At 65.5% G+C, this 49,554-nt stretch carries 30 protein-coding genes and 1 CRISPR repeat array (1 of these 31 only partly in view); of the genes, 17 read left to right on the top strand and 13 right to left on the bottom strand.

All coding sequences use genetic code 11. The features are described from left to right. The 4 genes from NM961_RS06265 to NM961_RS06280 all read left to right on the top strand — a co-directional run. Window positions 1-357, top strand: the 3' portion of a protein-coding gene (locus tag NM961_RS06265; protein WP_255913057.1) for a sensor histidine kinase. 696 nt of this gene lie to the left of the window's left edge; the window shows 357 of its 1,053 coding nt (coding positions 697-1,053); its start codon lies off the left edge, out of view; it ends in the stop codon at window positions 355-357. Further along, window positions 357-1,163 (top strand): LytR/AlgR family response regulator transcription factor, encoded by an 807-nt coding sequence (locus NM961_RS06270; RefSeq protein ID WP_255913058.1) that lies wholly within the window; start codon window positions 357-359, stop codon window positions 1,161-1,163. The genes NM961_RS06265 and NM961_RS06270 overlap by 1 nt, the downstream gene beginning before the upstream one ends. Window positions 1,164-1,449: 286 nt before the next feature. After that, entirely contained in the window at window positions 1,450-2,889 is a 1,440-nt protein-coding gene (locus NM961_RS06275; RefSeq protein WP_255913059.1) for an MATE family efflux transporter, read from the top strand. 257 nt (window positions 2,890-3,146) lie between these two features. After that, complete coding sequence (locus NM961_RS06280; protein ID WP_255913060.1) at window positions 3,147-4,577, top strand: serine hydrolase domain-containing protein; 1,431 nt, start codon at window positions 3,147-3,149, stop codon at window positions 4,575-4,577. 27 nt (window positions 4,578-4,604) lie between these two features. On the opposite strand, the gene NM961_RS06285 is transcribed toward NM961_RS06280, so the two are convergent. Continuing rightward, the gene (locus NM961_RS06285; RefSeq protein WP_255913061.1) at window positions 4,605-5,165 is read right to left on the bottom strand and encodes a 3'-5' exoribonuclease domain-containing protein; all 561 of its coding nucleotides are present in this window, start codon (window positions 5,163-5,165) and stop codon (window positions 4,605-4,607) included. Between the two features lie 257 nt (window positions 5,166-5,422). Between NM961_RS06285 and NM961_RS06290 the strand changes: the two genes are divergently transcribed. From NM961_RS06290 to NM961_RS06305, 4 genes are all read left to right on the top strand, one after another. Beyond that, entirely contained in the window at window positions 5,423-5,935 is a 513-nt protein-coding gene (locus NM961_RS06290; protein WP_255913062.1) for a hypothetical protein, read from the top strand. A gap of 156 nt (window positions 5,936-6,091) precedes the next feature. Next, on the top strand, window positions 6,092-6,550 hold the full coding sequence (locus tag NM961_RS06295) for a MarR family winged helix-turn-helix transcriptional regulator (RefSeq protein WP_255913063.1): 459 nt from the start codon (window positions 6,092-6,094) through the stop codon (window positions 6,548-6,550). Further along, complete coding sequence (locus tag NM961_RS06300) at window positions 6,547-6,783, top strand: zinc ribbon domain-containing protein (RefSeq protein ID WP_255913064.1); 237 nt, start codon at window positions 6,547-6,549, stop codon at window positions 6,781-6,783. Before NM961_RS06295 ends, NM961_RS06300 begins: the two co-directional genes overlap by 4 nt. A 319-nt stretch (window positions 6,784-7,102) precedes the next feature. After that, window positions 7,103-7,246, top strand: a complete 144-nt coding sequence (locus NM961_RS06305) for a hypothetical protein (RefSeq protein ID WP_255913065.1) — start codon at window positions 7,103-7,105, stop codon at window positions 7,244-7,246. A gap of 163 nt (window positions 7,247-7,409) precedes the next feature. On the opposite strand, the gene NM961_RS06310 is transcribed toward NM961_RS06305, so the two are convergent. From NM961_RS06310 to recC, 4 genes are all read right to left on the bottom strand, one after another. After that, window positions 7,410-8,240, bottom strand: a complete 831-nt coding sequence (locus NM961_RS06310) for a helix-turn-helix transcriptional regulator (protein WP_255913066.1) — start codon at window positions 8,238-8,240, stop codon at window positions 7,410-7,412. A gap of 26 nt (window positions 8,241-8,266) precedes the next feature. Next, window positions 8,267-10,096 carry an exodeoxyribonuclease V subunit alpha gene (recD, locus tag NM961_RS06315; protein WP_255913067.1) on the bottom strand — a complete coding sequence of 610 codons (1,830 nt, stop codon included), beginning with the start codon at window positions 10,094-10,096 and terminating at the stop codon, window positions 8,267-8,269. Window positions 10,097-10,175: 79 nt separating this feature from the next. Further along, window positions 10,176-13,742, bottom strand: coding sequence for a UvrD-helicase domain-containing protein (locus NM961_RS06320; protein ID WP_255913068.1), 3,567 nt, complete (start codon window positions 13,740-13,742; stop codon window positions 10,176-10,178). Further along, window positions 13,735-17,163 (bottom strand): exodeoxyribonuclease V subunit gamma, encoded by a 3,429-nt coding sequence (gene recC, locus NM961_RS06325; protein WP_255913069.1) that lies wholly within the window; start codon window positions 17,161-17,163, stop codon window positions 13,735-13,737. Before recC ends, NM961_RS06320 begins: the two co-directional genes overlap by 8 nt. Window positions 17,164-17,407: 244 nt before the next feature. Here recC and NM961_RS06330 point away from each other — a divergent pair, with 244 nt between their 5' ends. Then, window positions 17,408-19,927, top strand: a complete 2,520-nt coding sequence (locus tag NM961_RS06330) for a diguanylate cyclase domain-containing protein (RefSeq protein WP_255913070.1) — start codon at window positions 17,408-17,410, stop codon at window positions 19,925-19,927. A 44-nt stretch (window positions 19,928-19,971) separates the two neighbouring features. Further along, window positions 19,972-20,613, top strand: coding sequence for a hypothetical protein (locus NM961_RS06335; RefSeq protein WP_255913071.1), 642 nt, complete (start codon window positions 19,972-19,974; stop codon window positions 20,611-20,613). A 601-nt stretch (window positions 20,614-21,214) separates the two neighbouring features. Here NM961_RS06335 and NM961_RS06340 read toward each other — a convergent pair. The 4 genes from NM961_RS06340 to NM961_RS06355 all read right to left on the bottom strand — a co-directional run bounded on the left by NM961_RS06340 (window position 21,215) and on the right by NM961_RS06355 (window position 31,272). Further along, window positions 21,215-21,880, bottom strand: coding sequence for a hypothetical protein (locus NM961_RS06340; RefSeq protein WP_255913072.1), 666 nt, complete (start codon window positions 21,878-21,880; stop codon window positions 21,215-21,217). A 614-nt stretch (window positions 21,881-22,494) separates the two neighbouring features. Beyond that, complete coding sequence (locus NM961_RS06345) at window positions 22,495-23,007, bottom strand: hypothetical protein (RefSeq protein ID WP_255913073.1); 513 nt, start codon at window positions 23,005-23,007, stop codon at window positions 22,495-22,497. A gap of 471 nt (window positions 23,008-23,478) precedes the next feature. Continuing rightward, window positions 23,479-23,922 carry a DUF6794 domain-containing protein gene (locus tag NM961_RS06350; protein ID WP_255913074.1) on the bottom strand — a complete coding sequence of 148 codons (444 nt, stop codon included), beginning with the start codon at window positions 23,920-23,922 and terminating at the stop codon, window positions 23,479-23,481. 15 nt (window positions 23,923-23,937) lie between these two features. Further along, a complete protein-coding gene (locus NM961_RS06355; protein ID WP_255913075.1) occupies window positions 23,938-31,272 on the bottom strand; it encodes an RHS repeat-associated core domain-containing protein in 7,335 nt (2,444 codons plus the stop codon). A gap of 905 nt (window positions 31,273-32,177) precedes the next feature. Here NM961_RS06355 and NM961_RS06360 point away from each other — a divergent pair. The 3 genes from NM961_RS06360 to NM961_RS06370 all read left to right on the top strand — a co-directional run bounded on the left by NM961_RS06360 (window position 32,178) and on the right by NM961_RS06370 (window position 34,964). Further along, window positions 32,178-33,215 (top strand): bifunctional nicotinamide-nucleotide adenylyltransferase/Nudix hydroxylase, encoded by a 1,038-nt coding sequence (locus NM961_RS06360; RefSeq protein ID WP_255913076.1) that lies wholly within the window; start codon window positions 32,178-32,180, stop codon window positions 33,213-33,215. An 85-nt stretch (window positions 33,216-33,300) separates the two neighbouring features. Further along, the gene (locus NM961_RS06365; RefSeq protein WP_255913077.1) at window positions 33,301-34,716 is read left to right on the top strand and encodes a nicotinate phosphoribosyltransferase; all 1,416 of its coding nucleotides are present in this window, start codon (window positions 33,301-33,303) and stop codon (window positions 34,714-34,716) included. A 26-nt stretch (window positions 34,717-34,742) separates the two neighbouring features. Beyond that, window positions 34,743-34,964: a hypothetical protein gene (locus NM961_RS06370; RefSeq protein ID WP_255913078.1), complete on the top strand. Its 222-nt coding sequence runs from the start codon at window positions 34,743-34,745 to the stop codon at window positions 34,962-34,964. 446 nt (window positions 34,965-35,410) lie between these two features. Here NM961_RS06370 and NM961_RS06375 read toward each other — a convergent pair whose 3' ends face one another. Both NM961_RS06375 and NM961_RS06380 read right to left on the bottom strand, forming a co-directional pair. After that, a complete protein-coding gene (locus NM961_RS06375) occupies window positions 35,411-35,845 on the bottom strand; it encodes a TfoX/Sxy family protein (protein ID WP_255913079.1) in 435 nt (144 codons plus the stop codon). A gap of 84 nt (window positions 35,846-35,929) precedes the next feature. Continuing rightward, on the bottom strand, window positions 35,930-36,415 hold the full coding sequence (locus NM961_RS06380; protein ID WP_255913080.1) for a free L-methionine (R)-S-oxide reductase MsrC: 486 nt from the start codon (window positions 36,413-36,415) through the stop codon (window positions 35,930-35,932). Between the two features lie 212 nt (window positions 36,416-36,627). Here NM961_RS06380 and bioD point away from each other — a divergent pair, with 212 nt between their 5' ends. The 4 genes from bioD to NM961_RS06400 all read left to right on the top strand — a co-directional run bounded on the left by bioD (window position 36,628) and on the right by NM961_RS06400 (window position 47,076). Then, a complete protein-coding gene (bioD, locus tag NM961_RS06385) occupies window positions 36,628-37,308 on the top strand; it encodes a dethiobiotin synthase (protein WP_255913081.1) in 681 nt (226 codons plus the stop codon). 277 nt (window positions 37,309-37,585) lie between these two features. Next, window positions 37,586-38,677: an efflux RND transporter periplasmic adaptor subunit gene (locus NM961_RS06390; protein WP_255913085.1), complete on the top strand. Its 1,092-nt coding sequence runs from the start codon at window positions 37,586-37,588 to the stop codon at window positions 38,675-38,677. A 12-nt stretch (window positions 38,678-38,689) separates the two neighbouring features. Then, on the top strand, window positions 38,690-41,788 hold the full coding sequence (locus NM961_RS06395; protein WP_255913086.1) for an efflux RND transporter permease subunit: 3,099 nt from the start codon (window positions 38,690-38,692) through the stop codon (window positions 41,786-41,788). A gap of 190 nt (window positions 41,789-41,978) precedes the next feature. Beyond that, a CRISPR array of direct repeats spans window positions 41,979-45,307; the repeat unit is 28 nt; unit sequence TTTCTGAGCTGCCTATGCGGCAGTGAAG. Window positions 45,308-45,915: 608 nt separating this feature from the next. Beyond that, window positions 45,916-47,076 (top strand): hypothetical protein, encoded by a 1,161-nt coding sequence (locus NM961_RS06400; protein WP_255913087.1) that lies wholly within the window; start codon window positions 45,916-45,918, stop codon window positions 47,074-47,076. 201 nt (window positions 47,077-47,277) lie between these two features. Here the strand turns inward: NM961_RS06400 and NM961_RS06405 are convergent, their stop codons facing one another. Together NM961_RS06405 and NM961_RS06410 are read right to left on the bottom strand one after the other, a co-directional pair. Then, window positions 47,278-48,045, bottom strand: a complete 768-nt coding sequence (locus NM961_RS06405) for a hypothetical protein (RefSeq protein WP_255913088.1) — start codon at window positions 48,043-48,045, stop codon at window positions 47,278-47,280. A gap of 259 nt (window positions 48,046-48,304) precedes the next feature. Then, window positions 48,305-48,697 (bottom strand): YbaN family protein, encoded by a 393-nt coding sequence (locus NM961_RS06410; RefSeq protein ID WP_439334198.1) that lies wholly within the window; start codon window positions 48,695-48,697, stop codon window positions 48,305-48,307. Window positions 48,698-49,554: the final 857 nt, after the last annotated feature.

Genomic DNA, 49,554 nt, shown 5'->3' on the forward strand with positions numbered 1-49,554 from the left:
CGTTTTTCCGACCGCCTGCAGGTGCGCTACCAGGTGGACCCGGCCAGCGCCGGCGCCATGCTGCCGTCGTTCGCGCTGCTGCCCCTGGTCGAGAATGCGATCAAGCACGGCCTGGGCAACTCCGAGGACGGCATCGCCATCGAAATTGGCGCCTGCCGCGACGGCAACAGCCTGGTGCTGTGGGTGGAGAACGACGCGGACGCGGCGCGGGTTCCGCGCGAAGGCTTCGGCATAGGACTGGAAAACGTGCGGCATCGCCTGGCGGTCATGTTCGGCAACGAAGCGGTGCTGCGGGCGCATCCCGTGGAACGCGGCTGGCGCGCCAGCCTGAGCCTGCCCTGGATGGAACTGGCCTGATGCGCGTCCTGCTCGCCGACGACGAACCCGTGGCGCTGGACCGGCTGGAACTGGCGCTGGCCGGCATTCCCTCGGCAAGCCTCGCCGCACGCGCGCGCAACGGCCGCGAAGCCCTGCGCCTGATGCAGGAGCTGCGGCCGGACATCGCCGTGCTCGACATCCAGATGCCGGGCATGGACGGCCTGCAAGTCGCGGAAATGCTGAAGGCCGGCAGCCACGTGCCGGAGATCGTGTTCGTCACCGCCTATCAGGAGCATGCAGTGCGCGCCTTCGACCTGCATGCGGTCGACTACCTGCTCAAGCCGGTCGACTTCGACCGCTTCCGCGAAGCCCTGCGCCGCGCGCAGTCGCGCCTGCACGCGCGCGCCGCCGATGCCCGTCTTCTGGAATTGCAGGAATTGCTCGCCCGCGTGCGCGAACAGGGCGAAACCCGCCTGGATACGCCGTACGAACGCGAACTCTGGGCGAAGACCCGCGACGGCCTGCAGCGGATTCCCGTCGACGCCATCGACTACATCGCCGCCGAAGGGGACTACGTGATGATCCACGCGGGCCAGCGCAGCTACCTGCTGAAGGACACCATCGTCTCCCTGCAGGCGCGGCTGGACCCGAAGCGCTTCCTGCGCATCCACCGCTCCACCATCGTGCAGGCGAAAAGCATCCGCAGCCTGCAGCGCCGCAGCCTGCGCGGCGTGGCGCTGATCCTGCTCGACGGCACGCGGCTGGCGGTAGGCCCGAGTTTCGTGAACGAGATGACGGAAGCGGTGCATGCCAGGCGCTGGCGGGCTTCCGATGCGGATTCCTGAGGCAATGCCCGGGCCAGGGAATCAGCAGGGTCCAGCGGAATCAAGGAATCCGGCCGTGTGCCGCAGGCGCCGCGGGCCGACCGGCGGCACACGGCCGGCCGGCCGCCGGGCGTGACAAATTTCTGGCGCGCCTGAATCCGCTGTCCCGGAATCGCTGGCCGGACCACTCCGCCATGACAAACGGGCAAAAGATTCTGCAGCCGTGTCGATCCGGCCCGCTCCGGTTCGACGCAAGCGGTATCGGACCACCCGACCAGCCTCGGGCCGAGAACAGGAGCATTTACGCATGCAGCTCGAACCCACTTCCAAGCCGGAATCCGGAACCGCCGCCGAGGCCGGTTCGCAATCCCTATGGGCCGGCCTGCGCGACGCGATCCGCGGCACCAGCGCCGACTACACGAAGATCCCGCTGCGCCGCGCGGTTTTCCTGCTGGCCGTGCCCATGGTGCTGGAGCTGGTGCTGGAATCGACCTTCGCCATCGTCGATATCTATTTCGTGGCCAAGCTGGGTCCGTCGGCGGTGGCGACGGTCGGGCTTACCGAGAGCTATCTGTTCCTGCTGTATTCGATTGCCATGGGCCTGGCCATGGGCGTGACCGCGATCGTGGCGCGGCGCATAGGCGAGGACAAACGTGAAGAGGCGGCCGTCGCGGCGGTACAGGCCATCCTGGTCGCACTGCTGGTGTCGGTACTGCCGGCAGTCATCGGCATCGTCTACGCGCAGGACCTGCTGCGGCTGATGGGCGCCGATGCCTGGAGCCTGGAGCACGGCTACCGCTACACGCAATGGATGCTGGGCGGCAACGCAGTGATCATGCTGCTGTTCGTGATCAACGCGATCTTCCGCGGCGCCGGCGACGCGGCCATCGCCATGCGCGTGCTGTGGCTGGCGAACGGGCTGAACATCATTCTTTGCCCGGTGCTGATCCAGGGCCTGGGGCCGATTCCGCCGCTGGGCATAGAAGGCGCGGCGATCGCCACCAACATCGGCCGCGGCATCGGCGTGCTGTACCAGCTCTGGGTGCTGTTCCACGGCGGCAAGCACATCCGCGTGCTGGCGCGCCAGCTCGCCTGGCGCGGCGCCGTGCTCTGGCACATCGTGCGTACCTCGCTCGGCGGCATAGGCCAGATGATCATTGCGATGACGTCGTGGATCTTCCTGATGCGCATTCTGGCCAGCGTCGGCAACGAGGCCGTGGCCGGCGCCACCATCGCGATCCGCGTGATGATGTTCGTGATGATGCCGGCCTGGGGCATGTCCAACGCCGCCGCGACCCTGGTCGGCCAGAGCCTGGGCGCCAATGCGGCCGGCCGCGCCGAAGCCGCGGTCTGGCAGATAGGCCGCTACAACATGATCTATCTGCTCGCCGTGTCGCTGGCATTCTTCTTTTTCCCGCACGCGCTGGTCGGCTTTTTCACCGGCGATGCCGCAGTCGTGGCCATAGGCGCCGAATGGCTGCGCATACTGTCGTATTCGCTGTTCGTCTACGGCTGGTGGATGGTCTCGGTGCAGGCCTTCAACGGCGCCGGCGATACGGTCACACCGACCAAGATCAACGTGTTCTTCTTCTGGGCATTGCAGATCCCGCTGGCCTGGCTGCTCGCGCTGCACCTGGGCTGGCGGCACAGCGGCGTGTTCTGGGCCGCTTTCGTCTCGGAAACCGCGGTCGGCCTGTTCACCCTGTGGCTGTTCAGCCGCGGGGGCTGGAAGACGATGAAGGTGTGAGGGCGCCCACGCTGGCAAAAACACGCCGGCACCGCAGCCAGGCAAACTTTCCGCCCCCGGCCTCCATCCGACTGCAACGTTCCCGGTTTCCACCCGCAGCCCTGGAGTCCCGCGTGAAGCATCGGCCGTTTGCATTTCGCCTTGTACCGCTCTGCCTGTCCCTCGCGCTGTGCGCCTGTGCCGCGACAGGACCGTCCCGCAGCGCCGCCCCCGGCCCGGGCCCGGCCCCCGGCGACGACAGCGCCCGCATCACCGCGATGGAGCACGGCCTGCGCCCCATGGTGCTGCAGCCCGGCCAGGCGCTGCCGCAATGGACCATCGCCGAGCGCATGGCCCACTACAAGGTGCCGGGGCTGGCCATTGCGATCGTGCGCAACGGGCAAGTGACGCAGGTGCGGGGCTACGGCGTACGCGAGGCCGGCACCGGCGACAAGGTGGATGGCGACACGCTGTTTTCCTCGGGCTCGGTCAGCAAGATGGTGACGGCGGCGACGGTGCTGCGGCTGGTCGAGCAGGGAAAGCTGGCGCTGGATGTGGATGTCGACACCTATCTGCGCCGCTGGCATCTGCCGCCGGCGCCGGCGATCACGCAGGGCAGCAAGCCCACCTTGCGCATGCTGATGTCGCACACCTCGGGCCTGGGCCAGCACGGCTTCAAGGACTACGCGCCCGGCCTGCCGCTGCCGACGGCGTTGCAGACGCTCGACGGCCTGCCGCCGGCGAAGAATCCGCCGGTGCGCTTTGAATACCAGCCCGGCTCGCGCGCGCAGTATTCCGGTGGCGGAACCACGGTGACACAACTCGTGCTGGAAGACGTGAGCGGGCAGTCGTTCGCGCAGCTGGCGCAGGCGCAGGTGTTCGAGCCGCTGCAGATGAAGCGCGCGAATTTCGAGAATCCGCTGTCCCCGGCACGCGGCAATATCGCCAAGGCGCATGACGATGCGGGCGCGCCGGCGGTGGCGGCACCGGGCTGGCAGTCCATGCCGGAGCTGGCGGCGTCGGGCCTGTGGGTCAGCGCGCGCGACCTGGGCCTGTTCACCGCGGCGCTGATCCGCAGCTACCGCGGCGAAAGCCGTTTCCTGTCGCGCCGCACTGCCGAAGACATGATGACCGAGGTTGCCCGCTCCGGCCGCGGCCTGGGGCCGGGACTCGAAGGAGCCGGCCCCACGCGCATCTTCCACCACGGCGGCTCCAACGACAGCTACAAGGCCTGGATCGAAGGCAACCTGGTCAGCGGCGACGGCATCGTCATCCTCACCAACGGCAGCAATGGCGGCCATCTGGGCCGCGAGATCCGCAACGCCGCGGCGGATGCGTTCGGCTGGGCGATCAATCCACCCGTGCGCACGGTCGCGCTGGACTATTCCGATCCGCGCTATCACGACTACGCCGGCGACTATCAGCTGGACGGCGAGATCCTGCGGCGCCAGGGCATCGCCCCGCCGGACCAGCCCAGGCCGCTGCGCATCACCCTGGACGCCGCCACGCAGCGCATGCAGCTGGGCGACGACGACTTCTCGCCGCTGCTGGCGCTGTCGACCAACCGCTTCGTCGCGCCGGATTTGCCGGCCCAGGCCCTGAGCCGGCAGCTGGAATTCCATCGCAATGCCAGCGGTACCGTTCACGGCGTCACCGTCGATGTGGGCAGCGCGCGCTTCTACTACGTGAAGCAGGCACCGGCACGCTGAGCGCAGCGGCGCGGACGCGGCGGGACGTCAGCCGCGTCCGCGCAGGTTCTCGGCCAGCATGCTGCAAAACAGACGGCCCTGCTCGATCGCATCATCCAGCGCCTGGTGCGTATGCGGCGCAGCGCTGAACCAGCGCCGCGGCATGTTGCGCTTGGTCGATTCGCGATAAGGCTTGCGCAGCAGGGCCATGGCGTAGGTCTTGATGTCCAGCGCCGAATGACTGAACGGGCTGGCGCCGGTGAAGCGCAGCAGATACCAGTGCACAAAGAGAAAATCGAACGCGACCGGATAGCCCACGAACACCGGCCGGCCCGGCAGCGCGCGCAGCCAGGCGGCGAATGCGCGCATGGCCGGCTCCGGCGGCTGCGGATCGCGCCGCGCCTGCGCCCAGGCATCCGCCTGGCCCGCCCACCAGGCCATGGTCTCGGGATGGCCGGCGGCGCCGTCGAGCAGTTCGAGGTTGACGCTGTGGGTCGCGCGCAGTTCGCCGCCGGCGTCGAAAGCGGCCGCGCCCAGGCTCAGCAGGGAATGCGGACCGGGAATGGGGCCGTCGGTCTCGACGTCGATGGAGACATAGATTTCGTTCATGACGGGATGATGCCATGCAGGATGAAGGCGCCGGCGGCCGGACCGGCCGGCGGTTTTGGCGCCCGCGGCCCCTGGCCCCCGCAGCGCCGGAGCCGCCGCTACCGCACCTTGGACGAAACGCGGCCGCGCCCCACACCGCCGCGGCTTTGCCGAAACTGCGCGCAACCGGGGCAATTGAGGGAAAAACCCTGCCACGCCGTCTCTACCGGAAACGCCCGCGGCGCTGCCGCCGCCTCACCCGTACAAGGATGCCCGCCGTGACCCCTGTGTTGCGTTTCCTGCTGACCCTGCTCGCCCTCGCCGCCGCCGGCGTCAGCAGCGCCGGCACCGATTACAGTTCGCGTTATGACAATGTGCGCGTAGTTCCAAGCCCCGCGGTTTCCAGCAATGCCATCGCGCTGATCGTCCGCTGGAGCGGCTGCAGCCCCGAAGGCGACTGGACCATCAACCGCACCGGCAACGTGCTGACCGTGCGCCAGGTCGACGTCAACACGCTCTGCTGGAGCGCGCCGCCGCCGCCGCGCGATGTGAGCTATCCGCTGGGACGCCTCGCGCCGGGCGACTACACCGTACGCTTCATCGCCGATTTCACCGGCATAGGCGGCACCGCCGAAACCACCGACCTGCCGCTGCGCGTGCTCGGCGCGCCGGCCGCGGCCAGCGTGCCCATGCTGTCGCCGCCGGTGCTGCTGGCGCTGGTGTTCGGGTTGTTCGCCGCCGGCGGATACGGCCTGCGGCGCCGCGCCGCACGGGGCCGTCTGAACGGCTGAAACTTCACGCAATCGCTGAGGCCGCGGCCAGTGCTGCATCGGCCGCGGTCCGCATCGCCGGATGGCCGCTCCGGCGACGGCGGCGGCACGATCCCGCCGGCGCCGCGCGATTGTTTCGGGATTGCCGAAGCAATCGCGCGGCCTAGAATCCGGCGCATGGACTCCGTCGCTGCGCTGACTGCGGAAATCGCCCGCCTCTATCCGGCGCTGTACCTGCGCCTGCATGCGCGCTGGGGCAAGGACGAGAAGCGCCCTTCGCCCGAAGCCCTGGCCGTGCTGCGGCATCTGCAGCGCAGCGGCCCGCTGAGCATGAGCGAAGCGGCGCGGCATTTCGACCGCGCACCCTCGGCGGTCAGCGAACTGATGGACCGCATCGAAGCCAATGGCTGGATCGCGCGCAGCGTCGACGGCCGCGACCGCCGCCGCATCCTTATCTGGCTCACCGATGCCGGCCTGGCCCTGCTCGCCCGCGCCAGCGAAGTGCTGTCGCGCGAAGCGCTGGCCCGCGCGCTGGCGCAGCTGGATGCGACCCAGCGCGAACAGCTGCTGCTGGGCCTGCGCGCGCTGCTGCAAGCCAGCGAAACCCTTTCCCCCGGAGCGGAGACACCTGAATGAACCACGCCCACACCTGCCAGAGCTGCGGCATGCCCATCGAGAGCGGCGCCTACTGCCATTACTGCACGGATGCCAGCGGCCAGCTGCAACCGTTCGAGGAACGCTTCGAACGCATGGTGCAATGGGTGCTCGGCCGCGAACCGGAAACGCCGCGCGCCATCGCCGAGCAGCGTACGCGCGAATACATGCGCAGCATGCCGGCCTGGCGCGATCACCCGTTGCTGGCGGGATGAAAGCCGGGATTCGGGATGAGGCGGTTGAGAGTCGGGGGTGAGGGAACTCGGCTGCCGATCGGGTCGATGTGCGGGCCGTCCGCAGTCCCGGTTGGCGAGCCGTACCGCCAACTTCAGGGCCTGCGGCCGGCATGCGAACGGTGACCGATATTCCGCCGCCGCCCGCCGCGACTCCCGGCCCCAGCAAACTGCGCCTGCGCCCGCTTTGCCAATCCCGAATCCATCCGGAATCCCGTCACTAAAGATCCTGACAGCGTCGGATTCCGCCGCCTGCTGAACTACGCCTGCCCGGATTGCGGGCGATAGTTGGGAGCGTGTCATGGCAGCCGATACCTGCGCCGCCTGTGATTACCCGCTGGACGATACGCGCATCAGCGTCAAGCTCGGCGGCAAGACCGTGGAAGTGTGCTGTGAGGAATGCGCGCAGAAACTGCGTGAAGCGCAGTCCGCCGCCAAGGCGTGAGCGCGCATGACGCAGCGGCCGGAACGCCGCGCGCCGCGCATCGCCCATGAAGGGAAACACGACTCCCGCAGCGGACCGCCGCTGCGGGAGTGCGTGTTTTCCGCGTGACGGGTTTTCCCCGAAAGACACGCCCGAACGCCGATCCCGAATCGCGAATCCCGGCTCATCCTCCCGCCACCGCACCGCGGAACGCCGACGGCGAACGTCCGTACGCCTGGCGGAATGCCGCGGTGAAATGGCTGTGGCTGGAGAAGCCCAGCTCCTGCGCCAGGGCGGACAGATCCTCGGTCTGCGCCAGCCGGTCCAGCCCCTGGGCCAGGCGCAGGCGCAACTGGTAGCGGTACAGCGGCAGACCTTCGACCTGCTGGAAAGCCTGGGTCAGGTAGACCGCAGAACCGCCGATCCCGGCGGCGATATCGGCCAGCGTCCAGCGCCGCGACAGATCGCTGGCGAGCAGCACCTTGACCCGGTCGACCAGGCGCCGCTTGGCCGCGGTCGCGCCGGATTCGCGCGTGGTGCGCGGCCCCAGCGCGCGGCAGGCCAGGGTCAGCAGCAGGCCCTCGGCTTCCAGCGCCTCCACACTGCCCTGCACCAGGCCGTGCCGCAGCAGCGCGACCAGGGCCTGGGCGCGCGCGTCGATGCGCAGATGCTGCAGCCGCAGGCCGGGCCTTCCGCCACGGGCGAGCAGATCCTTGGGCGCGATTTCCTGCAGCAGCGCCTCGGACAGCACCAGCACCAGGCTGGAATCGCCGCCGGCCAGCGGATGGCTGACCTGGAAACCTTCGCCGGCATTGAAGAACAGCACGTGGTTGGCGTCCGCTACCGACTGTTCGCTGCCGACATGGCGCACATAGACGCCGCGATACGGAAACACCAGATGCGTCGCCGCCGAACACTCCTCCGCGCTGCGGTGACGGCACTCGCCGCGGCAGGCCACGTCCCGCACGCTGAGCGTGCCGGTGTCGAGCAGGCGGGCGACGGTGAACTGGGACATGGGCGGATGCTAGCGCTACCGGCCGCCTACCCCAACTTCGCCGCCAACCCGCCCGCCCGCTGTATCGGCCGTGCCAGCGCCGCCGCAACCACCTCGGGCAAGCCCCAGATCTCCACGACGCGCTTGGCGCGCGAAACGCCGGTGTAGAGCAGCTGCCGCGACAGGATGCGATGCTGCGGATCCGGCGGCAGTACGACCGCGGCGTGTTCGTATTCCGAACCCTGGCTCTTGTGCACGGTGATCGCAAACGCGCCTTCGTGCGCCGGCAGGCTGTCGGGGGCAAGCGCGCGCGCGCTGGGTTCGCCGTCGGCGCCGCTGGCTTCAAACCAGACGCGCAGACGGCCTTCGGCGTCGGCCAGGCACAGGCCGATATCGCCGTTGAACAGGCGCGCGGCGTAATCGTTGCGCGTAATCATCACGGCGCGGCCGGGATACCACAGGGTTTCCGCCGGCACCTGCCAGTGCTGCTTGAGTTCGGCCTCGATCAGCGCATTGAGCGCCAGCGCGCCGAAGCTTTCCTCGCGCAGCGCGCAGAGCAGTTGGCGCCGGCCCAGGCGCTGCAGCGCCTGCAGGGCCAGCTGCGCTTCGCCGGGCACGGCGGGTTCGGCCGGCCATAGCGAACCCTGGCGCGGACTGTCGGCAGCGGCCTGGCCCAGAACCGGCCGCAGGCCGGCTTCGGCCAGCTCCGCCGCCCATTGCCGCACCGCCGTGCGCAGCGCGGCGGTGTCGGGCAGGTTGCGCAGGCTGGCTTGCGCACCAGCCTTCACGATCGCATGCATCAAGGCATCCATGTCGCCGGCGCGCACGGCCTGGTTCAGCGGCATCAGCGCGCGTTCGGCGCGGAAGCTGTGTTCCAGCCGCACCAGCTCCGGCGCGCCTTCGCGTTCCAGCGCGGCGACCAGGTCCATCAGCACCGAACCCGCCGCGACCGAGGTGAGCTGATCGGCGTCGCCGACCAGGATCAGGCTGGCATCGTCGCGCACCGCGTCGAGCAGGCTGCGCAGCATGGCCAGGTCCACCATCGAGGCTTCATCGACCACGACGATATCCGCCGCGATGGGCCGGCGCCGCCCGCGCGTGAACAGGTTGCGCTGCGGGTCGTAGCCGAGCAGGCGGTGCAGGGTCAGCGCCTCATGCTCGGGCAGGCGCGCGAGCAGCGGCTGCCAGTCCTGCGGCAGCGCGCGGTTGCCGGCGAGCAGCTGTTTCTTGCCCGCGCGCAGCGACTGCAGCAGGCGCTGCGCCGCCTTGCCGGTCGGTGCGGCGACCTGGATCACCGGCGCCGTGCCCGCCCGGCGTTGCAGCATCAGCAGCATGCGCAGCACGGTCGTGGTCTTGCCGGTGCCGGGCCCGCCGGTGAGCACGAACAGGCGGCGCCCGGCGGAGGCGGCCACCGCGGCGCGCTGGCGTTCGCTCGCGGCGCTTTCGTCGCCGCCGAACAGCACGCGCACATCGCCGGCGACCGCCGCCGCATCCGGTGCCGTCGCCGCCGCGCGGCGCGCGCGGATGCGCGCCGCGATGGCGCTTTCGTGGGCGTGATTGCGCCACAGCGCAAAGCGGCCATCGGCATCGAGCACGAACGGCGTCATGCGGCTGCCGTCGCCGACCAGGGGCTGGGCGCGCAACTCGTCCAGCTGGGCCGCGCTCAGCAGCGCCATGCCGTGGCGACCCGCGTCGGCGCCGGCCAGCGGCAGCGCCGCGTCGCCCAGGCCGTCGGCATAGCTGGCCCAGCCGGCCACGCGCGCAAGCAGCGCGCTGCCGCCATGTACCGTCACCCAATGCGCCAGGGCGCGGTCCAGCGCGCGCCAGTGCTCCGGCGCGTCCGCATCGGCTTCGCGCAGCAGGCGGTAACGGCTCATGCGGCGGCTCCGTGGTAGCGCGGCAGGCGGCAGCAGACTCTGCGCCAGCTCCTTGACCTGACAGCCGGCGGCCCGCGCTTCATGCGGCAGCTCCGCGACGCGGCGCGCCCAGGGCGTGGTCCACCGCATCCAGCAAAGCGCCGTCGAAACGGTGGCGCCAGATGCCTGAAGCCGCGTCCAGCCCGCTGGCGCGCACGAAAAGATAGATCGCCTCGCCCAGATGCTGCGCGCGCCGGTAACCCGGCAGGCGCTGGCGCAGATAGCGCTCGACCGCGACGGTGTAGAGCAGGGCCTGGAAGCCGTAGTGATGTTCCTGCATGGCCGCCTCCAGGCGCTGCGGCGCGTAGTCGTGCAGCGCGTCGCCCAGATAGTTGGTCTTGTAGTCGAGCACATGGAAGCGGCCGTCGTGCTCGAACACCAGGTCGATCTTGCCGCTCATCAGTCCCTGCAGGGCCGTTGGCGGCAGATGCTCCGGCAGCAGTGCGCCGGCGCCGTGGCGCTGGCAGGCCTCGCGCAGCGCGCGCGGCGAGACATTGTCCAGCACGAACTGGAAACCCATTTCCGCGCGCAGCTGCGCCGGCGCGAGACTGGCCAGACTGGCGCCGCCGACCAGCGGCAGATCGATGCAACGCTGCACCAGCGCGGCGATCGCAGCCGCGCCGCCCTCGCCCGCCGGCTTGGCCGCCTGCTCGCGCAGACTGCGCTCGACCAGTTCGAGCTGATCGGCCAGCGGCTGGCCCGGCCGGCGCCGCTCGAACACGGCATGCACGGCATTGCCGAACTCCGGACCGCGCAAATGAGAAAGTTCCAGAATGCGCGGATCCGGCGGCGGCGCCGGCACCGCGGCGAACAGCGGCGGCTGCGGCAGGGCCTCGGCGCTGCCGCCTTCGTCCTCGGCCGCGCTCTCTTCCTGCGCGCCGCGGCCGCGCCCGGCGACCAGGGCGGTGAAGCTGTAGGTCTGCTCCAGCGCCGGCCGCGGCGGTTCCTGGCGCGCGTGCAGCGGCTGCGCCGGGGCTTCGGCCGCCTGATAGCGCGCCTCGGGCCAGTCCCAGCCGTCCTCGCGCCAGGCGAGGTGGGGATGCTGCAGCGGCCGGCCCGCCAGCGCCTGCTGGAGGCGCGCGACGGTTGCATCCAGCGCCGAACGTTCCGGATCCGCCGGCGCCGGCGCATTCGCTCTTGCGTCGCGCGGACGCTGTGGCGACAGCGCATAGACATGGCAGGCATGCCGCGCGCGGGTCAGCGCGACGTAGAGCACACGGAAGCGTTCCTCCTGGTCTTCCTCGCGCACCTGCTGCTGCGCGCGCGCCTGGCCTGCGCCGGCGAGTTCGGCCAGGCGCAGGCCGCTGGCGGCGTCCCAGGTCAGCGGCAAGGCCGGGATCTTGCCGCTGTGATCCCACATCAGCGGCAGGAATACCACGGGGAATTCCAGGCCCTTGCTGGCATGCAAGGTGAGCAGGCGCACGCGGCGCGCGTCAGATTCCAGCCGCAGCTGGTGTTCGTTGGCCGCCTCGTCGCCTTCGGTCGGCGCGTCGCGCTGCTGGGCGAACCAGGCCAGCAATTGCTCGGCGCCGGCACTGACCTCGCTCTGTGCCTGCAACAGTTCGCCCAGATGGCGCAGGTCGGTCAGTGCGCGCTCGCGTTCGCTGGCCAGCGCCAGGCCGCGGGCCAGGTCGTCCGACAATTCCAGCACCACGCTGAGCACGCCGTGGCGCTGCCATTCGCGGCGCAGGCCGCTGAAGCGCTGGCGCAGCTGCTGCCATTCGTCGGTGTCCTCGCGCAGGCGGCACAGGTCGGCATAGCCGCACCGGCCGAAGCCGGTGGCCAGCGCCGCACGCAGCGCGCTGTCGTCGCTGTTGTGCTCCACCGCGTACAGCATCAGCTGCAGCTCGCGCGCCAGCACCGTCTCGAACACGCTGCGCTTGCCGGCGCCGACGCAGGGCACGCCGCGCCGCAGCAGCAGCTCGCGCAGCTGCTCCACCTGCTGGTTCTTGGGCAGCAGTACGGCGATATCGCCCGGCGCCAGCGGCGCGTCGCCCAAGCGATAGCCGGACTGCAGCAGCCCGGCGATCTGGCGCGCGCAGGCTTCCAGCGCGTGGCGGCGGCGCTCCTCCTGTCCGCTCGGCGCTTCGGCCTGGTAGTGCAGCACCAGCGCGGCGGAAACGGCGCTGCCGTCGGGCGCGGCATAGACGTCCTCGCGGCCGGCCGCGGTCACCGGCGCGTAGCGGATGGGATGCTGCGGATCCTGGCTCAGCGCCGGCCCGGCCAGTTCGTACAGCGCATTCAGCGCAGTGACATAAGCGTGCGAGGAGCGCCGGTTGACCGCCAGCTCCAGCACTTCGTCCGCCGTCTGCGCGGCCTTGAGATAAGTGTGGATATCGCCGCCGCGGAAGCGGTAGATGGCCTGCTTGGGATCGCCGATCATGATGAGGCGGCCGCGCGGCGTGCGCTGCGCGTCGCGGTAGATCGCATCGAGGATGGCGTACTGCTGCGCGTCGGTATCCTGGAATTCGTCGACCAGGGCCACCGGCCATTGCTCGCGCAGGCGCGCGGCCAGCGGCGAGGCCGGATCGCGCAGCGCCAGCGCGGCGCCTTCGATCAGCATGTTGAAGGTCAGGCGCGCCTCGCGCAGGAGCTGGTCGTGGCGGCGCTGCAGCAGCTGACGGCGATAGCGTTCCAGCGCCGCGGCCTTGCTCGCATCGCGCGCCTCGTCCAGGCGGCGCAGGGCGGCGAAGATGCGTTCCAGGCGCGCAAGCAGCAGCGCATCGCCCAGCGCATCCTTCTTGAATTGCTTGTCGAGCTGGCCTTCGTGCTCGCGCACGCCGGCAGCGTCGAATGCGGCCAGTGCATCGGCCTCGTCGGCCGCGGCCAGTTCGCGCAGCGCCTGCAGCAGTTTGGAATTCCGGGCGCCGGAGAGCTTGAAGCGCTCCGGCACGGCAATGACGGCGTGCGCATCCTGCAGCAGCGCGGCCCGCTCCTGCGCCGTCAGCGGCGCCGCCGGATCGGCGCTGCGCACCGCCACGCCCGGGGCCAGCACCGCCTGCAGCGCGCGGCGCAGATTGGCGCGGCCTTCGCGTACCCAGAGCAGGTCGCCCTGATCCAGCGGCGCTTCGCGCTGCATCAGGTCGCGCCAGAGATCGTCCACCAGCAGCTCCAGCACGCCGCTTTCGGCGATCAGCTCGCCCGCGGCGAAGGCGCTGCCGCTTTCCACCGGAAAATCCGCCAGGATGCGCCGGCACAGGCTGTGCAGCGTGCCTACCGGCGCCAGGTCCAGCTCGGCCTGGGCCAGGCGCAGGCGCAGCAGATCCGTCTGTGCCTGCGCCGGGGAATCCTGCCAGCGCCGGCGCAGCCATTGCGCATCGTCGCCGTCCTGCACCGGCATTCCACGCAGAAATGCCTCGGTCTGGCCCTGGGCCCAGGCCAGGCGTGCCCGCAGGCGCTCGCGCAGCTCCTGCGCGGCGGCGTCGGTGAAGGTGCTCACCACGATCTGGCGCGGCAGGTAAGGCGCTTCGCCTTCCAGCAGCAGGCGCAGGTACAGCACGGCGATGGTCCAGGTCTTGCCCGTGCCGGCGCTGGCCTCGATCAGGCTGCGGCCGCCGGGGCCCAGTTCCAGGTCGCGCCAGCTGCGCGGGCGGCGCGGCTCAGTCATGGCCGGGCTCCACGCCGAAATGGATCAGGCTGTACAGCTCGCGCGCGACCTGCAGCAGTTCCGCGTACGCCGGCGTGCCCAGGGCCAGTTCGCTGCCGGCCGAGAGCAGGCGCGCGTAGCCGGGCATCTGGTCGCGTTCGCCGCTCTGGAAACTGCCGCCCAGCCAGCTTTGCAGGATCTTGGCCTCGCTCGCATCGGCTGCGGCGGCGACCCAGCTGGTGCGCGGGAAATACCACAGCGGCCGCTGCTGCGCGCGCAGGTAGACGCGCAGCAGGCCGCCGATGCGCCGCTGCAGATCCTGCCGCAGCGCCGCGCGCCGGGCGTGATCGCCGTTGCGATGGGCGAGCAGCGCAGCCAGGTTCCACGCATCCAGGCTGTCCTGCCAGGGCCGCCGCTCGCCGCTGCCGGGCAGCAGCACGCGCAGCGGCCGCGGATCGTCCCAGCCGGCTGCCTGCAGCAGCGCCCATTGCAGGAACAGGCCGCAGCGCAGGCCGAAATCGAGTTCGGCCTCCTTGCGCTGGGGCAGGTCGAAGATCCAGTCCACCGCGCCGCTGCGGTAGGCGTGGACAAGCTCGCCTTGTATACGCAGGCCATCGAATTCGAGCGCGATCATCTGCGCCAGGCGCTGCGGCGCGCCGGCGTCGAACAGTTCGCTTTCCGCAGCCTCGCTCAGTAGCGCGCCGACCTGTTCGCGCTGGCTTTGCCAGGCCAGCTCGCCGGCGCGCACCGGCGGCCACAGGCCGCCGTGGCGCAGCCAGTCCGGCGGCTGCGCCGGCAATACCAGGCTGCCGCCGGCAGCGGTGTCGAAGAACAGGCGCTGGGCCACGCGGTCCATCCGCGCGAACTGCGGATCCAGCGGCTCGCTGTCGGCCAGGCGGCCGGATTCCAGCCCGTCCAGGCGCAGGCCGAGCTGGCGCAGCACCTGTTCGGCGGGACGGCGGAAATAGCTCAGCACATTGGCCAGCAGCACGGTCTGCGGTCCGCTGTCCGCAGCCGGCGCGGCAAGGTCGAGGAACGGCGCCGGCGCGGCGCCGTCCTCGCGCAGCAGCGCGATCAGGTCAGCACGGTAGGACCACAGACGCGGATCGCTGCCGTCGAAGTAGCGCCGGTCGAACGGCTGCAGCGGATGGTGCAGCAGCCACGGCCGCGGCGCGTCGTGCGGCGCATCGGCGCCCAGGCCGTGGGCCTGGTCCAGCAGCGCCAGCAGCTCGGCCAGCGGCGCGGCGGGATTGCGCGGCTTGCCGTCGCGCACGCCTTCGCCGATGTAGCTCAGGTGCAGCGCATCGCGCGCGGCCATCACGGTTTCCAGGAACAGGTAGCGGTCGTCGTTGCGCACATCGCGGTCGCCGAGGCGGCGCTGGCTGGCCATCAGGTCCAGGCCGGCATCGGAACTGGCGCGCGGAAACTCGCCGTCGTTGAGGCCCAGCACCGCGACCACGCGGAACGGGATCGCGCGCTGCGGCACCATGCCGCAGACAGTGATGCCGCCGGCGAGGAAGCGCTGCCGTTCCGACAGCGCGAGCAGGCGTTCGCGCAGCACTTCGCGCACCACACTGAAATCTACGTCCGGATCGACCTGCGCGTCCTCGGCCTCGCCGGCGAGACCCCGTGCGAGCTTGCGCAGATCGCCCAGCGCGGCCGCCGCGGCGGCATCGTCGTAGTCGATGCGGAACAGCGCATCGATCAGCGCCTCGCAGCGCCGCGCCCAGGCGCCCAGGCTGCGCACCTGGCCCGCATCGCGGCACAGCTGCGCCAACTGCTGCAGCAGGCGGTCCAGCGCGCCGAGCACCTCGGCCTGCACGCCCTGCACGCCTTCCACCGGCACCAGCACGGTGCCGTCGGGCAGGGTCAGCGCCTGCGCCTCGCCCTCGCCTTCCTGGCCCAGCACATAGCCGGCGAGCAGACGGTCCATGCCCCAGGCGAAGCTGTGTTCGGCGATGGGCGGCACGCCCAGGCGGGCACGGAAATCCGCATCCAGCGCCCAGGCCACGCGGCTGCGTTCGATCCAGTTGCCGAGCAGGCGCACGCCGGCCGCATCCAGGCCCAGGGCGAGGGCGATCTGCGGCACGGCGAGCAGGTCCAGCACCTGGGCCGCGCTGAGCCGGGTCTGCGGCAGATCGAGCAGGCTGGCGAAGGCCAGCAGCAGCGGATGGCCGTGCACCACCGGCACATCGGCCAGGTGATACGGCAGCGGGCCCTGGTTGCGGCCGGGCTCGCCGAACACGGCCGGCAGCAGCGGCACGTAGGCCTGGATGTCCGGCGCCATGACGACGATGTCGGAAGGCTTCAGGTCCGGCCTTTCCTCGCGCTCGCGCAGCAGCGCATCGCGCAGCACTTCCAGCTCGCGCAGGCGGGTATGGCAGGCATGTACGCGCAGGCTGCGGTCGGCGAGTTCGCCGGCGGCAACGTCGCGCAGCGGCCGGACCAGGCCGGGGTCGAGCTGGCGGATGCTTTCCTGCAGACGCTGCAGGCGCGGCGCGGCGCTCAGGTCGGCGCCGGCCTCGTCCTCGCTGTGGCGTATGTCGACGGCAATATCGTCCGCACCGGCCAGGGCCAGCACGAAATGCTGGCCCAGCCGGCCCCAGCTCGCCAGCAGCGGATGGTGTATGCCGAGGAATTGCTGCTCCGAGGCGCTGGAAAACGCATCCAGCGCAGCCAGCTCGCGCAGGCGCTGGCGCTCGGGCACCAGGCCGGCCCAGTACTCGCGGCAGGGATCCGGCACGTACAGCACCACCAGCCGGCGCCGCGCAACGCCGCGCAGCACGGCGAACTCGGTCGGCGCCAGATGGCTGATGCCGAAGACGTGCAAAGGCTCCTGTGGCGAAGCATCGTCTTCCACTTTGTCCAATTGCTGCATCAGCGCAGTGAGGCGTTCGCCGCGATGCGGCAGGCCTATGTCGCCGCGCAGGCGCCGCCACAGCGGGGCGAGAAAGGTGGGCGCGGGGAATTGGTCGCGGCCGGCGCCCCAGGCCTGCAGCCAGTCCGGCCGGTAGACCAGGTAGCGGGTGTAGATCGAGGCCACGCGGTCGGCCAGCTGGAAGCGCCGCCGCGGCGCGTCCACACCGCGCAGGTACTGGCGCACCTGGGCATCGTCCACCTGCGGCAGCAGTTCGTGGATGCGCCAGCGCAGCGCCTCGCGCCGGTACGGCCGCAGCGCGACGAAGGATTCGCCGAGCAGCCGCAGGGCCAGCTCGTCCAGCCATGTACTGGGCAGGGAAATCTCGATATTTGCCGCGATGCCGCCGGCGCCGCGCCGGCGCGCCAGCGCGCGCGACAGCCACTGGCGTATGCCCGGATGCGCCGCGATCACGCTGGCCGGCTGCAGCGGATGCGCCGGCGGCGCCGCGTCCATCAGGCTGAGCAGCGGCGGCAGGAGGGCCTCCAGCCGGCTGGCCCGGTAAACGATGATTCCCTGCTGCATGTGCCGCGCGTTCGCTCCGCCTGACGATCAGCCAGCCTAGCGCATGCGCCTGCCCACGCCCAGCGCGCGGCGCACCTGTGCCCGGCAGGAAAATTTACCGATCGCACGGCCCGCAGGCGTTCCACCGGGCGACGGACGGACGTACTCTGTCCGCGCCGCTTCCTCCTACAGGCGGGCAATGAGGCTCTACAGACTGCGCAGGCGCTCGACCCGGCCCCCGCACCAGCGGCCCCATCCGTTGCTGATGGCGTTGCTATTGTCGTTCGCCGCCACGGCCGGCGCCGCCGAGCTGGAGCGCCATGCGCTGGAAACCCGCGCCCTGCTCGAACCCGAAGCCGTGCTGGACGCGCTGCCCGCGCCCCTAGCCGCGGCCCAGCAGCGCGGCGACATGCACGAGCTGGCCCTGCTCTACCTGGCCAAGGCCAACGCCTGCCGCGTCATCGCCGACTGGAACTGCCAGCGCGAAGCCGGCAGCCGCGCGCGCGACGCGGCCCTGGCCAGCGGCAGCACCTGGCTCGCCGTGCGCGGCCTGATCGCCGACAGCCGCGGCAGCATCGCCCTGCAGGATTTCTCCCGCGGCGAACACCTGCTCGGCGAAGCCCAGCGCCTGCTGCTGCAGCAACCACAGGCCGATCTTTCCGCCGACATCCTGCTCGCCTTCTCCTCGCTGAGCTATTCGCTGGGCAAGCACACGCTGGCCGTCGAATACGCCGACCGCGGCCTGGCCGCGCTGGCCGGTGGCGGCGATCCCGGCCTGCGCGTACGCCTGCTGCGCAACCGCGGCCGCGCCGAAGCCCAGCTGGGCCTTCCCGCCGCGGCCCAGGCCAGCCTGGACCTGGCGCTGCAGAATTTCGGCGAACTGCACGATCCCAAGCTGCGCGCCGAACTGCACCTGGAAACCGCGCGCCTGGCGCGCAGCCGCAACGATGCGGAAACCCAGCGCCGCAACGGCTTGGCCGTGCTGGAACTGGCCGCCGGCCTGAAGAACGCCCAGCTCGAAGGCCAGGGCCGCGAAGTGCTGGGCCTGGCCGCACTCAACAGCGACCCGGCGCGCGCGGTGCACGAGCTGGGCCTGGCCGTGGAAGCCTTCCGCCAGCTCAACCAGGGCCGGGACGAACTGCGCGCGCTGCGCGAACTGATTCCGCTGCAGATCCGCGCCAAGGCCCCGCGCGCCGCGCTGGAACTGCTGATCGTGCGCGAGATCGAACTGGGCCGCGAAATCGACCAGGCCGACCGCGCCAAGTCCTCGGCCGATTTCGACGCTCGCCTGAAATACGCCGAAAACGAGATCGAACTGGCCCAGCTCAAGCAGGAAGCCGTGCTCGCCGCCGAACGCGCCGCGGCCCTGGCCCAGACCAGCCGCCTGACCACCGCGCTGAACACCCTGGCCGGCTTCCTGCTGCTGGTGCTGGCCACGTTCTTCGTGCTGCAGTGGCGCTCCAAGCGCCGCCTGCAGCAGGCCTATGACGCCTACCGCGACAGCGAAGGCCGCTACCGCATGCTGGCCGACAATTCACGCGACCTGGTCGTGCGCATGCGCCCCGACGGCCGCCGCCTGTACGTATCGCCCTCGGCGCGCGAGATGCTGGGCTGGGCGCCGGAGGAGCTGGCCGAGCCGCGCTGGGAACTGGTCCACCCCGACGACCGCGCACCGCTGCACCAGGCCATCGCCGATCTCGCCGGCGCAGGCGGCACCGCCCGCGTTACCTACCGCGCGCAGCACCGCGATGGCCACTACGTGTGGATCGAAGCCCTGGCCCAGTTGGTCATCGGCGACGACCAGGGCAAGGAAATCGTCTACTCCGGCCGCGATATCAGCGCCCGCGTCGCGGCCGAAAACGCCCTGGACGAAAGCCGCCGCCTGCTGCTGGCCGTCACCGACAACGTGCCCGCGCTGATCGCCCAGTTCGACCGCGACGTGCGCTACCGCTTCGCCAATGCCTACTACCGCAGGGCCTTCGACCTGGATCCGGAAGACATCCTGGGCAAGACCCTGGCCGAAGTGCGCGGCAGCGAGGCCCAGGCCACTGTCACCAGCCATATCGACGCCGTGCTCGGCGGCGAGACCGTGCTGTTCGAGGGTGAAGTGGAACTGCAGGGCCGCACCTACCAGTTCCAGTCCCACTACGTGCCCGACCGCGCACGCGAAGATGGCGAGGTACGCGGCTTCTACGCCCTGACTTTCGACATCACCGCACTCAAACAGGCGCAGCAGGAACTGGCCCGGCTGGCCCGCTACGACAGCATGACCGGCGTAGCCAACCGCCGCCACTTCGACGAGCGGCTGGTCCTGGCCCTGGCACGCAGTCAGCGCCACGGCACGCCGCTGGCGCTGTTCTATCTCGACATCGACCACTTCAAGCGCATCAATGACACCCAGGGCCACGGCGTCGGCGACGAAGTCATCATCGAATTCGCCCGCCGCCTGCAGGCCAGCCTGCGCAGCGAAGACCTGATCGCCCGCCTCGGCGGCGACGAATTCGCCATCCTCGTCGAAGACGCCCCCAGCGCCGCCGCCGCGGAAATGATCGCCGCCAAACTCGTCGTCGCCATGCACGCCGACCTCCACACCAGCGCCGGAGAAATCAGCATCACCACCAGCATAGGTATCGCCTACGGCCAGCCGGGGCTCGATGCGATCGGGCTGATTGCGCAGGCGGATCAGGCGCTGTATGCGGCGAAGCGGGCGGGGCGGAACGGGTATCGGCTGCGGGCGGCGAAGCCTTCGGCGGAGGCTGAGGCGCGGTTGGGGTTGGGGCATTGAGTACTCTCTGGACCCTGATCCGGAGCAGAAGAAACCGTCAAGGCATGAGTCAGTCGCAGACCGCCGATTGCACGTTGCGGCGCTTGCACATGCTACTGCCATTGCTGGCAACAGGCCTCATGCCAGCACAGGCGGCCACGCCATTGGCGGGTGATGTGGCGACTACGCTTTCCGTGGCGCCGAGTGCTTACATCGAGCCATACCAACTGCTCACGTTCACTTGGACGATCACGAACAACGGGCCGGCGCCGATTCCCTCGGTCATCCTTTGGGGACCGCGGATCTACAACGAGTTCTACCTTCCAGCAACGGTAGAGTGGAGTGACTGCGGACTCACTATCGCGCAAGCAGACTCCCAGCCGCCCATTTGGCGCTTTTCGTGGTTTGTAGCCGGCTTGCCGTTGAACAGGCCGCTGCTGCTCGTCGGCGAAACCCGTACTTGCCATTTCCGATTGACAGCTTCGCCCAATGCCCTGCCCAGATTTCCGTTCACGGTGAGTCTGCCGTTTGTCTATTCGGACGCAAATCCGACCAACAACGCCGCCACCGTGATCCTCGCCGCGGCGGCAAAGCCCGTTCCCCTGTTGGCGTGGCCTCTGCTTTCGGTTCCAGCTGCTTCCATCGGCTTGCTGGGCCTGTGGGCGCTGAAGCCTGCGGATAACAGTGAGCTCAGAGTCATTGGATAGCGCCAAGCCCGCAACATGTGCAGGGTCGCTGTACTGTCTATCCAAGAGTCGCAATCAGTGTCTGCGCGATCCACGTCACACTCACATGAATTCGCTGGCACGGGCTTCCACGCCTACCAGATGACACGACGATCATATCCCGGCTTGCATTCTGCTCCGCATCGTCCCGAAAAACTGATCAACTACAAACCCCCTCGACTGGATGCTCATCGCAGGGAATATTGCGAACCCTGGTCACACGGAACTGCGAATCGACCAAAAACACATCCTGGCGGAAAATCTTCAGCTTCTCCCTGCGACCCAATACAACAAATATTCTGGCAGGATCCTTGCGGGATTTAATGCATCTAGCCATCGAATATTCTGACGAAAGCCCGGACAGAAATCTCTCACTGCCCTCGCCGCCAGCACTATTGCTCAAATACCCAACGACTTGGCTGAGAGCGACCGCACAGCGAGCCGACACCTCCTCTGTTGGACTTGAGTTTGTGTTCGCCACCAGTGCGAAGAAAAAAACAGAGTCACAGATTCCCCTCCCCGAAACTCACTTCCCCTGCACAAAACGCCAATGAAATGCTAGCCAGGGTGGATTTCCCGGAAATCAGCGACGCCCAGAGCAATCCAACCCCCTGCCAATCACAGCGGCCGCGCGTTTTTCAGCAAGCTCGCGCATTCCGGCATTCATCAATTGACCAAATTTGTCGAGCCATGACGTATACGTCGCAATTGCTCCGGGAATACCAGTGGAACGCGACAGTCGCACCTTGGTCCAAGCATAAGCCTCCATCAGTGCGAGCGGCTCCTTGGTTTTCAGCGCCTCATCATGAAAGTTCAGCAGAGCTGTTCCGTGACATCCATTCAGTGAGGACGAGAGCAACGCAAGACCGATCAGGCGCTCCCGCTCCGTCTTCGCTTGCTTCAGCAGCAACTCGCCAGCTCTTTGCGCTGCACTGTCGACGCCAAGCACAGCAGCGGCGAGAAAACTGTCCAAGGCTCGTGAGTCGTCTTCGTAGCCGGCCATGTTACTTAGATAGGCACCGCCACCGAGGTAAACCGAACATGCCATATACAACTTACCCAACTCTTTCTCGCCCACGTCTATCAGACTGGTCGCTTTCCTGTAGGCAGACTTTGCATCCGTTACACCCGATACACGCACATCGCCGCAAGCATTGCGCTCGAACAAGGACCCGATTTCGCTCGCTTCCGCGGGCGAAAGCAACAACAGGAGCAGCGAAAAGCACATAGACAGGGCAGACCAGCGCATACTGCTCCTTCGAGGACGATTGAGCGAACCAGCCGATCCGATGATGCCTCTTGCAAGACTCATCGCGCAGCGCGGAGACGCTTTTCCCGCCTACGACAGCACTCTTCAATCTTTTAGGAAAGCTTCCCCAAGATAAAGGCCGTTTCGGCTCTGTCTCTGCCCGGGCGATGGCAGTGGAATCTGCCGGAACACCGCCACGCTGCACAGATTGAGAATTACAGCACTCGCCGCCCTGCGACACGCTCAAACTGTGCGGACAATGAACCACACTTCTCAAGCTCTTCAAACCCCATCCCTGTCTTGAAGCAGTGGCAAAGCAACCGTTTTTTCCTCATCATCAGAGGGCCAGTGGAAATTCAGATCCCTGTCTGCATCCTGCAAAATTAGTTCGATTTTCGCCATAGCCAGCAACTGAAGAGCATCTTCCGGTATCGCGGGAAGAAACTGCCTCCTTGCACCTTCAAATACAGGGCAATTTCGAACGATCTCCCCTTTTTTTGGAATACCCCCTAAAACAACACAGAAGCAAAGAGCCGAAATCTACTTTACTAAACTCCTAAACATGCGTGTCCGAGCTCTGGATTGCCATGCTGAATTCAGAAACCACCCGACCCCTAGTAGTTTCGCCTATCCGAACAATCCAGGTTTCTATCAATCACGACAGAAGCACGCTTTTCAGCCAATTCGCGCACTCCATCGATCATCAACTGTCTGTACTCGCCAAGCCAAGCTGGATAGGTAGGATGTGGATCTTCCCCCTTGTATCGCGAGAGACCAACCTTGGCCCAAGCATATGCCTCCATCAGGGCAATAGGCGATTTGGTTCGGAGGGCCTCATCACGATAGTCCAGCGCCGCTGTGCCGCGACACCCCTTCAATGAAGACGACAGATAGCCAAATGCAATCATTCGCTCACGCTCAGTTTTAGCTTCGCTCAACAGCAGCTTGCCAGCCTCCCTCTCAGCCACATCAACACCCAGAGCCGATGCCGCCAGAAAGTAGTCAAGCGCGCGCGGATCTCTACGCTGCTGATATGTAAGGCCGGCGTTATACAAATATGGACCGCCACCAAGATAAATCGCGCAAGACATATAGAGATCACCCAACTCCCCCTCTTCCTCGTTCAATAGCCGGCTTGCTTCGAAATAGGCAGCCTTTGCATCAATACCGCTGGAAATGCGTGCATCTTTGCATGCGTTGTCGGTGAACAGAGCCTCAATCTGGCCAGCACCGCTTGATGGGCCGGAGATTTAAAAAAGTGAAACCACTAGCAGTAAGTTAAACTTATTCACAATTCATCCTATCTAACGACTCAATTTCCGCCAACTGTCGACCAAAACACGCGGCTGTCAACCCCATGAGAGTTTCGATTAAAGTCGAAGCTCGAGAAGTAAATCCATGAGGAAGCTCCCTGTCGAGCTGTACCAAACGCAGTCAACCCGGTCGGGCCAGTAACTGAAACGTAGTAGCCACGATCCGATAGCCCACTCATTTTTTTTGGGATTGGAATACACACCTTCCCAAAGAAGAAAGAAAGCAGAGCACTGCAGCCGTCTTCAGCAAGCTTCCAAACATGCTCCACTCCCAGAGCATATTCACTAGTGACGCTTCGACTCTTCCTCTGGCCCTGGTGGCGGCGGTGGAATCTGCCGATCCGCCGCTGCACGGGAGATCTCGTCCATATCTACATCCCCCCCGTTTGCATATGCGATAAATCCGCGGACTACCGCATCTGACATCATGTCCGGATGAGCGATCCCTTTGGCTCGAAAATACCGGGTCATGTCGTTGTCGCTCCACAGATCAAGCGTATTCCGGATTGCCATGCCAAAACTATCGTGCAATTTGACGGACTCTGAAGGGGAAGTTTTCTTTATTCTATGAAGCTCGCCCGGATCAAGGCTGCCTTCTATACGCTCAAAAGGCCTGCAGAACATGTCCGGATTGACTCGGCACGTCTTTCCGGAAAAGTAGGGAATGCAAAGCAGCAGTACGGCTGACGCTAGAAAAAGAACCAAACCGAACGCCTTTTTTCTTAGCATTTCAGCATTCCTTTGTTATCTGATCTGTCTAATGTGATCTTTTGCATAAACCGTCCATGAATTTCCCTGCGCATGCTGGAATCCAGCGTAGTCAAACCTGAACACGGCCCCGTTTGGCAATGACACATACGCATTAATTCCTCTTTCAACATGGACGCCTATATCGCCCCATTCACCGCCCACGACTCCGGTCTTCCGATTCCAATACAAGTAGGCGCCTGAAAATCCAGAATTTGTCGGGTGAGTGTGTGCTGAAGCTACATACCGTGCTCGTACTCCACCAGGAGACGATGGAAACGAAACCGCGTTCCCGCCCAAGAACCGGCTTGGCTCAAGATCGCCAAGCCAGAACCCCATTTCGTCGCGCATTATTGGTGCGGCCACTTCAAGTCCGGTTGCCCGAGTTATCGGAGTAGCTAGCGCTGAAAAATAGAGAGCAGCATCGTCTTCTGTTCCAAATCGCATCATTGACAACCCATTGTTCGCTTCCGCGGCCATCTTATGGGCCATCTCATACATGGATCTCATCCTGGCCTCGTCCACACGATGAGCAGCTTCATTAAACAGGAACTGGAACGCTCCAGTCACGGCACCGTTGGCGAATGAGCCGCCAGTCGCCTCGGATATCGTGCCACCAAGTGCCGCATTGGCTATCAGTTCAACCGGCGCAGGCATAGTTTCAATTGCCGGTGAAACCGCCTGAGTTGCCCCTGCTGACAAGAACCCGTGCCCGAAACTTCCTCCTTGAAGCTCAGTTAAGACACCTCCAGCAGCCCCATGCGCCGCAACCTTCGCCGCGTACTGACCACTGGAATAGCCACTGCCAAAGACACCTGTTCCGCTGCTTCCCTGGATAGAGCTGAAACCGGCGCCTATCCCCCAGAACACTCCCGCGGCGAATGCTCCCCATAGTCCCGCTCGCCAGCTTCCCGTGGCGACATAAGCCGATGCAAATCCTCCTGCTACAGCTACAGCCAGCGACGCCCAATACGCTTCTGCAATCCAGTACTGCTGGCTGATGTAGGAAGCAGCTACGGCAATCACCAACCCGATCCACTCGCGCGTGCTCAAGTAGCCTGAGGGATCGGTTAGGGTGAGCGGGTTGTTCAGCACATAGCTGTAGCGATTCAGTCCCTGAGTCGCATCCGCCTCGACAAACGGATCGGCCTGAATGAATCGCCCCAGCTCCGGGTCGTAGAGCCGACCTTTCATATGGACCAAGGCCACACTGTCGACCTGCTGATGGCCGGTATATCCCTGGCGTGTTTTGGTCGTGTCGAAGCCAGCCGCCTGTACGGGCGACAGGATGCTCCAGATGGCCCCACCTCCCGCGGGTTCCGCCGCACGCCGGCGGCCCCAGGCGTCGAAGCTCAGCCGCTGCTGGACAGCTCCTGTCTGGTCGGTAATGACATCCAGTGATCCGAGAGCATCCCGGAACAGGTAGGCATATTGGGGCGTTGGGTTGCTGTTGGTGGTAGTGACGACCAGATAGGAACCGACATAGCGTTTCGTCGTAGTTATGGCGCCCTCGATCCGGATTTCCAGATTGCCGACAAAATAGGTCGTCGACGCGCCCGCACCTCCACCACCGCCGGCGCAGGCTGCAGACTGGAAGCCGTCGCAGAAGATGCGATCCACATTGACCGATCCGTCGGTGCGCTTCCACATGCCCCGGTCCGGGGCGTACTTGAAACTGACCGTGGTAGTGGTCGGGAACCCATTGGTCGTGATGGTTTCGGGCAGGTCGTAGCCTGTGTAGCTGATGAGCCGCGTCAGATTGCCCGGATAGCGGGCTTCGGTCTGATTGCCGTTGGCGTCATAGCAGTAGCGATTGCTGCCGAATGCAGAGACGGCATGCGGTCCTGCGTTACGCGTACAACCTGTGGTTCCTGCAGCGCCGTAGGTCCAGCTTGCTGTATTGGCACCTGAAACCCTCGACTTGATGTTACCCAGTTGATCGTAACCAACGGTTTGCAACTGATTTACCGGCGAACCATTGAGGCGCGACAAAGTGACCGTCTTGAGCCGGTCCAGTGCATCGTAGGTAAATTCTTCTTTCAGGTCATAGCCTGTCGCCCGGTTCCAGCGACTGGTGAGATCCGAGTGCTTGTCGTACGTGTATTCCCAGCGCTGTACGGCGCTGGCGCCGGCACTGCTCGCGGTATCCAGGACCAGTAGTCGCCCGGTATTGTCGTCGTAGCTCCGCGTGGTGGTAAAAGCAGATGCGTTGTGGAACCGCTCCTGCCGCACCTGAGCACGCGCGGTGAGTGCAAGCACCTCGTTGTAGCGTATGCCCGTGCCTGCATCCGTAGTCGTAACCGGATAGCCATCGGCTGAATATCCAGTTACCTCGCCGGCCGTCGCGTTGATGTTCGTGCTCGGCGCGACATGAGCAGACATCCGTCCGAAGGCATCATAGGCAAGACGCTCGGTGTAAGCAGTCCCGTCCAGGGTGGATACCATGACTTCGAGTCTGCCTTGCACGTCATAGCGGTATTCACGGGAGTAACCGCCTGTGCCGTTGCCTTCCGCCTTGGGGACACCCTTGATGGTCGAGCCATCGGTTAACCGCAGCGCCGTATCGTATTCCCAGGTGCCGGTCGGCTCCGAAATGAATCCGGTTGCAGTCAGACGGTTCTCGGTGCGTTTGTAGATACGCCCCAAGGCGTCGCGATAGGCGATCTGTGTCTGGCCCTTGCCATCGACCTGATCGATCTGTTCACCCAAAGCGTTATAGCGGTAAGTCCAGGCCCCCTTGTCGGGATCATTCATGCCCAGCTTTCGACCCAGCCTGTCGTAGCTCATGCTCGTCGTGAGCGTGACGCCGGCGGAATCTCCGTCGCCGGGCTGGCGGCGTACACGCAGGAGGTTGCCGACCGGGTCGCGATCATAGTTGACTGTGAACCCGACCGTGTCCGTCGACGACAGCAGTTCGTCGCGCGCATTCTTTGTCTGCCGGCTTGAGAAATTGCGCGGATTGATGACTTCGGTTTTGAGCTTGTCGAAGATCACGGCCGTGGAGCTTGCCCCGTTCGCGGCCTGCTCGGGATGATCGACCAGGCTGGAGCGACCAATAGCGTCGTAGCTGGACGTGCTCTTGGCCGGCGCGCTTCCCAGCGGAGTTCCCGCACGGTTGCTGGAAGTCTGCGCAACTGTCGGATCCATCGAGAAATAGGCGACAGTTGTTGTCTTGGTACGGCCGGTGTCGTCGTAGGTGGTGGCGATACTTGACCAGCGATTGAGGCTGCTGCTGTCCTGCTGATAGATGCGGGTCGTGGCAAGCATTTCGCGCCCGAGCCTATCGAAATAGGAATAGCGGGTCGGCGCTATGCTCTGTCCCGCGTTGGATCCGGTACTGGCTACACTACTGGTGCTTACGCGGAAAATCGCACCCAAGGGACAGTTTGCGCGCGGCGCGGCGGCTGGAATGTCCGCCGTGGTCGGATCGCGGCACCAGGTATAGGCGCTCAGCGCAAAATTGCCCGTTGAACTGGATTCGAATCGTGCACGACCGAGACGCCCGTATGCGAAGTTCGTAACCACACCGGTCGAGGACACGCGATTCATCGGATCGCCGAACGCATTCCGGTTAATCACGATGTTGTCATCGGGAACTGCAGGCATGACGAACAGCCCGCCAGCTACAGCGACCCCGGTATAGAGTGCAACATTCTCGTCGGCCCCGTTCGCCGCGGAGGCAGAATAGAACGGCGCCAGGGTGTACAGCGGGAACCTGCCTTTCGGCTCATAGACCGTTTTTCCATAGCGCTGGAAGCGTGTCGGGTCGGCTTCCCATTGCCGCTGCTGGAACCCGGTCAAATTGGTGCAGGCGGAGCGGTTGGCGTAGTGCGCCGTACTGCATCGGTACTCCGCTGTGCGATTGCCGTCGGCATCGAGTACATAGTCTGTACGCATGCCAAGCCGTTTGCGTTGATCGGCATCCGGCTCGTCACCCGCGTCGTAGGGCCCTTGTATCTCGGCGACCAGAAGCAGGCGCGACGAGTCGTATTCGAAGCTGGCGCGGCGCTTCACGCTGCCAGCTCCCGATCGTATGCTTTCGACGGTGCTGATTGACAAACGCCCGAGGCGCTGTCGCTCCGCATTCAACGCACTGCCGGCGCAGCCGCTGACCGTAGGTGGAGCAAGCGTGCAACCATAAACATTGTTGGTAATCTTGGACTCGTCGGTCTGCAGACTTCCCGTATCGTCGACATGACTCGCCGTTGTCGTTGAACTCAGCAAGTTGCCGTAGCGGTCAAACTGGAACGTGGAACCGAGCTGGTAGCTGAGCTGATCTGCAGTGGCGAGATCGAACTTTTGCTCGTCCGTACTGGCCCCATAGACATGCACCGGCTGCCAGTTCGCCGGATTGAATGCAGGCTCGGCGGTCCATGTGGTCGCCGAGTCACTCAGCAATTGGCCACCAGCCGCCAGCAGCGCCGCCCCACCCGGTGCGATAGGACACCCAAGCGGGCCACAATTTGAGGGCGGCTCCCAGTGACAGCCCGCAGCATTCGGGTTTGAAGCGCAGGGATCCGGCAGAGGCGCACTCATTTTTTCGACGATCGTACGGACCGGACGCCCCGCATAGGGATAGTCCTGACGGTACTCCGTGGTCGTGACCAGCAGATTCTGCGGATCTTCCGTGCGGACTGTCTGGAAACCGAGAAAACCTCGGCCACCAGCCTGCATGCGCGCCCCGCTGTAGTAATAGCGCACCTGACTGACGTCGGCTCCATTGGCCGCCGTCGGCGCCGTCTGCCAAGCAGAACGGACCACCCACATTGAAGCAAAAACATCGAAAACCGGAGAGCCGCGCCCCCACACCTTGCTCGGCGCATCGAATGCGCGCCCATAGACTGAGCTGTAAGGCAGTGGCGCATAGCCGATCGTATTCACGGCACCCAAGCCGTTGACGATATAGGTAACGAGATCATTTCCGCCCAGGGTCGAGCTTCCCCGCGCAATGTGCATGTTGCTGCCGGTATGGCGCACAAGATCCGCCACACCATCGCCCGTCACGTCGGCCACGAAGGTTGGCGTCGTGAGCGGGTTCTGACTGTTCGACGTGCTATTGCCTACTTCGATCTCTGCGCCAAAGCCGGAAACTTCATAGCGCCGGGCACGCAGCGGATATCGTTGTGAGCCACCGCCCAGATCGAGGGTGTAGAAAAGATCGAGCTTTCCGTCGCCATTCACATCCAGCAGCTGCATGCGCGCAGCGAGATCCTGCTCTAGCGAAAGCCCGGTAGCCTGTTCGGGCAGCAGCCGCTCGGTTCCAGCAGTCGTCGCCTTGCCCGCATTGAGTTTCAGGTGGAACGAGCGCTGTGTTCCATTGATGCGCTGGTAAAGAACATCAGCCTGCCCATCGCCATTGATGTCCGCGAGTTGCAGATCGCCGCCGCCGCCCGACAGCCCGTTTACACCTCCAATCTGCCCAAGAGCGCTGTCCACTGCAAACAGCAGCCGGCCATTGGGCTGAATTCCGGCGTTTCTGTAGGTGAACCAGAAACGCTTGCAGTCCAAGGCATCAATATCGTCTGGGACAAGTGAGGTCAGATAGCCGTTCTGCTCGCGCTGCGGAAGGCTGCCGCTCGACGGGCATCCGTCACTGGCCGGACCTTCGTAGGTGATCTTGATGGCAAGATCCGATGCACCATCGCCATCAATGTCCGCGGATGGCGGCACACCCCGGCTTGGACTCAGAAAGGTGTGGCCGATAGGAACATATCCACCCGGCGGCGGCGCAGGATTTTCGAGATCCACAATCACGTCAGTAGCGCTGAACGAATACGCTACCGTCGTGCTTGCCGTCCGACGCAGGTATCGGGCAACAACAGCCTGGCCATCGCTGCCGCGCAGAAAGTCCGGCAGGCCGTCTGCGTCCAGGTCGACAAGCCTGCCGTCGTCTGTGCTGGTCGACACTATTCCAGTCGATGTCGACGTGGCGCCGCTATAGGTCCAGCCGGACCCGTTGTTCACTGCGGGGTAGATGATCCAGGCCAGTCCATTGCCCGCCAGAATGTCGTCGCGACCATCACCGGTGAAATCGAAAATGTGCCACAGCGTCTGGAAGTTCTGCGGTCGGAGATCACCTCCGCATCCTGGCAAGCTGCTCAACGGGGGCACCGGCGGTCGCTGCAAATAGATCCCGGTTGCCGTAGGCGCGGCATAGCCTGGACCGCTAAGTGTGCCGGTCGCCAAAGACGTCATAACCTGGAAACGTGTATTGCCGGAACCAGAGCTATCGCAGGCTCCATCTTTCAGCCAAACCAGATCCTGACGACCGTCCGAGTTCACATCTGCTAATTTGAAGTCGATGGCGTATTGCATGCCGCCGCCATACGCCGTGGATGTCGGTGCAGTCGGGAAGCCTTGTGTATTTCCGTCGTTGCCGTTCCAGGTAAAACGGGTGCGCGGATAACACACCTCATTGACACCATCCGGGGCACATTCGCGCACCGCAGATACCGCCTGCAGGCCGCTGGCTGTCGGAACGCTGTATTCGAGATAGTAAGAGCGAACTATCTCAAGTGCATCAGGATCGGCGCCACGATTTGCCGTACCTTTCACATTGATTCTGGTCAGCCGCCGGGACAGGGTAAGCTTCATTCCCGACAGATAGTCGACGCGCTGGCTTGCTGCCGGCATGACGTCGTAGACAAACTGCACCGTGTTGTACGGAGCCCTGGAATAGCTCGGCGGGTCACTGAGCAGGTTCGACAGCGCGACACGCCCCGTGTAGACAACTTCAGCGATATTGATCTCGCCCTGACCCGCATTGCGTTCATAGCGGTACTCAATGACGTTGCCACTGGCGTCGGCAATGCGGTCCAGGCTCCATGTCAGCAACTGGGTACCGTCGACCGCCCCGTTGCCGTCATTGCGAGGCAGCGCGGAGTCACCTGCTACGCCGTAACGCCGATACGAGCCGTCCTTGGGCTGGACCAGCCAGAATGCGGGGCCTGTCACACCGACCTTTTCGTAGCCGCATACGCGCGTCGCCGGGTCGGTTTCTATTCCGTACTCAGTGGCGCTCGCGCCGCTCGTGCTCGGGCACGTGCCAGCCCCCTGTTGCCTGTTCCTTACCCGTGTGCCATCCAGACAGTAAGCATCATTGCCAAAATCGGCGTCGAAATTGATCGCCGGGAACGGCCCCACCCCATCACCATCCTCGCGCGTCTTGCGGCAGCGCGTTACGGCGGACAGACCGCCTATGCCGAAACCTACGCCCACGGAACCGTTACCGCCGCGCTGCTGATAAGCGAGGGAAAGTTTCGGACTCAGATCAGCCGTACCCGGCGGCACATAGAGCGGGATGGTGTAGTTGCTTGACCCGCCCTCGTCCACACGGAAGCTTCCAGGCGTAGCGCCCACGCTGTCAGAGTACGGGTCCGGCGCTGGTTCCGGCTCCTGATAAGGCGTTGCCGAAACAACCTGACTGATGCCGGTTTGAGGCGGTTGCGCTGTTCCCGACCCGGTGATGGTCCCGGAGGTGCCGCCAACCTCCCAGGCCGACAGCTGCACTCCTGCAATTGCGGGGCGAAAAGGTGCGCTGATTCCGCCGAGGACTGTCAGCACCAGAATGACTACCAGGACAAGTGCAGCAGATCCCCTGCAGCTGCCCGATCCTCCAACCGTCTCACGAGCAACCCCTGCTTCAACTCTGCAAATCCGTATGCGCACGAATACTTCCTCGCCCAGATATTTTCAGCCAATGCAAAATCGATAGCGCATTAACATTGCTGCCCGGAAATACTCGTTCCGGAAGCGTGCATCGCGCAGCGGGAATTTCAGCTCGCCTGCGATACACGTTTGCAAGAGCGCCGTTTGAGCCTACTGAGTTTGCCGGCGAAATCCTCTCACCCTTTCTAACCGGCGACGGCGCAACCTCTGCGTCGATCTCCGTCGAGCTAGTTGCTCAGGTACGACCCGGCAGCCGGCAGCATCAATGGGGAGACGGTTTGCGATGCCTGCAGCCCCCAACCGGCGCGCCTTTCCTCGGCTCGCCAAGTTCACCGGCACTACGTGGCCGAATGCTGCACGAAGATCGTCAGGCTGCCCGTGCCGTCGTGATGTTCGCTGCCCCACCCCCGTGACGTTGTAATCACCCGCCACGCGACCCGCGTCACAACTCGCGCATAAAGCCGGCCGTATCCGCCGCAAGACGGATGCAGCCAACTTATGCTCACTAGTAGCATAACTACTGAGGCGACGGGACAGACCTGTCGCACCACCCGCCGTGAGGGAGTCTCATGCGCCACGATTACCTGGTTTTCATCGGCCGTTTCGAGCCGTTCCACAACGGCCATCTGACCGTGCTGCGGCATGCGCTGGGCATTGCCCGCAAGGTCGTCGTGCTGATCGGATCGGCCGGCAAGCCGCGCAGCACGCGCAATCCCTGGAATGCCAACGAGCGCGAGGTGATGATCCGCGCCGCCGTCGGCGAGGCCGATGCGCAGCGCCTGCTGATCCGGCCGCTGGCCGACCATCTCTACAACGAGGCCGCCTGGATAGGCGAGGTGCAGCGCCAGGTCGCCGCGGCCATTGCGGCCGATGGCGGCGGGAGCGAAGCCCGCGTCGGCCTGGTCGGCCGCGACAAGGACGCTTCCAGCTATTACCTGCGCGAGTTCCCGCAATGGGAATTGTGCAATGTGCAGCATTGCGAAGTGCTGTCGGCGACCGAGATCCGCGAACACCTGTTCAGCGCCGACGAAGGCGGCCAGCTGCTGATCCGCGCCAATGTGCCGGCGCCGGTCGCGGCCATGCTGGAAGCCTTCCGCCGCACGCCGGGCTATGCCCAGCTGGCGCGCGAGTTCACCTTCCTGCGCAACTACCGCAAGGCCTGGGAAAGCGCGCCGTATCCGCCCACGTTCGTCACCGTCGATGCCGTCGTCGTGCACAGCGGCCATGTGCTGCTGGTGCGCCGCGGCGCCGAACCCGGCAAGGGGCTGTGGGCGCTGCCCGGCGGCTTTATCGGCCAGGACGAGACCCTGATCGACGCCTGCCTGCGCGAACTGCGCGAGGAAACCCGGCTCAAGCTGCCCGCGCCCGTGCTCAAGGGTTCGCTCAAGGGTCAGCGCGTGTTCGATCATCCGGACCGTTCGCAGCGTGGCCGCACCATCACCCACGCCTTCCATTTTGAGTTCAGCGGCGGCGAGCTGCCTAACGTGCGCGGCGCCGACGATGCGGCCAAGGCCCAGTGGATCGCGCTGGCCGAGGCGCTGAACCTGGAAGAGCAGTTCTACGAAGACCACCATCACATCCTGCAGCATTTCCTCGGCATGAACTGAGGCTGCAGCACCGCGTCGCGCGAACGCCGTCTTCGCGCCGCCGCCGGACAGACCGGCGATGCCCCCTTGCGGAAGGAGTTTCCGTATGCGCCACCTCGAAAACCTGATCCTCAACACCGACAGCTACAAGGCCAGCCACTGGCTGCAATACCCGCCGGGCACGCAGGCGACGTTCTTCTATGTCGAATCGCGCGGCGGCGTGTACGAACGCACGCTGTTCTTCGGCCTGCAGGCGATACTCAAGGAATACCTGGCCAAGCCCGTCACCCATGCCGACGTGGACGAGGCGCGCGATTTCTTCGCCGTCCACGGCGAACCGTTCAACGAAGCCGGCTGGCGCCGCATCGTCGATGTGCACGGCGGCCATCTGCCCATCCGCATCCGCGCGGTGCCCGAGGGCAGCGTGGTGCCTACGCACCATGCCCTGGTCACGGTCGAATCGACGGATGACCAGTGCTACTGGCTGCCGTCGTATCTGGAAACGCTGCTGCTGCGCCTGTGGTATCCGGTCACGGTGGCGACGCAGAGCTGGCATCTGAAGCAGACCATCCGCTATTACCTCGACCTGTCCAGCGACGATGCCGCCGGCCAGATCGGCTTCAAGCTGCACGACTTCGGTGCGCGCGGCGTATCCAGCGCGGAATCGGCCGGACTCGGCGCCGCGGCGCATCTGGTGAATTTCCTCGGCACCGACACGGTTTCGGGCGTGCTCACGGCCAAGGCCTACTACCACGAGCCCATGGCCGGCTATTCGATTCCCGCGGCCGAGCATTCCACCATCACCAGCTGGGGCCGCGAACGCGAGGTCGATGCCTACCGCAACATGCTGCGCCAGTTCGCCAAGCCCGGCGCCATCGTTGCCGTGGTATCCGACAGCTACGACATCTACCAGGCGATCACCGAGCACTGGGGCAAGACCCTGCGCCAGGACGTGATCGACAGCGGCGCAACCCTGGTCGTGCGTCCCGACTCGGGCGAGCCGGTCGATGTGGTGCACCAGTGCCTGGTGCTGCTGGACCAGGCCTTCGGCCATACGGTCAACGCCAAGGGCTACAAGCTGCTCAAGCATGTGCGCGTGATCCAGGGCGACGGCATCAATCCCAACAGCATCCGCGCCATTCTCGAACGCATCACCAAGGCCGGCTACAGCGCGGAAAATCTCGCCTTCGGCATGGGCGGCGCGCTGTTGCAGGGCATCAACCGCGATACGCAGAAATTCGCGCTGAAATGTTCGGCGGCGAAGATCGACGGCGAATGGATAGACGTCTTCAAGGCGCCGATCACCGATCCCGGAAAGCAGTCCAAGCGCGGCCGCCTGGCCCTGCTGCACCACCGCGAATTCGGCAGCTGGCGCACGGTGCCGATTGCCGATGAGCTGGAGCGGCCGGAGGAGCATGTGCCCGAACCGGGCTGGGAGCATGCGATGGTGACGGTTTGGGAGAATGGGAAGCTGGTAAAGGATTGGACCTTCGCCGAGGTGCGAGAGCGCAGCAACACGTAAGGCCATCGCAAAGCGGCGATACGACGATGGGGGCACCTGACGAGATCGAAGTGCTGACCGCAGTCGAGGCAATGCACCGCCGCCCGGAAATGTATCTGGACATGGATGATCCGGCGCTGGGCGAGCAGTTCGTGCTGCAGACCTTGTGCCACGCCGTCGATGAAGCCATGGACGGCCGCTGCAGCCGGGCAGCGATGCAGCTGGGGCGGAACGGGGCGAGGTGTGGTACGACACCGGCATGCCGCTGACCGAGGATGCACATTCACGCGGCCGCAGCGTCGCCGGGGTATTTCCTCACGGCGCACTGCGGCTGTTGCTCGCGCAAGAAGCACCTACAGGTCGGTGATGAACGGTGCAGCCTCGGCCTGGCGGTCTTCAACGCCGTCTGCCGCGAATTGACCGTGGATATCGGCGAGGGCGGGCGCAGCCTGAGTTTGCGCTTCGTCGAAGGAAAACGGCTGCAGGAAAGTGCTGCGCAGCCGGGCGGACAGGAGCGAATCGACCCGCCTCAGCTATGCGCTGGACACCCGCCTGCTGCCAGGTGTCCGCGTGGACGAAGCTGCCTTTGCGCCACAGCTTGGCACGTCTGCGGGAACAGGTGCCTCGGCTCGCTATCCGGCGGGAGCTGGCCGGCAGCTGAGTGCCGGCCCTTGGTCAAAGCGCCAGCCGCGAACCCTCGCGGCTGGCCTGAGCCTCAATCAAAATCCCGCGAAGTCCCGGTTATCTCCCGCACCCCACTGTCCCCATCGCCAAACCCGTCCCCATCATCCCGTACCGGCTCGTCGCCGCCTTCGCTGCTGCCGGAAGAAGAAGTCCCATCGCGCGCCGCGCTGCGGGCGGCGGCCTTGTCCCAGCGGTTCTTGATCGGGTTGACGCTTTCCGCCTCGCCGGCGGCGGCGACCAGGCCCTGCTTGACCTCTTCGGGCAGGTCGGCCCAGTGGCAGTCGTCCAGCGCGCCCTGCATCGCGTAGAGCAGGTTGAGGCTGGGACGGAAGCCGGCGCGCTTGACCTTCATGAAGGTCTCGATGACGCCGACCGCGCGCAGGTCCTCCAGCGTGCGGACGCCGACCTGGCGCAGCCAGGCTGCCGACTTGGGACCGACGTTGCGGATTTTCTCGTTGCTCGCCATGTAGTTCCCCAAAACCTTTAGCGTGCCGGACGGGCCGGCAATGTCCTGTTCGCGGCCGCGGGCGGCCGCATCCCTGAAACCGGCCTACAGCGAGGCCAGGAAGATCGCGCAGAGCCGTTCCATGCCGATGCGGTCTTCCTCGTCGAAGCGGCCCGGCAGCGGGCTGTCCACGTCCCAAACCCCGATCAGCCGGCCGGCCGCGTCCTGCAGCGGTACCACGATTTCCGAGCGCGAGGCGGCGTCGCAGGCGATATGGCCCGGGAATTCATGCACATCCTGCACCACCTGGGTTTCCCGCGTGGCAGCGGCCGTGCCGCAGACGCCGCGGCCGATGGCGATGCGCACGCAGGCCGGCTTGCCCTGGAACGGCCCCACGACCAGCTCCGTCCCGTCGAAGAAGTAGAAGCCGCACCAGTTCAGCCCAGGCAGGGCATGGAACACCAGGGCGGAGAAATTCGCCGCATTGGCGATACGGTCACGCTCGCCATGCAGCAGGCCGCCCATCTGCCCGGCCAGGCCTTCGTAGAGTTCGGCCTTGTTCGCGGCGACGAGGGGAACGGCTTCGAACATGATCGGATCCGGCGGGAACGGAGGCCTAGTGTAGCCGACGAGCGCCCGGGGATGGCCGGACCGGAGGCGAGCCGGATGCGGCGCCCGGTGCCACAATCCGCGGCCGCACACCCGGCACGGGGCCGATTCCCGCGGCAATGCGCCGGTTTTCGTCATAGTGGCCGCACCGCCGATCCGCCGCGAACATCGCCATCACCTCACAGGAATCCCGCATGCCCCAAGGCATTTTCATCACCGGCACCGACACCGGCGTAGGCAAGACCCAGGTCAGCGCCGCCCTGTTGCGCGCCCTGGTCGCCGGCGGCTGCCGCGCCGTGGGCATGAAACCGGTGGCCAGCGGCTGCGAGTTCAGCCCCGGCGGCTGGAGCAACGAGGACGCGCGCGCCCTGATCGAGGCCAGCCACCCCCAGCCGGCCTATGCCGACTGCAACCCCTACGCCCTGCATGACGCGGTGGCGCCGCACCTGGCCGCCGCGGCCCAGGGGGTGGAAATCGAACTCGGCCCCATCCGCGCCGGCTATGCCGCGCTGGCCGCCAGCGCCGACTTCATCGTGGTCGAGGGCGCCGGCGGCTGGGCCGTGCCGCTGTCGCCGCGGCTGATGCAGGCCGACATCCCGCGCGCGCTGGGCCTGGATGTGGTGCTGGTCGTCGGCCTGCGCCTGGGCTGCATCAACCACGCCCTGCTCAGCGCCGCAGCGATCCGCGCCGACGGCTGCCGCCTGCGCGGCTGGATAGGCAATGCCATCGACCCGGCCCAGCCGCTGCAGCGCGAGAACATCGCCACCCTGCGCGAACGCCTGGACGCGGACTGCCTGGGCCTGCTCGGCTACAACCCGCCGGACCCCGCCGCCGCGCTGGCCGCGGCCGCCGCAGGGCTGCGCGCACAAAGCTGAACGAAGACCGCCGTAGTTCGCGCCCGCCGCTCGCCAATGCGGACAGATTCGTGTCGGCGGGGCACATTTCCGCAGCGCTGAAAACAGGCCTGCTCAATACCGCGATTCATAAGCGCGGCGCCGTGTTTTCCAGTGCGCAGCCAGGGTCAAAGCTGCACGACTTCTGGCATGCTCAAATTCGAAAAAGCGGCACAATACTGCGCCGTTCAAATCCCGCCTGTACGCACGGCGTCCGGGGACGCCGCCACGGAAGATCCCGCACCTCCCGGAGCATCTCATGCTGCGCACCGTTCATCCTGTTCGTCTCTCCCTTTCCCTGTTCGCCCTGGCCGCGGTACTGGCCTACAGCAACAGCGGACACACCCAGGGCCCGCCGGGCGGCGAGATGCCGCCGACCACCGTCGAAGCCGCCAGGCCGCGCCAGGAATCCGTCAGCGAAATGCTGTCGGCCGTGGGCACCCTGCGCGCCGACGAGGCCGTTACCGTTCGGCCGGAACTGGCCGGCCGCATCGAAGCCGTACTGTTCGACGAAGGCCAGAAAGTGGCCCAGGGCGCGCCGCTGTTCCGCCTCGACGCCAGCCTGGTCCAGGCCGAGGTCGCCGAGGCCCAGGCCAACGCTTCCAACAGCGAGCGCGAACTCAAGCGCGCCCAGGACATGGCCGCGCGCAAGCTGATCGCACCGGCCGACGTGGACACCAAGCGCGCCCAGGCCAAGGTCGACGAAGCCAAGCTCGCCTCCAGCCGCACCCGCCTGGGCAAGACCGAACTGCGCGCGCCGTTCGCCGGCACCGTCGGCCTGCGCCGGGTCAGCCCGGGCGAATACGTCAATGTCGGCGACGCCCTGGTCGAACTGGTCGCGCTGGATACGCTCAAGCTCGATTTCAGCCTGCCCGAGGTCTACCTGGGCCGCTTCAGGCCGGGCCAGAAGATCAGCCTCAGCGTGGACGCCACGGGCGCGCGCCAGTACGAGGGCGAGGTCTACGCCGTGGCGCCGCAGGTCGACCTGTCGACCCGCTCCGTCACTCTGCGCGCGCGCGTGGCCAACGCCGACGGCAGCCTGCATCCGGGCCAGTTCGCCAAGGTGTCGCTGCAGGTCGGCTCGCGCGACAACGCGCTGCTGGTGCCCGAGCAGGCACTGTGGCCCCAGGGCGACAAGCAAAATGTCTACATCATTAAAGATGGAAAAGCGCAACTGGTCGAAGTGAAGACCGGCCTGCGCAAGCCCGGCCTGGTCGAGATCGTCAGCGGCATCACCGCCGAGGACCAGGTCATCAGCGCCGGCCAGATGAAGATAGGCCCCGGCGCGCCGGTCCAGGTCCAGGGCGCGCAGCCCCCGGCGGGCCAGCAGCCCGCCGCGCCGGCGCACTGACGGGAGGCAGCCATGGTCCTTTCCGATATCTCCATCCGCCGACCGGTGTTCGCCACGGTGGTGAACCTGGTCATCCTGCTCGTGGGCATCATCTGCTACGAGCGCCTGGCCGTGCGCCTGATCCCGAAGGTGGACACGCCGGTGGTCACCGTCGCCACCACCTATCCCGGCGCCAGCGCCCAGGTGGTCGAATCGCAGATCACCACGCCGATCGAGGAACAGCTTTCCGGCATCGAAGGCATCGACTACATAGGCTCGGTGTCGCGCGAGGAATCCTCGCAGATCACCGTGCGCTTCCGCCTGGACCGCGATCCCGACTCCGCCGCCGCCGACGTGCGCGACCGCGTCGCGCTGGCGCGCGACTTCCTGCCGCAGGAAGCGCGCGAGCCGGTGGTGCAGAAGCAGGAAGCCGACGCCCAGCCCATCATCTACCTCGCCTTCTCCTCCGACCGCCACAGCGAACTGGAGATCGCCGACATCGCCGACCGCCTGGTCAAGGACCGCGTACAGAACCTCGCCGGCGTGGCCCAGGCCCAGGTCTACGGCAACAAGTACGCCATGCGCCTGTGGCTGGATCCGGCGCGTCTGGCCGCGTTCTCGATGACGCCCGCCGATGTGGAAGCCGCCCTGCGCAAGCAGAACGTGGAAATTCCCGCCGGCCGCATCGAAAGCACCCAGCGCGAATTCTCGGTGCTGTCGGAAACCGACCTGCGCACACCGGAGCAGTTCGGCGCCATCGTGCTGCGCACCGGCGCGGACGGCTATTCCGTGCGCGTGCGCGACATCGCCCGCGTCGAGCTGGGCGCCGACCAAGCGCGCTTCCGCGCCCGCTACAACGGCCGCAACGCCGTGCCGCTGGGCGTGGTCAAGCAAGCCACCGCAAACCCGCTGGCCATCTCCGAAGGCCTGCACAAGCTGCTGCCGGAAATCACCCGCACCCTGCCCGAAGGCATGAAGGTGGAGATCGCCCACGACACCACCATCTTCATCGAGCGCTCCATCGCCGAGGTCTACACCACCATCGCCGAAGCCATGGTGCTGGTGGTCATCGTGATCTTCCTGTTCCTGCGCTCCGGCCGCGCCACGCTGATTCCCATCGTCACCATCCCGGTGTCGCTGATCGGCGCGTTCGCGGTGATGTACGTGTTCGGCTTCTCCATCAACACGCTGACCCTGCTGGCCATGGTACTGGCGATCGGCCTGGTGGTGGACGACGCCATCGTCATGCTGGAGAACATCTACCGGCATATCGAGGAAGGCATGCCGCCGATGCAGGCCGCGCTCAAGGGGTCCAAGGAGATCGGCTTCGCCATCGTCGCCATGACCCTGACCCTGGCCGCGGTCTACGTGCCGCTGGCCTTTTCCACCGGCCGCACCGGGCGCCTGTTCATCGAGTTCGCGCTGACCCTGGCCGGCGCGGTGATCGTGTCCGGTTTCACGGCGCTGACGCTGTCGCCGATGATGTGCTCGCGCCTGCTCAAGCACAGCGAGAAGCACGGCAAGGCCTACGAATTCGGCGAAAAGGTGCTCAACGGCCTGCAGCGCGGCTACGAACGCGGCCTGAAATGGAGCATGCGCCAGCGCGCCATCGTGCTCGGCGGCGCCGCCATCGTCTTCGCCGGCCTGATGGGCATCTTCCTGCTCAAGCTGCTGCCCAACGAACTGGCGCCGCAGGAAGACCAGGGCCTGGTGATCGGCTTCGGCATGGCGCCGGAAGGCGCGACGCCGGAATACACCGACAGCTACGCCAAGCAGATGGAAGCCACCTTCGCCAAACTGCCCGGCGTGGACCGCTACTTCCAGATCGTCGGCTTCCCCACGGTCACGCAGACCATCGGCTTCGTCGGCCTCAAGGACTGGACCCAGCGCCCCATGCCCGCCGGCGCGCTGCAGGGCATGCTGTTCCCGCAGTTCATGAACATCCCCGGCCTGCTCGCCTTCCCGGTGTTGCCGCCGCCGCTGGGTGCGGACGACTTCGGCCAGCCCGTGTCCTTCATCGTGCAGACCACCGGCACCTGGGAAGACCTGGAGAAGATCAGCGACGGCCTGCTCGCCAAGATCCGCCAGAACCCGAAGCTGACCAACGCCGACACCGACCTCAAGCTCAACAAGCCGCAACTGAAGATCGAGATGGACCGCGACAAGGTCGCCTCGGTCGGCGCCAACGTGGATGAAGTCGGCCGCACGCTGGAAAGCCTGCTTGGCGGCCGCCAGGTCACCCGCTTCAAGCGCGGCTCCGAGCAGTACGACGTGATCGTACAGGTGGACAACGAAGGCCGCCGCGTACCTGAGCAGCTCAGCGCGATCTACGTGCGCAACGCCGACGGCGGCATGGTGCAGATGGCCAACCTGGTCACCGCGAACGAGTCCGTCGCGGCCAAGGAACTCAACCACTTCAACCGCCTGCGCTCGGCCACGATCAGCGCCGGCCTCGCCCCGGGCTACAGCATGGGCGAGGCACTGGACTGGCTTGCCGGCGCGGTGAAGGAAGTAGCCTCCGACGCGCAGTACGACTTCTCCGGCCAGTCGCGCGAGTTCCGCGAATCCTCCAGCGCCTTCGCCCTGCTGTTCGCCCTCGCCCTGGTGTTCATCTATCTGGTGCTGGCGGCGCAGTTCGAAAGCTGGATCGATCCCTTCATCATCCTGTTCTCGGTGCCGCTGGCGGCCTTCGGCGGCCTGGCCTGCCTGGTCATCGTCAACTGGGTCGCCGCCACCGGCTTCACCCACCAGGCGGGCAGCTGGAACATCTACACCCAGATCGGCCTGATTACCCTTGTGGGCCTGATTGCCAAGCACGGCATCATGATCGTGGAATTCGCCAACCAGCTGCAGGAACAGGGCCACAGCAAGGCTTCGGCCGCCTTCGAAGCCGCCCGCCTGCGCCTGCGCCCGATCCTGATGACCACCGGCGCCATGGTGCTCGGCGCCCTGCCCCTGGCCATCGCCACGGGCGCCGGCGCCGAGGCCCGCCACCAGATCGGCTGGGTCATCGTCGGCGGCATGGGCTTCGGCACCCTGCTCACGCTGTTCGTGGTACCCGTGGTGTACGTGCTGCTGGCGCGCAAGCATGTGCCGCACGAAACCTATGAAGGGGAGCCCGCCGCCGCGTGAGCGGCCAGCCGGACACCCTTGTCGAATTGAGCTGCGCCCAGCTCGAACAGGTCGCCGCAGCCCTGGGCGCAGCCGTCGACAACGGCCCGGATGACCGGCAGCAGGAACCGCAGATCGTCGCGCTGCTCGGCGACGATCTGCGCCCGCCCGCAGTGAAGTTTTCGGGCCTGGGCGCGCGATTCGTCCAGCATTTCTGAGCTGCCTATGCGACAGTGAAGTCGCCGTAGCGGATGCGGACGATTTCGGGGATTTTCTGAGCTGCCTATGCGGCAGTGAAGCCGGTGAACCCGAACGCGCTCAAGATGGCGATTTTCTGAGCTGCCTATGCGGCAGTGAAGGCAGCGAGCACGCTGTCTGGGTCGGGCGTGACTTTCTGAGCTGCCTATGCGGCAGTGAAGGTCACGTTGCCATCGGCACCGTGCCCGAACACTTTCTGAGCTGCCTATGCGGCAGTGAAGCTCATCCAGGGCTACGCGGCGGAACCGCTTCATTTCTGAGCTGCCTATGCGGCAGTGAAGAAAAGATCCTGAGACGGCCATCACGATCACAGATTTCTGAGCTGCCTATGCGGCAGTGAAGCCGAATTTGCTCATGGGCGGCGAGCGCGAATTTTTCTGAGCTGCCTATGCGGCAGTGAAGCTCGCATACCAGGTCGGCGTCGGACTTGACCATTTCTGAGCTGCCTATGCGGCAGTGAAGCGTGCCGTCTTCGTCGTGATCCGACTCCGTGATTTCTGAGCTGCCTATGCGGCAGTGAAGGCCGGCTCATTCGCGAGGCCGCGCCCCAAATTTTTCTGAGCTGCCTATGCGGCAGTGAAGGAGACCGCGGAGGCCAAGCGCACGCTCGCTGATTTCTGAGCTGCCTATGCGGCAGTGAAGGAGAACAAGAAAATCAAGGATGCTCAGGCTCATTTCTGAGCTGCCTATGCGGCAGTGAAGCGCGTCCTGCTCGATCTCGCCGGAGTCTCGCATTTCTGAGCTGCCTATGCGGCAGTGAAGCCGAGGGCCCGCAAGGAGAAGCGGGCGAGCAATTTCTGAGCTGCCTATGCGGCAGTGAAGGTCTCGGGCTCGTTGAGCACCGTCGTCAGGAATTTCTGAGCTGCCTATGCGGCAGTGAAGACCGCCGCCGGTACGCCGCAGTGGACGCACATTTTCTGAGCTGCCTATGCGGCAGTGAAGCGGACCGCCGACAGGGTATAGCGCTGCCCCTTTTTCTGAGCTGCCTATGCGGCAGTGAAGAGGGGGCGGCTGCACATGCGTGAGTACGCGAATTTCTGAGCTGCCTATGCGGCAGTGAAGAACCAGACCGCGAGCCGGCTCGCCCGGGCAACTTTCTGAGCTGCCTATGCGGCAGTGAAGGCCTCGGCGCCGTCGGACCTGACCGCGGCGCATTTCTGAGCTGCCTATGCGGCAGTGAAGACACTGTCGCCCAGCTACCAGTTCGCCACCCATTTCTGAGCTGCCTATGCGGCAGTGAAGGACGGATTGCTCAGCGCTCTCGTTCGCCGGCATTTCTGAGCTGCCTATGCGGCAGTGAAGTTGCTGCAGCAGGGCCAGCGATCGGCCGCCAATTTCTGAGCTGCCTATGCGGCAGTGAAGGGTTGTCCTTGTCCGGCTCAATCTCGTCGCGATTTCTGAGCTGCCTATGCGGCAGTGAAGGCCTGCATACAGAAGCTTCGCCGCTGGCGATATTTCTGAGCTGCCTATGCGGCAGTGAAGCTCAACCATCCTATCCAGCCCGGTCGGAACCTTTTCTGAGCTGCCTATGCGGCAGTGAAGTGAACCGCAGTCATTGCAAACTGCGCGAACAATTTCTGAGCTGCCTATGCGGCAGTGAAGCCGCGCGCTTGGGCGCCGCTTCGGCCGCGTCATTTCTGAGCTGCCTATGCGGCAGTGAAGCGCGTGCGCGATTAATTCGGCGACGTGCGTACTTTCTGAGCTGCCTATGCGGCAGTGAAGCCGAACATGCGCTTGGCGATGGCGTCGGCGTATTTCTGAGCTGCCTATGCGGCAGTGAAGGTCTCGGGCTCGTTGAGCACCGTCGTCAGGAATTTCTGAGCTGCCTATGCGGCAGTGAAGCGGTTGATCACACAGCTCGGCGAGAACCCGCATTTCTGAGCTGCCTATGCGGCAGTGAAGGTCCAGCTTCGTGAAGCCCGTGCGCGCCGCCGTTTCTGAGCTGCCTATGCGGCAGTGAAGACGAAATCGGCCCCGAATCGTTTATCCCGCACTTTCTGAGCTGCCTATGCGGCAGTGAAGCCGGTGGAATCGACGTCGCCGGGCCGGTACAGTTTCTGAGCTGCCTATGCGGCAGTGAAGACACGGACCGCCGCCCGGCGGCGGGTACGAACTTTCTGAGCTGCCTATGCGGCAGTGAAGATTTTCGTGGCGTAACCGACGTGAACGCCGTCTTTCTGAGCTGCCTATGCGGCAGTGAAGCGTCGTGTGCGCCGTCGCCGTGTTTATCGCGTTTTCTGAGCTGCCTATGCGGCAGTGAAGCGTTCCCGGCCTTGCCAGTCAAGTTATCGACTTTTCTGAGCTGCCTATGCGGCAGTGAAGACGTCGCACCGCTGTGCGTCGTGATGACGCCATTTCTGAGCTGCCTATGCGGCAGTGAAGGCAGCGCCGCCTGAGCAGCCGCAACGCGCTTTTTTCTGAGCTGCCTATGCGGCAGTGAAGTACACCGTCGCCGGCAAGCGCCGCCTGAACCATTTCTGAGCTGCCTATGCGGCAGTGAAGTCGAATTCATCGCGCGGGAATGGTTTGCCGTATTTCTGAGCTGCCTATGCGGCAGTGAAGGTCTGGGGGTCGAAGTCCTTCCGGAAGGCCGTTTTCTGAGCTGCCTATGCGGCAGTGAAGTCGAGACCTGCGCCAACGACGACTTCGCCTCTTTTCTGAGCTGCCTATGCGGCAGTGAAGCCGACGAATGTGTTGGCAACGAAGATGACGGATTTCTGAGCTGCCTATGCGGCAGTGAAGGTCGTTTGTAGCCGGCTTCGGTCATTGAAGAATTTCTGAGCTGCCTATGCGGCAGTGAAGCGCCGACAGAATTCCGCTGCCGCTGATCGTCATTTCTGAGCTGCCTATGCGGCAGTGAAGCTGCTGGTGCACCCGCAGATGGGCGAGCAGGTTTTCTGAGCTGCCTATGCGGCAGTGAAGAATTCGGCGGCATCGTCTGGATGAACTACCGTTTTCTGAGCTGCCTATGCGGCAGTGAAGCGCCGGCCGGCAGAGGCGGCTTGCAGCTGTAATTTCTGAGCTGCCTATGCGGCAGTGAAGACGATGACCCGAAATACTTGCGGATGCCGCTGTTTCTGAGCTGCCTATGCGGCAGTGAAGTTCGACGCCGCGGTGCTGGCCGGCAAGCTCGTTTTCTGAGCTGCCTATGCGGCAGTGAAGTTGTCCGTGAACATGTCGGGGGTCAGATTCTTTTTCTGAGCTGCCTATGCGGCAGTGAAGCGCGGGGGGCTCGGCGGGTCGGTCTCGCATGATTTCTGAGCTGCCTATGCGGCAGTGAAGAACAAACCCTCTCAACCTTCTCCAGCACTACCAGTAGCTTACGCCACAAACCCGCCAAGCACCCAATTGTCACGACCAACGCCAACCCATTGAAATGAAAGCACACGTTATCCCGGGCAGAAAAAGGGTGAGAGTAAATAGGGCGGACCAGACCGACGCTGCAGGCGCAGAAACGATTCCAATAGCCTGTACAGGAAGCAAAGCAACGCACCGCTGAAAGCTCCGTCCGCCGCGATGCATGCGCGAATAGTGGCAAACTACGAGTTCCCCTGAGTGGCGGCACCGTCTTGCATCAATCGCAGCAGCCGGCACCAGGCTCGACTTCGGCGGCATCGCTTTGTCGCTGCCTGCGATAGGGAGAGGACGAGCCCGTGGCTGCAGCACGCATTCAGCGGCTGCATCCCGCTCGTCCGCGCAAAGCTGCCGCGGAGCCAGTATCCCGGACTGCGCGTTTTCACGCTCGCCTACCGGGTTTTCCCTCAGGAAATTTTCCCTCGGGAACCGCTATCGCGGCGCATTTGTAAACAACCACGCTTGCCACGATTGTTGACTGGCTGGTGCGAACCTGTGCACGGACCATGCGCCGCAGACAAACCGTGGAGAGCGAAGTGAACAAGGGTTCCGTTGCGGCCGGCGCTGGCTCGAACCTCCGCGTGCGCCTGTTCTGGAAACTGCAAGCCTGGCGCCTGCGCAACACCGTCGCGCCGGAAACCTCGCGCAGCGTCAGCCAGTTCAGCAACTTCATGGCGCTCAGCCACCGTGGCAACGCCGATGCGATCTGCGACCTGGCCGAATCCCTGAGTACGCATTCCACTGAACTCAGCGCCATTTCCGCCGCCGCAGTGAAGACGCGGCTGGCGCGCGAGCTGGGGCCGAAATCCTGTGTGACCGTGCTCGGCGCGGAGAAAGGCAGCATAGGCGGCTACGCCTGGGCGCGCGTCAGCACGCCGGCCGAAGCGCTGGACAACTATCGCTGCAACGCCGATCTCGTCCACATCGACGATGCCGCCTGGGACAAGCTCGCCGGCATTCTCGGTACCGATTCCTGCCTGGTGTTCTACGACCTGGGCCTGTGCTCGCAATACCGCCGCGGCTTCTCGCCGCTCAAGCAGTTGCTCAAGCCGCTGCTGGAACTGGGCCTCGGCCACGGCGCCGGGCGCGCATTCTGGTGGGCGCCGGCCGGTAGCGCGGCCTGCCAGCTATCGCTGGCCTTCGGCGCCCGTGCCGTACTGCAGCACGGCGACCGTGTGTTCTTCCTGCACGAAGCCATCGCCGGCATCGCCCGCGTGCTGACGGCGCTGCCGGCCAGCGCCATCTCCACCCTGCTCGGCCGCGCCGCCGGCGCACGCGCACCGCGCGAACCCAGTCGCAGCGCCGCGACGCTGCGCCTGCCTATGGCCGCCGACGAGAATCTGATACGCCTGGCCCTCGACAGCAGCGCCGCGGGCGCCAGCGCGCCGGTACGGGCCACGGAACTGCGCAAACTCGTTGCAAGTAACGATGTTGCAGACAACGCCGCCGATGACGCCGAAGCGATCGAGGAAATCGAGATCCGCAGCCGGCCGCGACCTGGCGTGAATGTGTTGCCCCGGGGAAAAGCCGCGGCGGCTGTCGCTGACACCGGCGCTCCAGCCGCAGCTGTTGGTGAAGTGACTGCGGCGGAAGTCGTTGCCAAACTCGCCCCTGTGCGCCGTCAGGCTATGCCAAAAGGGGCCCTGGCTGATCTGCCGCGGAGGCTTTCCACGATTTTTCCGCATCGGACGGTCTGAGCTTGGCCGCTGGCTTCGCGGCGAAAGGACGGCTTCCGGCTCCGGAGTTTCTGGGCTGACTGCGCGGCGGTGGACTTGACGGAAATCCTGCTGTTAACAGCTGGCAATTTCTGAATTTTCTACACGACAGTGAGCCGCGACCGTGGCGGGCGGTGCGCCGATCAGCTTTTCTGAGCTGCCTACACGTCAGCAACCCACCGCTCAGGCAACCACCTCCCGCTCATCCGCCCTTCCCCACAACCACAGCCCGATCAACGTCCGCCCCAGCGGCTGTATCGCCGGATAGATCCAGCCTGCCAGCGGTTCCGGTAGCCCCGGCGCGCCCAGTTCGACGGTGAAGATCTGCAGCGTGAGCAGCGCTGCGGCAAGGTAGAAGCCGCCGACGATCCGCGACAAGCCGCGCCGGCGCAGCAGCACCGCAGCGTAGCAGGTGTTGCCGATGCAGAAGCCGATCAGCAGCAGAAAATACATCGCATCCCACAGACCGTCATACACACCGATCTGTACGCGCAGTGCGCTGCGGGCGCCTTCGTCCGCGAGCAGCCAGGCATGGCGCCAGCGATCGAACGCGACCAGGCTCAGGGCCTGCTGTCCGGCTTCGGTTCCGGCCCACAGCAAAAAGCCCAGTACACCGAACAACGCCAGGCCCGGCGCCGTCCAGCGCAGACGCACCGCCACGGCCACTGCCGCCGCGGCCACCAGGAATGGATGCAGCAGATAGATCCAGGCGCGCAGCTGTGCCACCGGATCATCGACCCGCGCCATGCGGCTGTCGAAGTCGGCGCCGCCGGAGAACCACTGGGGCAGGAAGATCAGGCCCAGCGTCGTGAACGCCGACAGGACGGAACAGATCGCCGCGAAGCGGTAGAACGTGGGGGAAAACGTGACAGGAGTAGTCATGCGGGAATTATCGGACCGCTCTGCCATGTCGATGCGCGCGGCGGATCTCTTCTGGCGCGCCGTTCGCACGGAATGGCGCAGCAGGCCGCCTTCGGTTCCCTGGCGCGTGCCGCCGAGGCGATATGCAGGGGCTCGCATCCGTAAGGACGGAGATTTTCGGCGGGAACGGAACGGCGGCTCGACAGGATGATTTCCGCTGATGGAATCCGGCCTCGCTCAAGCCATGCTGGAATCCGTACGCTGGCTGGCGCAGATACAAGAAGTCGTTATCGCTGCCGTTCGTGGCGGCATCTGCTCCCCTGGCGGATTGCTGCGCACCTTCCGGTTGTCACGAAGCCTCGGAACGCTGCCCCGGCTCCGGCCGCAGCCACAGCCAGATCGCCACGGCCAGCATGAACGCGGTCCCTATCGCCGCCATCCACCAGCGAGGGCTGAACACGCCCATCATCACGGCGCTGGCCAGCATGGTGATGGTGGCGAACCACTTGGCACGCCGGCTGACTGCGCCCTCCCGTTCCCAATCGCGCAGCATCTGCCCGAAGCGCGGGTGGTTATGCAGCCACGCATGCAAGCGCAGGGAGCCGCGCGCGGCGGCGAAGGCCGCGAGCAGGACAAACGGCGTCGTCGGCAATCCCGGCAGCACAATGCCGATCACACCCAGCAGCAGACTCACCCAGGCCAGCACCAGCCAGAGCGCGCGTCCCAAGCGATTGCGGGCCAGCTTGGACGTGGATTCCGACAACGGCAAGACCCCAAAAGCTAACTGCGGCGGCGTTGGACTATAGCGTGAGGATGTGGGCGACGGGGTTGGGCGGGCTGGAAGCCGGATCCGGCTACCCGGGGCGGGTGCCGCTGCGGCCGGACACGCCGATGGAGCGGCAGGCGGGAAGGCGTCCCTCGTGGGATCTGAGATTTCTGACGGGAATTTTGTGGATGGGCCGGTCTGCTCCGTGCTGTTCCGCTGTGGGTGTCAGCTGACGAGCCAGTTCCGGGCAGGGATTGATGGATGTCCCGATCTCCGCCGTCGCTCGCGTTGCTGGACCTTGTGGGTGTCCTAATCCCATCCCCCCGATCCCATGCCGCAGGTTCATCTTTGGTGGATGTCCCAATCCCGCTGGAGCTACTGGAAGGCTTCCCTGGCGGGATCGGAGATTTCTGACGGGCGGGATTTTTTGTGGGTGTCCCAGTCTGCTTCCCGGTCTGCTCCGTCTGGTCTGCTCCGTGCTGCTCCGCTGATGGGTGTCCCAATCCATTCCCGGTCTCGGCTGACGAACCAGTCCGGATGGGAATTGGTGGGTGTCCCGATCTCTGCCGTTCGCATTGCCGCCGTTCGCATTGCCGGATCTTGTGCATGTCCTGATCCCATCCGGCTGAGCCGTCCTTTGGTGGGTGTCCCAATCCCACGCAGGTGTCCCAATCCCAATCCTCCTTTAGTGGGTGAACCGCCCCGGGAACCCCGGAGACTCATTGGTGTGAGTCACGCCGCCATGGCGAGCTCACGGATTTGCCGATAGTAGGCCGCCTCAGCTTCTGCCGGCGGGATGTTGCCGATCGGCCCCAGCAATCGGGTGTTGTTGA

It is taken from the genome of Tahibacter harae (genome assembly GCF_024437735.1).
GTDB lineage: Bacteria > Pseudomonadota > Gammaproteobacteria > Xanthomonadales > Rhodanobacteraceae > Tahibacter > Tahibacter harae.

Excerpts from the sequence above, each read along its gene's own strand:
- NM961_RS06270 (WP_255913058.1), top strand. The coding sequence starts at position 357 with ATGCGCGTCCTGCTCGCCGACGACGAACCCGTGGCGCTGGACCGGCTG.
- NM961_RS06275 (WP_255913059.1), top strand. The coding sequence starts at position 1,450 with ATGCAGCTCGAACCCACTTCCAAGCCGGAATCCGGAACCGCCGCCGAG.
- NM961_RS06280 (WP_255913060.1), top strand. The coding sequence starts at position 3,147 with ATGGAGCACGGCCTGCGCCCCATGGTGCTGCAGCCCGGCCAGGCGCTG.
- NM961_RS06285 (WP_255913061.1), bottom strand. The coding sequence starts at position 5,165 with ATGAACGAAATCTATGTCTCCATCGACGTCGAGACCGACGGCCCCATT.
- NM961_RS06295 (WP_255913063.1), top strand. The coding sequence starts at position 6,092 with ATGGACTCCGTCGCTGCGCTGACTGCGGAAATCGCCCGCCTCTATCCG.
- NM961_RS06300 (WP_255913064.1), top strand. The coding sequence starts at position 6,547 with ATGAACCACGCCCACACCTGCCAGAGCTGCGGCATGCCCATCGAGAGC.
- NM961_RS06305 (WP_255913065.1), top strand. The coding sequence starts at position 7,103 with ATGGCAGCCGATACCTGCGCCGCCTGTGATTACCCGCTGGACGATACG.
- NM961_RS06310 (WP_255913066.1), bottom strand. The coding sequence starts at position 8,240 with ATGTCCCAGTTCACCGTCGCCCGCCTGCTCGACACCGGCACGCTCAGC.
- recD (WP_255913067.1), bottom strand. The coding sequence starts at position 10,096 with ATGAGCCGTTACCGCCTGCTGCGCGAAGCCGATGCGGACGCGCCGGAG.
- NM961_RS06320 (WP_255913068.1), bottom strand. The coding sequence starts at position 13,742 with ATGACTGAGCCGCGCCGCCCGCGCAGCTGGCGCGACCTGGAACTGGGC.
- recC (WP_255913069.1), bottom strand. The coding sequence starts at position 17,163 with ATGCAGCAGGGAATCATCGTTTACCGGGCCAGCCGGCTGGAGGCCCTC.
- NM961_RS06330 (WP_255913070.1), top strand. The coding sequence starts at position 17,408 with ATGGCGTTGCTATTGTCGTTCGCCGCCACGGCCGGCGCCGCCGAGCTG.
- NM961_RS06335 (WP_255913071.1), top strand. The coding sequence starts at position 19,972 with ATGAGTCAGTCGCAGACCGCCGATTGCACGTTGCGGCGCTTGCACATG.
- NM961_RS06340 (WP_255913072.1), bottom strand. The coding sequence starts at position 21,880 with ATGCGCTGGTCTGCCCTGTCTATGTGCTTTTCGCTGCTCCTGTTGTTG.
- NM961_RS06350 (WP_255913074.1), bottom strand. The coding sequence starts at position 23,922 with ATGCTAAGAAAAAAGGCGTTCGGTTTGGTTCTTTTTCTAGCGTCAGCC.
- NM961_RS06360 (WP_255913076.1), top strand. The coding sequence starts at position 32,178 with ATGCGCCACGATTACCTGGTTTTCATCGGCCGTTTCGAGCCGTTCCAC.
- NM961_RS06365 (WP_255913077.1), top strand. The coding sequence starts at position 33,301 with ATGCGCCACCTCGAAAACCTGATCCTCAACACCGACAGCTACAAGGCC.
- NM961_RS06370 (WP_255913078.1), top strand. The coding sequence starts at position 34,743 with ATGGGGGCACCTGACGAGATCGAAGTGCTGACCGCAGTCGAGGCAATG.
- NM961_RS06375 (WP_255913079.1), bottom strand. The coding sequence starts at position 35,845 with ATGGCGAGCAACGAGAAAATCCGCAACGTCGGTCCCAAGTCGGCAGCC.
- NM961_RS06380 (WP_255913080.1), bottom strand. The coding sequence starts at position 36,415 with ATGTTCGAAGCCGTTCCCCTCGTCGCCGCGAACAAGGCCGAACTCTAC.
- bioD (WP_255913081.1), top strand. The coding sequence starts at position 36,628 with ATGCCCCAAGGCATTTTCATCACCGGCACCGACACCGGCGTAGGCAAG.
- NM961_RS06390 (WP_255913085.1), top strand. The coding sequence starts at position 37,586 with ATGCTGCGCACCGTTCATCCTGTTCGTCTCTCCCTTTCCCTGTTCGCC.
- NM961_RS06395 (WP_255913086.1), top strand. The coding sequence starts at position 38,690 with ATGGTCCTTTCCGATATCTCCATCCGCCGACCGGTGTTCGCCACGGTG.